At 53.0% G+C, this 55,954-nt stretch carries 60 protein-coding genes and 1 tRNA gene (1 of these 61 cut by a window edge); 40 read left to right on the plus strand and 21 right to left on the minus strand.

The window, feature by feature from the left end:
• The 6 genes from AAC637_RS00005 to ccmA form a co-directional block, all read right to left on the minus strand.
• Positions 1 to 741: alpha-hydroxy acid oxidase (locus tag AAC637_RS00005; protein ID WP_340301757.1), on the minus strand; the 741-nt coding region annotated here is incomplete at its 3' end.
• Between the two features lie 95 nt (positions 742 to 836).
• On the minus strand, positions 837 to 1,412 hold the full coding sequence (locus AAC637_RS00010) for a DsbE family thiol:disulfide interchange protein (protein WP_340255646.1): 576 nt from the start codon (positions 1,410 to 1,412) through the stop codon (positions 837 to 839).
• Complete coding sequence (ccmD, locus tag AAC637_RS00015; protein ID WP_340255649.1) at positions 1,412 to 1,603, minus strand: heme exporter protein CcmD; 192 nt, start codon at positions 1,601 to 1,603, stop codon at positions 1,412 to 1,414. Before ccmD ends, AAC637_RS00010 begins: the two co-directional genes overlap by 1 nt.
• Positions 1,600 to 2,328: a heme ABC transporter permease gene (locus AAC637_RS00020; RefSeq protein ID WP_317655136.1), complete on the minus strand. Its 729-nt coding sequence runs from the start codon at positions 2,326 to 2,328 to the stop codon at positions 1,600 to 1,602. Before AAC637_RS00020 ends, ccmD begins: the two co-directional genes overlap by 4 nt.
• Before the next feature lie 57 nt (positions 2,329 to 2,385).
• Positions 2,386 to 3,042 carry a heme exporter protein CcmB gene (ccmB, locus tag AAC637_RS00025; protein ID WP_340301758.1) on the minus strand — a complete coding sequence of 219 codons (657 nt, stop codon included), beginning with the start codon at positions 3,040 to 3,042 and terminating at the stop codon, positions 2,386 to 2,388.
• Entirely contained in the window at positions 3,039 to 3,662 is a 624-nt protein-coding gene (ccmA, locus tag AAC637_RS00030; RefSeq protein ID WP_340301759.1) for a heme ABC exporter ATP-binding protein CcmA, read from the minus strand. Before ccmA ends, ccmB begins: the two co-directional genes overlap by 4 nt.
• 179 nt (positions 3,663 to 3,841) lie before the next feature.
• Here ccmA and acnA point away from each other — a divergent pair, with 179 nt between their 5' ends.
• Entirely contained in the window at positions 3,842 to 6,529 is a 2,688-nt protein-coding gene (gene acnA, locus AAC637_RS00035) for an aconitate hydratase AcnA (RefSeq protein ID WP_340301760.1), read from the plus strand.
• A gap of 48 nt (positions 6,530 to 6,577) precedes the next feature.
• Here acnA and AAC637_RS00040 read toward each other — a convergent pair whose 3' ends face one another.
• A complete protein-coding gene (locus AAC637_RS00040) occupies positions 6,578 to 7,432 on the minus strand; it encodes a glycosyltransferase family 25 protein (RefSeq protein WP_340301761.1) in 855 nt (284 codons plus the stop codon).
• On the opposite strand from AAC637_RS00040, the gene AAC637_RS00045 reads away from it, so the two are divergent.
• The 6 genes from AAC637_RS00045 to AAC637_RS00070 all read left to right on the plus strand — a co-directional run bounded on the left by AAC637_RS00045 (position 7,431) and on the right by AAC637_RS00070 (position 12,538).
• On the plus strand, positions 7,431 to 8,291 hold the full coding sequence (locus tag AAC637_RS00045) for a glycosyltransferase family 25 protein (RefSeq protein ID WP_340301762.1): 861 nt from the start codon (positions 7,431 to 7,433) through the stop codon (positions 8,289 to 8,291). The genes AAC637_RS00040 and AAC637_RS00045 overlap by 2 nt on opposite strands.
• A gap of 4 nt (positions 8,292 to 8,295) precedes the next feature.
• Positions 8,296 to 9,339 (plus strand): glycosyltransferase, encoded by a 1,044-nt coding sequence (locus AAC637_RS00050; protein WP_340301763.1) that lies wholly within the window; start codon positions 8,296 to 8,298, stop codon positions 9,337 to 9,339.
• Entirely contained in the window at positions 9,336 to 10,388 is a 1,053-nt protein-coding gene (locus AAC637_RS00055; protein ID WP_340301764.1) for a glycosyltransferase, read from the plus strand. Before AAC637_RS00050 ends, AAC637_RS00055 begins: the two co-directional genes overlap by 4 nt.
• On the plus strand, positions 10,385 to 11,167 hold the full coding sequence (locus tag AAC637_RS00060) for a glycosyltransferase family 25 protein (RefSeq protein WP_340301765.1): 783 nt from the start codon (positions 10,385 to 10,387) through the stop codon (positions 11,165 to 11,167). Before AAC637_RS00055 ends, AAC637_RS00060 begins: the two co-directional genes overlap by 4 nt.
• Complete coding sequence (locus tag AAC637_RS00065; protein WP_340301766.1) at positions 11,164 to 11,622, plus strand: methyltransferase family protein; 459 nt, start codon at positions 11,164 to 11,166, stop codon at positions 11,620 to 11,622. The genes AAC637_RS00060 and AAC637_RS00065 overlap by 4 nt, the downstream gene beginning before the upstream one ends.
• An 82-nt stretch (positions 11,623 to 11,704) precedes the next feature.
• Positions 11,705 to 12,538 (plus strand): DUF1223 domain-containing protein, encoded by an 834-nt coding sequence (locus AAC637_RS00070; protein WP_340301767.1) that lies wholly within the window; start codon positions 11,705 to 11,707, stop codon positions 12,536 to 12,538.
• Between the two features lie 8 nt (positions 12,539 to 12,546).
• Here the strand turns inward: AAC637_RS00070 and AAC637_RS00075 are convergent, their stop codons facing one another.
• The 3 genes from AAC637_RS00075 to AAC637_RS00085 all read right to left on the minus strand — a co-directional run bounded on the left by AAC637_RS00075 (position 12,547) and on the right by AAC637_RS00085 (position 14,305).
• Positions 12,547 to 13,488, minus strand: a complete 942-nt coding sequence (locus AAC637_RS00075) for a lysophospholipid acyltransferase family protein (protein WP_340301768.1) — start codon at positions 13,486 to 13,488, stop codon at positions 12,547 to 12,549.
• Positions 13,489 to 13,506: 18 nt separating this feature from the next.
• Positions 13,507 to 13,944, minus strand: a complete 438-nt coding sequence (locus tag AAC637_RS00080) for a TIGR01244 family sulfur transferase (protein WP_340301769.1) — start codon at positions 13,942 to 13,944, stop codon at positions 13,507 to 13,509.
• Between the two features lie 145 nt (positions 13,945 to 14,089).
• On the minus strand, positions 14,090 to 14,305 hold the full coding sequence (locus AAC637_RS00085) for a hypothetical protein (protein WP_340301770.1): 216 nt from the start codon (positions 14,303 to 14,305) through the stop codon (positions 14,090 to 14,092).
• 160 nt (positions 14,306 to 14,465) lie between these two features.
• On the opposite strand from AAC637_RS00085, the gene AAC637_RS00090 reads away from it, so the two are divergent.
• Positions 14,466 to 14,753 (plus strand): DUF2312 domain-containing protein, encoded by a 288-nt coding sequence (locus AAC637_RS00090; RefSeq protein WP_340301771.1) that lies wholly within the window; start codon positions 14,466 to 14,468, stop codon positions 14,751 to 14,753.
• A 137-nt stretch (positions 14,754 to 14,890) separates the two neighbouring features.
• Positions 14,891 to 14,966: transfer RNA gene (locus AAC637_RS00095), tRNA-Thr, on the plus strand.
• A gap of 262 nt (positions 14,967 to 15,228) precedes the next feature.
• Here AAC637_RS00095 and AAC637_RS00100 read toward each other — a convergent pair.
• Entirely contained in the window at positions 15,229 to 16,098 is an 870-nt protein-coding gene (locus tag AAC637_RS00100; RefSeq protein WP_340301772.1) for an SUMF1/EgtB/PvdO family nonheme iron enzyme, read from the minus strand.
• The gene (locus AAC637_RS00105) at positions 16,098 to 17,213 is read right to left on the minus strand and encodes an ABC transporter ATP-binding protein (protein ID WP_445322693.1); all 1,116 of its coding nucleotides are present in this window, start codon (positions 17,211 to 17,213) and stop codon (positions 16,098 to 16,100) included. Before AAC637_RS00105 ends, AAC637_RS00100 begins: the two co-directional genes overlap by 1 nt.
• A 61-nt stretch (positions 17,214 to 17,274) precedes the next feature.
• On the opposite strand from AAC637_RS00105, the gene AAC637_RS00110 reads away from it, so the two are divergent.
• From AAC637_RS00110 to AAC637_RS00135, 6 genes are all read left to right on the plus strand, one after another.
• Positions 17,275 to 18,069: a helix-turn-helix domain-containing protein gene (locus AAC637_RS00110; protein ID WP_340301774.1), complete on the plus strand. Its 795-nt coding sequence runs from the start codon at positions 17,275 to 17,277 to the stop codon at positions 18,067 to 18,069.
• Between the two features lie 21 nt (positions 18,070 to 18,090).
• The gene (locus AAC637_RS00115; RefSeq protein ID WP_340301775.1) at positions 18,091 to 19,374 is read left to right on the plus strand and encodes an extracellular solute-binding protein; all 1,284 of its coding nucleotides are present in this window, start codon (positions 18,091 to 18,093) and stop codon (positions 19,372 to 19,374) included.
• An 83-nt stretch (positions 19,375 to 19,457) separates the two neighbouring features.
• Positions 19,458 to 20,345: a carbohydrate ABC transporter permease gene (locus AAC637_RS00120; protein WP_340301776.1), complete on the plus strand. Its 888-nt coding sequence runs from the start codon at positions 19,458 to 19,460 to the stop codon at positions 20,343 to 20,345.
• Positions 20,338 to 21,162: a carbohydrate ABC transporter permease gene (locus AAC637_RS00125; protein ID WP_340301777.1), complete on the plus strand. Its 825-nt coding sequence runs from the start codon at positions 20,338 to 20,340 to the stop codon at positions 21,160 to 21,162. The genes AAC637_RS00120 and AAC637_RS00125 overlap by 8 nt, the downstream gene beginning before the upstream one ends.
• Before the next feature lie 2 nt (positions 21,163 to 21,164).
• Positions 21,165 to 22,631 (plus strand): sulfatase family protein, encoded by a 1,467-nt coding sequence (locus tag AAC637_RS00130; protein WP_340301778.1) that lies wholly within the window; start codon positions 21,165 to 21,167, stop codon positions 22,629 to 22,631.
• A gap of 687 nt (positions 22,632 to 23,318) precedes the next feature.
• Positions 23,319 to 23,552, plus strand: a complete 234-nt coding sequence (locus AAC637_RS00135) for a hypothetical protein (RefSeq protein WP_340301779.1) — start codon at positions 23,319 to 23,321, stop codon at positions 23,550 to 23,552.
• Between the two features lie 441 nt (positions 23,553 to 23,993).
• Here the strand turns inward: AAC637_RS00135 and AAC637_RS00140 are convergent, their stop codons facing one another.
• The 3 genes from AAC637_RS00140 to AAC637_RS00150 all read right to left on the minus strand — a co-directional run bounded on the left by AAC637_RS00140 (position 23,994) and on the right by AAC637_RS00150 (position 25,351).
• Positions 23,994 to 24,347: a hypothetical protein gene (locus AAC637_RS00140; RefSeq protein WP_340301780.1), complete on the minus strand. Its 354-nt coding sequence runs from the start codon at positions 24,345 to 24,347 to the stop codon at positions 23,994 to 23,996.
• Positions 24,348 to 24,418: 71 nt separating this feature from the next.
• A complete protein-coding gene (locus AAC637_RS00145; protein WP_340301781.1) occupies positions 24,419 to 24,955 on the minus strand; it encodes a hypothetical protein in 537 nt (178 codons plus the stop codon).
• An 84-nt stretch (positions 24,956 to 25,039) separates the two neighbouring features.
• Positions 25,040 to 25,351 (minus strand): hypothetical protein, encoded by a 312-nt coding sequence (locus AAC637_RS00150; RefSeq protein ID WP_340301782.1) that lies wholly within the window; start codon positions 25,349 to 25,351, stop codon positions 25,040 to 25,042.
• Positions 25,352 to 25,527: 176 nt separating this feature from the next.
• Between AAC637_RS00150 and AAC637_RS00155 the strand changes: the two genes are divergently transcribed.
• The gene (locus AAC637_RS00155; protein WP_340301783.1) at positions 25,528 to 25,779 is read left to right on the plus strand and encodes a hypothetical protein; all 252 of its coding nucleotides are present in this window, start codon (positions 25,528 to 25,530) and stop codon (positions 25,777 to 25,779) included.
• Between the two features lie 1,245 nt (positions 25,780 to 27,024).
• Here AAC637_RS00155 and AAC637_RS00160 read toward each other — a convergent pair.
• From AAC637_RS00160 to AAC637_RS00170, 3 genes are read right to left on the minus strand one after another with little or no spacing between them, the layout of a single operon-like run.
• The gene (locus AAC637_RS00160) at positions 27,025 to 28,194 is read right to left on the minus strand and encodes an ROK family transcriptional regulator (protein WP_340301784.1); all 1,170 of its coding nucleotides are present in this window, start codon (positions 28,192 to 28,194) and stop codon (positions 27,025 to 27,027) included.
• Complete coding sequence (locus tag AAC637_RS00165; RefSeq protein WP_340301785.1) at positions 28,194 to 28,673, minus strand: RbsD/FucU family protein; 480 nt, start codon at positions 28,671 to 28,673, stop codon at positions 28,194 to 28,196. Before AAC637_RS00165 ends, AAC637_RS00160 begins: the two co-directional genes overlap by 1 nt.
• On the minus strand, positions 28,673 to 29,455 hold the full coding sequence (locus AAC637_RS00170) for an ATP-binding cassette domain-containing protein (RefSeq protein ID WP_340301786.1): 783 nt from the start codon (positions 29,453 to 29,455) through the stop codon (positions 28,673 to 28,675). Before AAC637_RS00170 ends, AAC637_RS00165 begins: the two co-directional genes overlap by 1 nt.
• Positions 29,456 to 29,626: 171 nt before the next feature.
• Here AAC637_RS00170 and AAC637_RS00175 point away from each other — a divergent pair, with 171 nt between their 5' ends.
• From AAC637_RS00175 to AAC637_RS00200, 6 genes are all read left to right on the plus strand, one after another.
• Positions 29,627 to 30,562: a sugar ABC transporter substrate-binding protein gene (locus AAC637_RS00175; RefSeq protein ID WP_340301787.1), complete on the plus strand. Its 936-nt coding sequence runs from the start codon at positions 29,627 to 29,629 to the stop codon at positions 30,560 to 30,562.
• Between the two features lie 77 nt (positions 30,563 to 30,639).
• Positions 30,640 to 32,199 carry an ABC transporter permease gene (locus AAC637_RS00180; RefSeq protein WP_340301788.1) on the plus strand — a complete coding sequence of 520 codons (1,560 nt, stop codon included), beginning with the start codon at positions 30,640 to 30,642 and terminating at the stop codon, positions 32,197 to 32,199.
• Positions 32,189 to 33,160: a carbohydrate kinase family protein gene (locus AAC637_RS00185; RefSeq protein ID WP_340301789.1), complete on the plus strand. Its 972-nt coding sequence runs from the start codon at positions 32,189 to 32,191 to the stop codon at positions 33,158 to 33,160. Before AAC637_RS00180 ends, AAC637_RS00185 begins: the two co-directional genes overlap by 11 nt.
• Positions 33,157 to 33,825: a transaldolase family protein gene (locus AAC637_RS00190; RefSeq protein WP_340301790.1), complete on the plus strand. Its 669-nt coding sequence runs from the start codon at positions 33,157 to 33,159 to the stop codon at positions 33,823 to 33,825. The genes AAC637_RS00185 and AAC637_RS00190 overlap by 4 nt, the downstream gene beginning before the upstream one ends.
• 116 nt (positions 33,826 to 33,941) lie before the next feature.
• Positions 33,942 to 34,319 (plus strand): HGGxSTG domain-containing protein, encoded by a 378-nt coding sequence (locus AAC637_RS00195; protein ID WP_340301791.1) that lies wholly within the window; start codon positions 33,942 to 33,944, stop codon positions 34,317 to 34,319.
• Positions 34,320 to 34,681: 362 nt separating this feature from the next.
• Positions 34,682 to 35,314: a hypothetical protein gene (locus tag AAC637_RS00200; RefSeq protein ID WP_340301792.1), complete on the plus strand. Its 633-nt coding sequence runs from the start codon at positions 34,682 to 34,684 to the stop codon at positions 35,312 to 35,314.
• A gap of 135 nt (positions 35,315 to 35,449) precedes the next feature.
• On the opposite strand, the gene AAC637_RS00205 is transcribed toward AAC637_RS00200, so the two are convergent.
• Genes AAC637_RS00205 through AAC637_RS00215 form a run of 3 tightly spaced genes read right to left on the minus strand, consistent with a single transcriptional unit; the run spans position 35,450 to position 37,702 of the window.
• The gene (locus tag AAC637_RS00205; protein WP_340301793.1) at positions 35,450 to 35,653 is read right to left on the minus strand and encodes a hypothetical protein; all 204 of its coding nucleotides are present in this window, start codon (positions 35,651 to 35,653) and stop codon (positions 35,450 to 35,452) included.
• A gap of 1 nt (position 35,654) precedes the next feature.
• Positions 35,655 to 36,662 (minus strand): sterol desaturase family protein, encoded by a 1,008-nt coding sequence (locus AAC637_RS00210; protein ID WP_340301794.1) that lies wholly within the window; start codon positions 36,660 to 36,662, stop codon positions 35,655 to 35,657.
• A gap of 11 nt (positions 36,663 to 36,673) precedes the next feature.
• Positions 36,674 to 37,702, minus strand: coding sequence for a LacI family DNA-binding transcriptional regulator (locus tag AAC637_RS00215; RefSeq protein ID WP_340301795.1), 1,029 nt, complete (start codon positions 37,700 to 37,702; stop codon positions 36,674 to 36,676).
• A 171-nt stretch (positions 37,703 to 37,873) separates the two neighbouring features.
• Between AAC637_RS00215 and AAC637_RS00220 the strand changes: the two genes are divergently transcribed.
• The 18 genes from AAC637_RS00220 to AAC637_RS00305 form a co-directional block, all read left to right on the plus strand.
• On the plus strand, positions 37,874 to 38,899 hold the full coding sequence (locus AAC637_RS00220) for a sterol desaturase family protein (RefSeq protein WP_340301796.1): 1,026 nt from the start codon (positions 37,874 to 37,876) through the stop codon (positions 38,897 to 38,899).
• A 96-nt stretch (positions 38,900 to 38,995) separates the two neighbouring features.
• On the plus strand, positions 38,996 to 39,973 hold the full coding sequence (locus AAC637_RS00225; protein WP_340301797.1) for a substrate-binding domain-containing protein: 978 nt from the start codon (positions 38,996 to 38,998) through the stop codon (positions 39,971 to 39,973).
• Positions 39,974 to 40,048: 75 nt separating this feature from the next.
• On the plus strand, positions 40,049 to 41,068 hold the full coding sequence (locus tag AAC637_RS00230) for an ABC transporter permease (RefSeq protein ID WP_340301798.1): 1,020 nt from the start codon (positions 40,049 to 40,051) through the stop codon (positions 41,066 to 41,068).
• A 4-nt stretch (positions 41,069 to 41,072) separates the two neighbouring features.
• The gene (locus AAC637_RS00235) at positions 41,073 to 42,113 is read left to right on the plus strand and encodes an ABC transporter permease (RefSeq protein WP_340301799.1); all 1,041 of its coding nucleotides are present in this window, start codon (positions 41,073 to 41,075) and stop codon (positions 42,111 to 42,113) included.
• A gap of 47 nt (positions 42,114 to 42,160) precedes the next feature.
• Complete coding sequence (locus tag AAC637_RS00240; protein WP_340301800.1) at positions 42,161 to 43,114, plus strand: substrate-binding domain-containing protein; 954 nt, start codon at positions 42,161 to 42,163, stop codon at positions 43,112 to 43,114.
• Positions 43,115 to 43,198: 84 nt separating this feature from the next.
• Positions 43,199 to 44,275 carry an ABC transporter permease gene (locus AAC637_RS00245; protein WP_340301801.1) on the plus strand — a complete coding sequence of 359 codons (1,077 nt, stop codon included), beginning with the start codon at positions 43,199 to 43,201 and terminating at the stop codon, positions 44,273 to 44,275.
• Between the two features lie 11 nt (positions 44,276 to 44,286).
• Positions 44,287 to 45,111, plus strand: coding sequence for an ATP-binding cassette domain-containing protein (locus AAC637_RS00250; protein WP_340301802.1), 825 nt, complete (start codon positions 44,287 to 44,289; stop codon positions 45,109 to 45,111).
• 89 nt (positions 45,112 to 45,200) lie between these two features.
• A complete protein-coding gene (locus tag AAC637_RS00255) occupies positions 45,201 to 46,205 on the plus strand; it encodes a Gfo/Idh/MocA family oxidoreductase (RefSeq protein ID WP_340301803.1) in 1,005 nt (334 codons plus the stop codon).
• A 32-nt stretch (positions 46,206 to 46,237) separates the two neighbouring features.
• The gene (locus tag AAC637_RS00260; protein WP_340301804.1) at positions 46,238 to 47,161 is read left to right on the plus strand and encodes a sugar phosphate isomerase/epimerase family protein; all 924 of its coding nucleotides are present in this window, start codon (positions 46,238 to 46,240) and stop codon (positions 47,159 to 47,161) included.
• Between the two features lie 5 nt (positions 47,162 to 47,166).
• A complete protein-coding gene (locus AAC637_RS00265; RefSeq protein ID WP_340301805.1) occupies positions 47,167 to 48,228 on the plus strand; it encodes a fatty acid desaturase in 1,062 nt (353 codons plus the stop codon).
• Between the two features lie 20 nt (positions 48,229 to 48,248).
• Positions 48,249 to 48,560, plus strand: coding sequence for a MocE family 2Fe-2S type ferredoxin (locus AAC637_RS00270; protein ID WP_340301806.1), 312 nt, complete (start codon positions 48,249 to 48,251; stop codon positions 48,558 to 48,560).
• A 3-nt stretch (positions 48,561 to 48,563) separates the two neighbouring features.
• Positions 48,564 to 49,337, plus strand: coding sequence for a TIM barrel protein (locus tag AAC637_RS00275; protein WP_340301807.1), 774 nt, complete (start codon positions 48,564 to 48,566; stop codon positions 49,335 to 49,337).
• 3 nt (positions 49,338 to 49,340) lie between these two features.
• A complete protein-coding gene (locus AAC637_RS00280) occupies positions 49,341 to 50,528 on the plus strand; it encodes an NAD(P)/FAD-dependent oxidoreductase (RefSeq protein WP_340301808.1) in 1,188 nt (395 codons plus the stop codon).
• A gap of 28 nt (positions 50,529 to 50,556) precedes the next feature.
• A complete protein-coding gene (locus AAC637_RS00285) occupies positions 50,557 to 51,375 on the plus strand; it encodes a 3-methyl-2-oxobutanoate hydroxymethyltransferase (protein ID WP_340301809.1) in 819 nt (272 codons plus the stop codon).
• A complete protein-coding gene (locus tag AAC637_RS00290) occupies positions 51,375 to 52,403 on the plus strand; it encodes a Gfo/Idh/MocA family protein (protein ID WP_340301810.1) in 1,029 nt (342 codons plus the stop codon). Before AAC637_RS00285 ends, AAC637_RS00290 begins: the two co-directional genes overlap by 1 nt.
• A 21-nt stretch (positions 52,404 to 52,424) precedes the next feature.
• Complete coding sequence (gene iolG / locus AAC637_RS00295; protein ID WP_340301811.1) at positions 52,425 to 53,420, plus strand: inositol 2-dehydrogenase; 996 nt, start codon at positions 52,425 to 52,427, stop codon at positions 53,418 to 53,420.
• Between the two features lie 43 nt (positions 53,421 to 53,463).
• Positions 53,464 to 54,351 (plus strand): formyltetrahydrofolate deformylase, encoded by an 888-nt coding sequence (gene purU / locus AAC637_RS00300; protein ID WP_340301812.1) that lies wholly within the window; start codon positions 53,464 to 53,466, stop codon positions 54,349 to 54,351.
• A gap of 9 nt (positions 54,352 to 54,360) precedes the next feature.
• Positions 54,361 to 55,954, plus strand: the 5' portion of a protein-coding gene (locus AAC637_RS00305; RefSeq protein WP_340301813.1) for a bifunctional 5-dehydro-2-deoxygluconokinase/5-dehydro-2-deoxyphosphogluconate aldolase. 320 nt of this gene lie beyond the right edge of the window; only the first 1,594 of its 1,914 coding nucleotides appear in the window; the start codon lies at positions 54,361 to 54,363; its stop codon lies off the right edge, out of view.

Consider the following 55,954-nt stretch of genomic DNA (forward strand, 5'->3'; position numbering starts at 1 on the left):
TTCTTCGATGACTTCACGGATGGTATTCCAATCTGCAGAAGCATCACACAACTCCGCAATATGCTGAGCTATGCTGCGATGGCTGTCTTTTTGGATGTGACCCTCAAAATTTCCAAATGAAATCCCACCCTCCATTAAAAAATTGAAGGTCCAAGTGGGGCGCGACAAAACTTCAACAAGCGTTGAAAAACGAAGCTTTAGCGGGACAGTGAAGCCATTTCGGATGTCTTGGTCACGTTTTCCTTGGATTGGTAGGTCTAATGTAATGCAGAGCACGCGATATCCATTTTCCTTGGCCCGAGTGAGCATGGAAGACATCAGGCCTTTGTCTTTCAGAAAGTACAATTGAAACCATTTTTCCGAAGATGGAACTGCATCAGAAATGGTTTCCATAGACGCAACAGAATTTGTCGATAGACAAAAAGGTATGCCTGTTTGATGTGCCGCTTTAGCCGTAAGTATTTCACCCTTTGGATAGTAAAGGCCTGAGAGACCGGTCGGGGCTAAAATAAGTGGCATACTGCTCGACACGCCCAATATAGACTGGCTTAAGTCTCTTTTGGACACATCAACGCCGACACGAGGAAGTAGCCTATATTTTTGAAAATCTTGTTGATTAGCGCGCCGCGTGTGGCCTGCGCCCGCGCCGCCATCAATAAAGTCAAAAACAGATCTAGGAAGGCGTTTACGTGCTCGCTCTCTCAGGTCAGATATAGATGCAATGCGTTGAAGTTTGGTCATTTAAAAAATAAAAATCCTGACAAAATGTGTGTGTATGCTTCCAATCATACATAGAAGAATACTAATTTACACGCACAGTATGTTGGCCAGATTGCCTATTGAGACAACATTAACGTGTGACCAGCGTCATCAAGAGCTGGAAGAATTTGGTTTCTCAGTACGCGATCAGTGATCGGTCCACGGAAATGCAAAACTACCAAACCTTCGGAATTGATAAAGAAGGTTTCAGGCATCGCAACCACGCCCCAATCGCGCCCATTTCGCGCTTCTTCATCGCGACCGATGCGGTCATAGGGATTGCCCAATTCAGATAAAAAAGCACGCGCTTGACCCAATTGATCGCGATAGTTCACGCCAAATAGCGGGTTTCCTGCTTCGGCCAATGCGGTAAGGGTCGGATGCTCGGCGCGGCAGGGTGGGCACCAACTGGCAAAGAAATTCAGAATGATAAGCCCGTTGCCCTCAAGATCGGCACGGGTCAGAAGCGGCGTGTCGTCAAGCGCCGCTAGATCAAGATGCGGGGCCACGCGGCCTTCACGCGTGGAGGGGAGGGCGGCCGTGTCAACGCCGATGCTGCGCGCGTCCTCCGTGCGGCTTAACTGCACCGCCGCAAGCCCGAAAAACCCAAGCGTTACGGCCAAAGGCACAATCATCATCGGACGAAATTTCATCACAGGTTTTCCGTAGATTTTTGACGCTTGGCCGTGCGGCGCGCTTCGAATTCCTCAAGCCTGATCCGCGTTTTGCGCCCCTGCCAAACAGAGCCTGCCACCAAGATCAGCAAAAGCGCCAATGTCCCTGCATAGGCAGATAGGACCTCAACCGCGTATGATCCCAGATCGGGAAAGATGAAAGGTGTCATGCCATCCGCTCCTGTGCGATCAGGGCGCTGAGGCGGCGGGCGCGAATTTCAGTGCGCGTGCGCAACAGCACAAGGCAGATAAACAAAAGGCCAAAGCCGATAATGCAAATCCAAAGCGGATAGGCAAAGACATCGGCGACATTTTCCTCGGCATCCATCGACAGCGATGCGCCTTGATGCAGGCCTTGGTTCCAGAACAAAATCGCATAGCGCGAAATCACCGCAAAGACCGTGCCAACAAGGCACAGAACGGCGGTCAGGTCTGCGGCCGTATCGGGGTTTTCGACCGCCGCCCACAGCGCCATATAGCCCAGATAGAACAGAAACAGGATCAAAAATGCGGTCAATCTTGGGTCCCATTCCCACCATGTGCCCCACATTGGTTGCCCCCAGACCGCGCCTGTGAACAGGCCGATCAGCGTAAACACCATCCCAACGGGGGCTGCGGCCTTGGCCGCGAGGGCGCTAACATGGTGGCGGCGAATGACCCAAACCAACGAGGCGGCCAACATCATAAACCATGTGCCCGAACCCATAATCGCGGCAGGCACATGGATATAGATGATTTTGACAGTCGCGCCTTGGCGAAAATCATTCGGGGTAAAGAAAAACCCCCAGATCAGCCCACCCACCACCATCGCAACGGCAAGGGCCGTCACCCATGGCAGAACCGCGCCCGACAGCGACATAAATTTTCGCGGATTTGCGTATTCCCAGATGCTCATAAGCGCAGAGATTAGTCGCAGCGCCGCAAGGCCACAAGGGGCTGAAATAGCGGCAGCCTAGCGCAGATTGACGCGGAGGACAGAGGCCGAAGCAAAGGGCAAAATCGCCAAACTGCCCAGACTGATGGCCGCCAATAGGGCCAAAGGGGTGCCAACCGCCTCGCCAGAGGCCCCGTATGAGACAACCATCGACCCAAAAAGCAAACTGGGCACATAGAGTGGCAGCACCAATAGCGACAGCAACAACCCGCCCCGCCGCATCCCCACCGTCAAAGCCGCGCCAAATGTGCCAATGGCCGAAAGGGCGGGCGTTCCCACCAAAAGCGAGATGACAAGCCACAGAAACCCATCCTCGGGCAAATTCAACAACAGCCCCAAAAGCGGCGCCACCAAGGCCAAGGGCAGCCCCGTGGTGATCCAATGCGCGGCAGATTTACTGATTGCGACCATCTCAAGGGGCAGGGGGGAGGTTGCCAGAAGTTCAAGACTGCCATCTTCCCAATCAAGGGCGAAGATCCGATCCAGTGATAAGAGGCAGGCCAAAAGCGCGCCAAGCCACAACACGCCCCCCGACACCTCGCGCAGCAACCCCGTTTCTGGCCCGATCCCAAACGGCACCAGAACGGAAACGATCAAGAAAAAAGCAAGCGCAAGGCCAAACCCGCCCCCCGCTTTTACGGCCAACCGCAAGTCGCGTATCAAAAGACCGATCATGCCGCCCCCCAATCCGAAAATGGGTCAGTCTCGGCTAGCTTTTTGCACATGAAAGGTTTGATGTCGAAAATCCGCGCCTCGGCCAGCCCGAGATCGATATGAGTGGCAATCAATGCGGCCCCGCCACGGGCCAAATGTGCCTGCACGGCGGCAGCAAAGCGCGCGACATTTTCTTGGTCAAGCGACACTGTCGGCTCATCAAGGCACCAAATGGGGCGCCCCGTCACTAAGAGCCGCGCAAGGCTGAGGCGGCGTTTTTGACCCGCACTCATTTCGCCTGCGGGGCGGTCACGCAGATCATGCAGATCAAACGCATCAAGCGCAGTCGTGATGTCACGCTGTCCAAAAACACCTGCCCAAAAATTCAGGTTTTGCGCCACGGTTAGACTGGTTTTGATCCCGTCTGCGTGACCGCTATAGGCGATGCTATCGCTGGCGCAACTGATCTGCCCCGACAGGGCGGGGGCCAGCCCCGCGATGATCCGCAACAGCGTGGTTTTACCTGCCCCATTCGGCCCGCTCAACACCACGGCCTCGCCCGCAGAGAGGGTGAGGTCGACATTTTGCAACACTTGCACAGCGCCGCGCGCGCAGGCCAGAGAGGTGATTTCCAACATCATAGCTTCACAGCTAAACGGAATTTAAGAATTTGGAAAGCGTGCAAACAGGAATGCTTGCGCCTGCCTGTGAAAAAATGTATGCAACGGCATACAAACGCGACCAACCCCCATTGCCACTTCAAAAAGCAAGGGCTAAGGCCGTGACCGTTCAACCCGTTTTTTCGATGAGGGAGGCAAATATGCCCATCACCGTAGGCCACGATAGCGCCGCGACCCGCAAGACCCTGACGGCAGGGGGAAAAACCTATGCCTATTATTCCATCGCCGCCGCTGAGGCCGCGGGGCTTGGCGATTTCTCAAAATTGCCTGCCGCGTTGAAAGTGGTGCTGGAGAATATGCTGCGATTCGAAGATGGTAAGACGGTCAGTGTCGATGACATCAAGGCCTTTGCTGAATGGGCCAAGTTGGGTGGTCAAAACCCGCGCGAGATCGCCTATCGCCCCGCCCGCGTTTTGATGCAGGATTTCACAGGCGTGCCTGCGGTGGTGGATCTGGCCGCGATGCGGGACGGGATCAAGGCGCTTGGCGGCAACCCTGACAAGATCAACCCGCTGAACCCCGTGGATTTGGTCATTGACCACTCCGTGATGATTGACGAATTTGGCAATCCGCGCGCCTTCCAGATGAATGTGGATCGCGAATATGAGCGCAACATGGAGCGTTACACCTTCCTCAAATGGGGCCAGAACGCATTCAACAATTTCCGCGTTGTGCCTCCTGGCACGGGGATTTGTCACCAAGTGAACCTTGAATATCTGGCCAAAACGGTTTGGTCGGATGTGGATCAGAACGGCGATTTGGTCGCCTATCCTGATACGCTTGTTGGCACAGACAGCCACACCACCATGGTCAATGGCGCGGCTGTTTTGGGATGGGGCGTTGGCGGTATCGAGGCAGAGGCCGCAATGCTTGGTCAACCGATCTCGATGCTGATCCCCGAAGTGATTGGCTTTAAATTGACGGGCGCAATGGTGGAAGGCACGACAGGCACTGACCTTGTGCTGAAAGTTGTGGAAATGCTGCGCAAGAAAGGCGTGGTTGGCAAATTCGTTGAATTCTACGGCGAAGGTTTGGATCGCCTGCCTTTGGCGGATCGCGCGACCATCGCCAACATGGCGCCTGAATATGGCGCGACATGTGGCTTCTTCCCAATTGATCATGAAACCCTGCGTTATCTGCGCAACACGGGCCGTGAGGAAGAGGTTATCGCCTTGGTCGAAACCTATGCCAAGGAAAACGGGTTCTGGCGCGATGCGAATTACGCGCCCGTTTATACCGACACGTTGGAATTGGACATGGGCACGATCGTGCCTGCCATTTCTGGCCCAAAACGCCCACAAGATTATGTGGCGCTGTCGAGCGCAAAATCCGCCTTCCGCAAGGAAATGGAAGAGACGTTCAAGCGTCCTTTGGGCAAGCAGGTCGCCGTCAAAGGCGAAGATTACAGCATGGAATCAGGCAAGGTTGTAATTGCCTCGATCACCTCCTGTACCAACACATCGAACCCTTATGTGATGATTGGCGCAGGTCTTGTGGCGCGCAAGGCTGCTGAATTGGGCCTGACCCGTAAACCATGGGTCAAGACATCGCTTGCGCCAGGCAGCCAGGTTGTATCTGCCTATCTTGAGGCCGCAGGCCTGCAAGAAGATCTTGATAAGGTCGGCTTTAACCTTGTGGGGTATGGCTGCACCACCTGTATCGGTAACTCTGGCCCGCTGCAGAAAGAGATTTCTGAGGCAATTGCCGAGGGCGATTTGGTCGCCACCGCGGTGCTGTCAGGGAACCGTAATTTCGAGGGTCGTATCAGCCCCGACGTGCGCGCAAACTATCTCGCCTCGCCGCCGCTGGTCGTGGCTTATGCGATTGCGGGCACGATGGATATTGATCTGGCCAATGACCCGATTGCCCAGACCCCAGATGGTCGTGATGTTTATCTCAAGGATATTTGGCCAACCACGCAAGAAGTGGCAGAAACAGTTGAGCGCACTGTGACGCGGGAAGCGTTCCAAGCCAAATACGCCGATGTGTTCAAAGGCGATGAGAAATGGCAGGGGGTCAAAACCACTGATCAGCAGACCTACGATTGGCCTGCGACCTCGACCTATGTTCAGAACCCGCCTTATTTCCAAGGCATCACGATGGACACCAAAAAGATCGAGAATATCGAAGGGGCCAAGGTTCTGGCGCTTTTGGGCGATATGATCACCACAGACCACATCAGCCCTGCAGGGTCGTTCAAGGACACCACCCCTGCGGGTCAATATCTGATCGAGCGTCAGGTGCCTGTGCGCGAGTTCAACTCTTATGGCGCGCGCCGTGGCAACCACGAGATCATGATGCGCGGCACATTCGCCAATATCCGCATCAAGAATGAGATGTTGGATGGCGTTGAAGGCGGCTATACCAAAGGCCGAGATGGCGCGCAGACCTCGATCTTTGACGCGGCAATGGCCTATCAAGAGCAAGGCACGCCCTTGGTGATCTTTGGGGGCGAGCAATATGGCGCGGGCTCAAGCCGTGACTGGGCTGCAAAAGGCACCGCCCTTTTGGGTGTCAAGGCCGTGATCGCGGAAAGCTTTGAGCGCATCCACCGCTCCAACCTCGTTGGTATGGGGGTGATCCCGTTCGAATTCACAGGCGGCGACACCCGCAAGACCTTGGGTCTGACGGGCGATGAAACCGTGGCAATCAAGGGCTTGGATGCAATCACAGCCTTGGCCGAAGTGCCCTGTGATATCACCTATGCCGATGGCAGCGTGAAAACGATCACGCTGAAATGTCGGATCGATACGGCGGTTGAGATCGAATACATCGAGAATGGCGGCGTCTTGCATTACGTTCTGCGCAACCTCGCCCGCGCAGCGTAAGCCTCGCCACAGTGAAACCAAAAGCCCCGCGCATCGCGCGGGGCTTTTTTATTTGGGTGGGTTTTCGGCGAATTCTACCTCTACAATCCGCGCTTGCCCCGTGGCCCATTGCCAGATTTGGCGGGGAGCTTGGTTGATTTCGGCGCTGCCGCGTTTGAGTTTGCGCCATGTTTTGGCCCATCCTTTGGGGCGCACTGCTTTGCCAAGGCCTGAGATATCAGAATTATAGGCATAGGCGCGCTGTGTCGCCATCGCGGGCACAATGATGCTAGCGGCCAAAGTGCGGCGAATGGGGCTGACCGTGTCATTGAACAGGAAATGGTCAATCGGCACCCGCATCTTGCCGCGCCAAGACAGGGCCAATTCCGCCCCCCGCCGCGACAGGATATAGGCCCCACCCCCCACATGACGCGAACGCATCAGGTGGATTGCGCGGCCTAAGGGGGTTTGACCAATTTGCGCGCCAAGTAAAAGTTTGGATATGCCTTCGTTGAATTTCTCAAGTTTGACCGCCTCGGTGCCGCGCGGGATCCAATCAGAGGTCATCACCGCAGAGGCCAGATCAGCGGCGAGATAGATGTCATCCTCTAAAAAGAGGGCGAATTGCGCGTCTGTTTGCAGAAAGGCGGCCCAAGCCTCGGTATGGCTGACTGTGCAGGCGCGGTCACCCAAACCAAGCCGCCCCAAGGGGCCATATTCCGCAATCACAGCATCTATGCGGGCGGCATCCACGCTTTGTGCATCACAGGCGGAATGACGAATGAAGGTCACGCCGCGCGCGCGCAGGTGATCCCTGATCCGCTCAAGCCGATCGGGGCGGCGGTCGAGATTAATGACATAGATTGGGATATTTTGCGCCATGCGCGCCTCTGGGGTGATTTCTGCTTGCGGCGCATTTGTCATGAAAGCGGCTGTTGAGGCAAGCAATGATGCGCGGCGCTTGTGTTCAAACCCGTGGCTGGGCTATGCCATTCCCAAGGATAAAGGAGCGGCGCGCGTGCAAGACTGGCCTGTTTACGTCATCAATATGGACAGCAATGAAACGCGGCTCGCCCGTGTTGGCGCAGAGTTGGACGGCGCGGGTGTCGCATGGACGCGCCTGCCTGCAGTGAATGGTCGGGCGCTGTCCGAAGGCGCGTTGGCCCGCGTCTATGATGTGCGCGCCAATCGCCGCTACGCGCGGCATGATTTGGTGCCGCCTGAAATTGGCTGTTACCTCAGCCACATCAAGGCCGCTGAATGGCTGTTGGAAAGCGGGGCTGAGGCCGCGGTGGTTCTAGAGGATGACCTGCGCATCACGGGTGACTTTGCCGCGACCCTATCCGCGTTGCAGGATGATTTGCAAAAGCGCCCCGCGGCATGGGATATGGTAAAGCTCTTTTCGTTCAAGCCTGTGCGCCTTGATCAGGCGCAGACGATTGGGCAGGGCTTTACGCTGGGTTGCCCTGATCGCGTTCCCTCTACCACTTTGGGCTATGTTCTGACGCGGGCGGGGGCCGAAAAAATATTGGCCAAAGTGCCGCCGATTTTCCGCCCTGTCGATGAAGATCATAAGCATTTTTGGGAGTTTGATTTGCGCGTGGCGATGATTGCGCCACAAACGATTGCCATCGGCGCGCAAGAGACGAGCGATGGCACAGTCGGCGATAGCCGCAAAAAAATGGCGCAGAAGGACCCGATTTGGGTCAGGCTGTGGCGCTTTGGGCGTTATCGCGTGAATTACCGCCTGCAATTGGCGCGCGCACGGGCCAAGGGGTTATAGGCGCGTGGTCAAACGGATCTTCCATATCATGATGGGGCGCGATGGTGGCACAGAGCGCTTCTTCCTTCGCCTGACCCAAGGGTTTCATGAGGCGGGGATCGAACAAGAATTTGCCGTGCGGCCCGCGCAAATCTGGCTGCCCGAATTGGCCCCGCGCGGGCGCGTGCATCAGGCGACCTATTTGCGCCGTGATCCGATCTCGCTACTGCGTCTTTGGGGCTTGCATCGCCAAATTGCGCGGTTCGCGCCTGATGTGGTGATGGCATGGCGCGCCCCCGTTGCGCGACTGATCCCCGATGGCCCATGGGTCAAGGTACTGCGCCTTGGCGATTTTCCTTTAAATATCAAATATTTCCCGCGTCTTGACGCAGTAATTGCCAACACGCCCGACATTATCACCCATATTCGCGGCCAAGGGTGGCAGGGCGCTGCGCATGTGATTTCAAACTTTCCGCCCGCGCCCAAAACCGCATCGGGGGCGCATGTGCCCCAAGCCCCCCGCGCCACAGGCGGGCGGGTCGTAGCGATTGGCCGTTTTGTCGGGATCAAGGGGTTTGACACGCTGATCCGCGCAATGAGCCACGCACCTGACGCGGAATTGTGGCTGATCGGTGATGGCCCACTGGAGGCGGATTTGCGCGCCTTGGTGGCCGATTTTGGTCTTGTGTCCCGCGTCCATTTCTTGGGGTGGCAAGGGGATATTCTGCCTTTTGTGCAGGCCTGCGATATCTTGGCCATGCCGAGCCGTGATGAGGCTTTGGGCAATGTCATCCTCGAGGCATGGGCGGCAGGGCTGCCCGTGGTCGCCACGCGCAGTCAGGGGCCGCTCTGGTATGGGGTGGACGACGAGAATATGGATTTGGTTGATATTGATGATGCGCCTTCGATGGGGGCTGCGATTGCACGGCTGGGGGCAGATCCTGCGCGGCGCGCGCGATTGGCACAAGCGGGTGCTGCAACACTTGCAGCACGCTTTTCCAAAGAGGCAGTGATCGCGCAATATGTAACCCTTTTTCAAAATCTGGCCGATGAAAAGGCGCAGCGATGACCGGACGCCGCGTGATCCATATGCATTTTGGTACCGATGGCGGGGCGGAGCGGTTCTTTGTCAATCTGTGTCAGGCTTTGACAGAAGCGGGGGTTGAGCAGCGTTTTGTGATCCGTCCCAATCGGGCTTGGGCCAAGGATCTTCGCCCACTTGGCGCGATTTATGAAACCAATTTTCGGTTTCTCAGCCCACAATCTCTTGGGCTGCGGTGGCGCTTGCGTCAGATGCGCGCGGCGTGGCGGCCAGATGCGACATTTGCATGGATGTCGCGCGCCTCGAAACTCTTGCCCCAATCGGGTGGGGGCGTGCGGATCACGCGCTTGGGGGATTATCCGCGCCATTTGAAAAACTTCGCACGCAATGATGTGATCGTTGCCAATACGCCTGGTATTGCGCAGGCTTGCCGCGATTTGGGCTGGCAGCGTCCCCTTGGGGTGATTTCGAATTTCGTGCGCGAGGTGACACCGCGTGCTATTGCGCGGACCACCTATGACACGCCTGACGATGCCTTTTTGATTGTCGGGTCGGGGCGGTTTATCCACCGCAAGGGGTTTGACACGCTGATCCGTGCCTTCGCACAGGTGGAGGGCGCGTATTTATGGCTCGCGGGTGAGGGCGAAAAACGCCCTGCGCTTGAGGCGCTTGCCCGTGATCTTGGGGTGATAGATCGCGTTCGCTTTTTGGGTTGGGTCGAGGAGCCGATGCATCTTGTGGCCAGCGCAGATGCCTATGTCATGCCTTCGCGCCATGAACCGCTTGGGAATGTCATTCTCGAGGCATGGCGCAGTGCCACCCCTGTTGTCGCCACGCGCAGCGAGGGGCCGTCATGGTTTTGTGAGGATGGCAAGGATGCGCTGCTTGTTGATATTGACGATGTTGATGCAATGGCACAGGCGCTCTTGCGATTGCGGGCCAAGCCAGACTTGGCCGCGCAATTAGTGACTGCGGGCCAAGCGCAATTATCCGAGAAATTCACCAAATCCCGCGTTGTGGCGCAATATTTGGCGCTGATTGACGGGGATTTGTCTGCAATGGATTTTGGCCGATGAGGGTGTTGATCATCAATATGGCAACGGCCAAGGATCGTATGGCCTTTATGGCCGCGCAGATGGATCATTTCGGTCTGGACTGGGCGCGGATTGAGGCGATCACCCCCGACACGTTAACCCCGCCTGCCGATGATCCTGTATGGCATCGGTGGCAGCGACCCTTGCGGGTTACAGAAATGGCACTTTGCGCTTCGCATATGGCCGCGTGGCGCGCTGTGATTGCGGCGGATGTCCCGCATTTGATTTTAGAGGATGACGCGACCTTGGCCGCGGATTTGCCCACCTTTCTCGCGGATGTTGCTGGGTTGACCGATGTCGATCACATCTCTCTTGAGACGCGCGGTCGCAAAAAAGTTTTGGGCCGTGTCTTGCATTCTGCGGCCCCGATGCTGCGCCTGTGGCAGGATCGAACGGGTTCTGCGGCCTATATCGCCTATCCTAAGGGGGCGAAGCTGATGCTTGATCACGCGCTGCGTGTGGGTGGGCCATCGGATGCGATTATTTCCTCCACATATGGGATGCGCAGCTATCAGGCTGTGCCTGCTTTGGCGGTGCAATTGGATATTTGCGCGCAATATGGGGTGCCGCAGGCGCTTGAAACCCGATCTTTGATTGATGCCGTTGAAAAGCCGCGCTTGCCGGTGTCGGGCATGGCGGCGCTTGGGTTTCGGGCGCGGCGGATTTGGGGGCAGATCGTCATGGGGTGGCGTCAGTTGCGGCACCAGGGCACAAGGCTGCATGTTGCGCCTGCGCACGATTGGCCAAAGATCACGCTATGAGGGCGTTACGGGCCTATATTGATATTCCACCGATATGGCTGTTCCTTGCCGCATCGGTTGCGTGGATCTTGGCGCGAGAATTGCCCCTGATCATGGCCTTTGGCCCCGTGTTTCGTGTGGGCGGGGGTCTGACCATCGCTGTGGGGGTCGCCGTGATCTTATGGGCGGCTTGGTTTTTCTATCGGGCCAAAACACCGATTGAACCGCGCCATACCCCAAAGGCTTTGATCACATCTGGCCCGTTCAAATATAGCCGCAACCCGATCTATTTAGGCATGGTGTTGATTTTAATCGGGTGGGTATTGGTTTTGGGTGCGCTATCGCCTGTCTTGATCCCCTATCTCTATTTTTGGATGGTGGATCAACGATTTGCTGTCCCTGAGGAAGAGGGGCTACGCCACGCGTTCGGCGTTGAGGGACTTCGCTATATTCAAACCACGCCGCGTTGGATTTAACGCTTCTTTGGTTTTCTTCGATAACAATCGCGGCCATAGTTGTGACATGGGTGGAATATTACCGTGGCTCGCAAAGGCTTGATTGGCGCAGTCGCGAAAAGCGGCCTATGTGAAAGGGGACAGTGCAAGAGGGATGATGATGACAGGCTCGCTGCTGCAAATGGTTCTAGGTCGGATGGTTATTGGCCTGCGCCCCATGGTGCAGGCGCTCTGTTTTGCGGTTTTAGCCATCATGGCCCTTTCCCCCAAAATGGCCGAGGCGCAATCATCCGCAACAGGCCCTGTTGTTGTGGAGTTGTTTACCTCGCAAGGCTGTTCCTCTTGCCCGCCAGCGGATGCGTTGCTCAATGAATTGGCCACGCGGGGCGATGTTTTGCCCTTGGGTCTGCATGTGGATTATTGGGATTATATCGGTTGGCCCGACACATTCGCCCAACCTCAATTCTCGCGCCGCCAAGAGGCCTATGTGCGCGCCGCAGGGGGACGGCGGGTTTATACGCCGCATATGGTCGTGGGGGGGCATGATCATCTGGTGGGGGCCCAGCCGATGGAATTGGCCGATTTGATCCGCGCCCATGCCGCGCAGGGATATCCTGTTGCGGTCGAACTTATTCGCAGTGCAGACGGCTATCGCCTGATGGCGCAAACCACGCAGACTGCGCCAATGGTGGTGCAGGTGATCCGCTATACCCCGCGTGCTGAGGTGGATATCACCCGTGGCGAGAATGCGGGGCGTGATGCTCATTACAGCAATGTGGTGCGGGGTTTGGAAATCTTGGGCGATTGGGATGGCCGCGCCCCGTTTGTGCGCACGATTACGGCAGAGGCAGAGATGGATTTGGCCGTGGTGGTGCAGGCCCGCCTTGGCGCTGGTGCGCTTGGCCCTGTGATGGGGGCTGCACGGGCGCCTCAATAAACGGGGCGCTATAAATCGCGGCGCAGCGCCTCTTCCTCTTCGGCATCTAGATCAAAATAACGCAATTGGCGTTCCGGCTTCCAGCGGCGATGCACCCACAGCCATTGTTCGGGTGTTTCGCGGATGCGCCGCGATATCGCATCTGAAATGGCCTGCGTCATGGCCTCGGCTGTGCCATGCGGGATGGGCGCATCGACCAGAATGTCGAAATCCAAGCCATTTTCACAGCGGCGTGCAAAAATTGGCACAACCAGCGCGTCATGGCGCAGCGCCATTTCCGCCCCCGTCAGGGCCGTTGGTGCAGGTTTGCCTAAGAAATCAACGCGCACCCCGTCTGCAAAATATTGATCCAACAAGATGGCGCATTGCCCACCCCTCTTAATGTGGCGCAGGAATTGCGCCACGCCCCGCCGCCCGCGGGGAAAGGCGGGGCCGCCGAATGCGCGCATCGTATCCTCGTAATGGGCATTCACATAGCCATTGTTCATTGGGCGATAGAGCCCGCCCATGTGATAGCCGCGTTGGTTCATGGCGCTACGAAAGGCTTGGTAATTGCCGAAATGGCCTGAGACAAACAGGATCGGGCGCCCCGCCTGTCGCGCGGCCTCGGCCGCCTGCCATCCCGTGCCATGAGGCTGCCAGTGCTTTGCACGAGCAATCAGGTCGGGTGCGGAATATTGCTCGATCACCGAACGGCCCAGATTATCTAAACTGGCATTGACAATATCCGCGCGCCGTTTCTCGGGCAGATCAGGCCAGATATAGGCCAGATGCCCCATCGCGCGGCGGCGAAACCCCGCAAGCGGCCCCAACACGCGCCGCGTCAGCCATCCGATCAAGGCCACACGCTGCGCATAGGGCAGGGCGCGTGCCGCCGCCAGAACCGCTTGGAACAGGGCGTTTACGACCCAATCAACAGGGGTGCGGCGATCTCGGTCATAGGCGGCCATGGCAGCTGTATCTTTCCCTCAGCCATCTGCGCGGGCGGATGCCACATGGTCAATCTGCGGGGCAAGATGTGGCATCGGATAGCCCGCAGTTGCAATCGCGTCCAAAATTTCATCCCGCGCCATGGTGCCTGCAAGGGCAAAGGCCGACAAAACCGCCGAACGCGTGCCAGAGGCACAATAGGCCAAAATCTTGCCGCTGCTGCCCTCAATCGCATCGGCCTGTTCGTCAATCATGTCCATGCTTAACCCTGCAGCCCCCATTGGGTTATAAACAAATTCCAAGCCCGCCGCTTCGGCTGCGGTCTCAAATGCCGCTGCTTGGAGGGGTTCGGGGTTCTCGGCATCGGGGCGGTTGCAGATCAAGGCTGTGAACCCTTCTGCTTTGAGGGCGGCCAAATCCTCGGGCGCAACTTGCGGCGAGACAAAGATTTTATCGGTGATTTGGCGCGGTTCCATTTCGGGACATCCTCTGTTGTGGTCGGTTTCTGATTGCACAGACCGTTTCACCCAATCTAGGCAGGCTTGGGGCTGAGGGCAATTGTAGAAGTTGACACTCATTGAAGCGGCGGCTGGTCCCTGGTAGCTCAAAAAAGCGAGTGTCTTAGGTGAGAAAAATTCCGATCACCACAGACATCAACCCCAGAGCTGAGAGCAACAGCGCGCCCATGTTGATCACCACGATCCGCTGCAATTTTACGCGCAACTCAGCCTCGGGCCGGCCTGCGCGTTTGGCGAATATGGCCGCGAAAATGCAATAGGCCAAAAGGCTAAGGCCGATCAATGTCAGCCCAGTTCCGATCCAAATAAGCCATTCCATCGCGCATATTCCCTTGGGCTTAAAATTCACTGCCTGCGGGCTAACGCGATTGCGAACTTCACGCAATCCTTTTGCGCCAAACGCGCTTGCGAAAGCCAATGACGGGCGCTAGGTCATGGGCCGTACGATTTTGCTGATCCGCCCGAAGGAGACATGTTTCATGGATGACCAAATTGCCCAAAGCCCCGCTGGCCCCTCTTCCTCGGATGCGACTTATCGGGTCACCGCAGATGAGCTGCGTGCCTTTATCGAGCGGTTTGAGCGTCTCGAGGTTGAGAAAAAGGACATTGCCGATCAACAAAAAGAGGTAATGGCCGAGGCCAAAGGACGCGGTTATGACACCAAAGTCATCCGTAAGCTGATCACATTGCGCAAGCGCGAACCTGACGACATCGCCGAGGAAGAAGCCGTGCTTGAAATGTATAAAGAGGCGCTGGGTATGCGTTGAGGCGCAATGATACGTGTCCCGCTGATTTGCGTAATTCAAGCATCCTAAAGTCGCTAGAGAATGCGCGCGTTTCATCGAAAATTTTTCAATCCAGCCTCTTGCGTCTGCCGCCGTAAAGTCCTATCTGGCCACGCAGTGCCCCTATAGCTCAGCTGGTAGAGCATCTGATTTGTAATCAGAGGGTCCGCGGTTCGAGTCCGTGTGGGGGCACCATTAAATCAATCACTTAAATGATTTATTTAGAAAATCCCTCGTATTGGGGTGCCATATGGGTGCCAAAAGTTTAGGGGTTACTTGGCGTAATTCCGGACATTGATAAGCTAGGGCAGGGGGCGGAGACCCCCTGATATAAGACTGCGCGCCACGGACCCCGCGCCTTGGTCATGGGTTGGTAGATTTCGTTGGGTGGAGTTTTGATGGGGGAATGAAAAATTTGGCATTGAAAGGCACTTGTTTATGGGCCGCCAAGATCCCATTACCATAAGCAAGTAGCAACCAGGGTGGGATCCTGCGCGCAGCGAAAACCAATGTGATTTGTTGTAGTGTGCTCAGGCTGACCTATTCTTGCCTGTGGCCGGTAGCGTCGGCAGTAGGAGTCTGCGCAAAGAAATGAGCCACCTTTCAGTACTCGAAGGTCTTGCGTGCCTGTCTGCTTTAAGTGACCGCAGCACGCGTCTTGTTCTTCGCAATAGAAGCTACTTGTAGTCCACTCCCACACATTCCCAATCATGTTCATGGGAAGGCGAGCGCGTCCTACTCCAGACGCGACTGGAACAGTGAATGGTGGCGACTTTCGGTTGAGATTTTGGTAAGGAAACTCTCCGCGCCAGATATTTGCGGAAGTTAACACTTCACTCATTTCGCAAGCAAGACTTGCAGCAAGCTCCCATTCAACTTCGGTTGGAAGACGTTTTCCAGCCCACGCCGCATAAGCAACCGCATCCGATTGACTGAGTTGCACCACTGGATGGTCCATTCTTTCCGCAATGGTGCTGCCAGGCCCCTCAGGCGCACGCCAGTAGGCACCAGGTACGAACGCCCACCAGTTGCTTGGGTTCAATAGAGAAACCGGGCCAGTCGTCATTCGAAAGACCATCGATCCGGGGGGGCTGCCATCCAGACCTGTGCGCTCTGCCGTAGTGATATAGCTGGTAGCCTTCACGAATGCTTCAAACTGTGCGTTAGTCACGGCATAGCGATCAATAGTAAAAGCCTGCACCTCAACAACTCGCGTCGGTGCTTCTTCAGGGTAGTGGTGGTCCGAACCCATAACAAATTGACCGCCGTCAAAGGCGACCATCGGTGCTAAGTGCTGTGTCGTGACAGTATCCTCTACTGTTTTCATTACGCGTTCCGGTCTGGTAGGCGCTGCTCTGTCACACTATCAAACGGATGTGCCTGAGATGCGTCAAATCCTAAACGTACAGCTTGTCCCGGCGCCAATGCACTATCAGCACTATCAATTAGGCGCAGTTCATCCTCACCAACGAGGCAAGTGATATGGGTTTCATTGCCCATCGGTTCGACCACCTCGACACTAGCACTAATCTCGCCGTCACTAGAAACGTGCAGGTGTTCGGGGCGAATGCCAAGAGTCACATTCTGGTGGGGCGCGAAATCGAACCCCCGCGGCAGTGAAATCTGCCCAGCATCAGTTTCCAGCATCGCCTGGCGATCCTTATCAAGCACTTTGCCCGTAAGGAAATTCATCTGCGGCGCGCCAATAAATCCAGCTACAAAAAGATTTTCGGGTTTGTTGTAAAGTGCCAGTGGCGTGCCGATTTGCTCGATGCGGCCAGCATTCATCACCACGATCTTATCGGCCATCGTCATAGCTTCAATTTGGTCATGAGTAACGTAAATCGAAGTGGTTTTGAGTCGCTGATGCAGAAGTTTTACCTCTTTGCGCATTACGGTGCGCAACTTAGCATCCAAGTTCGAAAGCGGCTCGTCAAAAAGAAAAACTGACGGTTTTCGTACAATGGCACGCCCCATAGCTACGCGCTGTCGTTGCCCTCCCGACAGGGCCTTGGGGCGGCGATCAAGGTAGTCATCTAACCCTAAAATACTGCTTGCTTCGGCCACGGCTTTGCTGATTTCTTCCTTAGGCCGACCCTCGAGTTCCAGCGCAAAAGACATGTTCTGGCGCACACTCATGTGTGGGTAGAGTGCATAGGATTGGAAAACCATAGCAATTTCCCGATCTTTCGGAAGGCGATCGTTTACTACATTGCCGCTGATCCTGATCTCACCAGAGGTGGGGTCCTCCAATCCAGCAATCATTCTCAACAAAGTTGATTTTCCACAACCTGAAGGCCCGACAAGAGCGACGAACTCTCCATCGTCGATGTCTATTGTAACGCCGTGGATCACGTCCACGCTGCCAAAGGATTTTTTTATTTGTGCAAGGTTCACATGGGCCATCGTGTCTCCTCTTGCGTTGGTTAAAGCAGGAATCATCTTGACTAAAATTTCATTATTGGATTTTATAATTTTAAATATGGAATTCCGAAAGTAAAAAATGAACCCGAACGTAAGAATTCTTGAAGTAATGGAGTACTTGATGGCCGCCGGTTCAGAACCTGTGAAACAGGTCGATATCGCACGCGATCTTGGGATAGCGCCGGCCACGGTAAACCGCATCATAAAGACACTTTCAGATCGGGGTTATCTGTTTCGGACCACTCAAAAATACTGCATTTGTAACTTTCGTCTGACGCGAAACGTACCGATGTCAGAAGAGTATTTGGCGATCCTCAACTCGTTGATGAACGGCATCACAGAGGAGTATCAAGTCTCGATGGAGGCAGTCGTCGCCGCTGGCTTCGATTTTATCTGGCATGCTCGTACGGAGCTTCCCAATGCCACTGTGGCAATCCGAGCCAAGGCCGGCTTTCGCCGCAGCATTTTCGAACTTGATGCAATGTCACGGCTCTATCTAAGTCGCTTTGACTGGGAAGAAGTGAGTTACAAATTTTTCACAGGCGGCTTTTTCACGGCAAGTGTCGAAAGGCGCACGCTGAAGCCTGAGGAGGCGCGCAGCCTAATTGAAGGGGCGGCCCAGGACCATTTCCAGTGTGATTTTGATGGCAACCATGTAGGCGTCCGTCGCTTCGCTACCATTATCGAAGACGCAGAGGGCAAGCCGCTCCATTTGTTGAGCATGGCAGAGGCCGCCACACCTGTGCTTGACCGCGATGAGCATATTTCCGAAGCGAGGCGCATCCTCAGTAACGCTCGGATCGTCCTGCAAAAGCAGATCCTGAAAGAAGCCGGCAGGGAGGCCGGTTCTATGCATCCGGCACAGACCGGTTAACCAAATATGGAGGAGAAAAACATGAAACTTGCAAGTAGTCTACGCAACGGATTAAGCGGCCTCGCCGTGCTAGCAATGGCGCCAGTTTCGGCGCTAGCGGACGATTTGAATGTCGTTCTGTTCTCGATGCCCTACACGCGTGGGTTGGCTGAACTAGAGGCGGATTTTGAGGCAAAGACTGGCCACACTGTAAATATTGAGGTCGTCGGTCAAGATGTCTTTGAAAATCGCATCACGTTGACCTTCACCGGTAAGACCGGCGACATTGACGTAGTCCATACGCCAGTTATTCAGGTTCAGCGTTGGATTGAAGCAGGATGGATTCAATCCATTACTGACGGCGTGAATAATATGGAAGCCCGCGAAGATATACTCGCTGGTCCACTCGATGCCTATCTTGTCAACGGTGACTACTATGCTCTGCCTTTCTTTGCCGAAACAGGTATGATGGCCTACCGAACGGACGTACTCGCCGCCGCAGGTTATGATAGCCCGCCCGAAACCTGGGAAGAGGTTCTAGAAGTTGCTGCGGCGGTGCACTCTGAAGATATCGCTGGCGCGGCCATGCGAGTAGCGCCTGGTCAAGGCTTCAACATGTTTGTTTTTCCCATGATTATGCGCGCTTACGGGGGCACCTTCTTTAAGGACTATACCGGTGGTGACCTGACACCCAATATGAACACGCCGGAAGCGTTGGCTGGTTTGGAAGTATATAGCACACTGATGAACGATTATGGTCCTGAAGGCATCGGCAATTTCAACTTCGGCGAGGTTGCTGCGGCGATGCAGTCAGGCCAAGTCGCTATGATCTTCGACGGCACAAGTATTGCGGCCCAAGCGATGGACCCAGAGGCCAGCCAGTTTGTCGACCAAATCTCGATTGCGCCGATCCCAACGGGACCTGCGGGTCGGTTCCCAACCATCGCTGTGCACGGACTGGGTATTCCAGCGGATGCTCCTAATGCTGAAGCGTCTTTTGAGTTTATTGAATGGGCCACTAGCGAAGAGACTTTGACCCAGATTGCGCTAGCACAGCCCTATGGGGACTTTACCCGTGCATCTGTCGCGCAGAACCCTGATGTTTTGGCAAAATATGCCTCAATTCACCCCGATTTTCTTGATTTGCGTGTGCAAATGTTGAACGATGCTATCGGACACTACCGTCCGCTTCTGCCGTATTGGCCACAAATGGGCGCTGCTGTGGGTGAGATGATCAACTCGGCTGTGAACGGCATTATGAGCAACGCAGAGGCGTTGGCTGCTGCCGATGAAGAAATCGAAGCTATTCAGGCTGAAAATCAATAAAGTCTGAACCCTTCGTCAGGCTTCTCCGGTAACTCCTACCCATTTCCCATGCCGGGGAAGCCCCCTTTTAACGCGATGAAGAGATGACACAGATATCTGGCGTTCAACCCGTTTTTCAAAAAACTTTTGCACGAATGCTTTATCCAGCGGTGATTGCCGTGGGAGTTTTTGCAATCTTACCACTTTGCGGCATGTTGGCGTTGTCGTTCACTGATTTTCACCTAGTGAAATCCTGGGACCGCGAAATTGGCTTTCAGAACTTTGAGCGACTGGTTAACGACCGACGCTTCATTAACTCAATCTACGTCATGATGGCGCTTAGCATGTTCGGTGTGTTCTTCCAGGTTACCATTGGCGCTCTTGTCGCGGTAGGGTTGGAAAAAATTGTGCCTAAATGGCGGCTCATAAGGGGCGTATTTGTGGTGCCCTTCGTCGTGCCTGCCGTGGCTGTGGCACTGATCTGGCTTAGTCTCTTCACGCCAACTCTCAGCCCAATAAACGCATTCTTCGATCTTTTTGGAGTCACTGTACCCGCTATGCTGACCTCAGCGAACGGGGCAATTGCCGCGATCGTGATTGCTGACACATGGGCCAGCTACCCCTTTGTGATGTTGTTGATCCTGGCTGCCCTGCAGGGTATCCCAAGCGAACTAGATGAAGCCGCAGCGATCGATGGGGCGACTAAGATCCAAGTCTTTTTTCGCATCACGCTGCCGTTGCTTCTACCGGCACTGCTTATGGTGTCGCTTTTCCGTTTTATAGAGACATTAAAACATTTTCCTTTGATATTTGTAATGACTAACGGCGGGCCAGGCCGCTCCACGCAGGCTACAAATTACTACGCTTTTATTCAGACGTTCCAGTCCTCGAACGTTTCTTATGGCGCTGCTATTGCCGTATTTCTGTTTCTATTCGCCGCCGTCGTTAGCTTTTATGTGGCGCGCTCCAATGCTAGGATTTCCGATGCCTAAACATGCGACAGGTCCGAAGCAGTTCGCGGGCATTACGATGATGCTCGCCTTCTTGTTCTTTGCGCTGCTGCCAATCATCTGGGCACTCATCTTAGCTTTTCGCCCCAGAGATCGGCTATTTGAGCCAATCTGGGAGTCGCCTTTTGCACTCACGCTCGACAATTTTAATGCACTCTTGCGATCTGAGTTTCCATTTGCCCTGTTCAACAGTTTTGTGACGGCCGGAACCGCTACTATCCTAGCACTTATTATTGGCATCCCGGCAGGTTTTGCGTTGGCAAAGGGCCGCTCGCAACGCAAGTTCATCGCATCATGGGCACTTCTGCTCTTGCGCATGGCGCCGCCGGTTGGCTTTGTAATTCCACTGTTTCTGATTTACCTAAACATCGGATTTCTAGACACGTGGGCGGGCCTGATCGCTGCCTACATGGTGTTGACCCTGCCATTAGTGGTATGGTCAACTTGGACTTCTTTTTCACAAATCCCTGATGAACTAATCGAGGCGGCATTGCTGGATGGAGCGTCTCTTTTTCAGGCGTTGGTCAAGGTGGTAATTCCGGCCGCTCGGCCTGGGATCGTCGCTGCTGCAGTGCTAGCATTCCTGCTCGCTTGGAACGACTTCTTTTTTGCGCTGATCATCACTCGAGGGGACACTATTACCGCCCCGGTCGCCGTAATGAATTTTGTCTCCTATGCCAGCGTGGAATGGGGAGGTATTGCCCTCGCGAGCATCGTTTTGACACTGCCGACTGTTCCTGTGATCATTGTGGCAAACAAATATATCGTCCAATCCATGGGGGGGGCCGTTAAAGGATGAGCATGGACCAGCGCCCAAATATAGTTTTTATTCTGACTGACCAGCAGCGCCTCGATACCATCGCGGCACTGGGGTACGATCATATGATCACACCTAATTTAGACAGGTTGGTCAGTGAAGGCGCAGTGTTTCGAAACATGTATGTGACGGCGCCTTCCTGCGCTCCCTCGCGAGCGTCGTTATTCAGCGGCACCTATCCGCATACTAACGGCGTTTTTCGTAATGACGAACCCTGGTCCTATTGCTGGGTCAGTGAGTTGAATAAGGCCGGCTATCGCTGTGTAAATGTTGGCAAGATGCATACTATGCCCATTGAAGGCGCCTTCGGGTTCCATGAACGGCATGTGGTAGAGAATAAAGACCGAGACCATCCGAACCTCCCATTTTATCTCGACAATTGGGACAAAGCCATCCATGCGCGAGGTGCTTACAAACCATCCCGTGTGACCTATGCCGAGCGGCCCGATTACGATGATGCCTTGGGGGCTTTCGTCTGGGATCAGGATAAGGACTTGCACCCCGATGTCTTTGTTGGGGAGATGGCCTGCTGGTGGTTGGAACGCTACACTGGAACTGAACCGTTCTTTTTACAGGTTGGCCTACCTGGGCCGCACCCGCCGTATGATCCGACCCAGGATGCGCTGGACCTCTACGCTGGTAGAGACCTGCCCAAACCCATCCAATATGATTATAGTATCCAGCCTGCTCCGCTGCGTGCATTGCGCAAAAATCATCTTGAACAGGGGCACGATGCAGTAATGCATCTTAATACTCCGTCCGATGAACAGCTACGTCGCCAACGCGCACACTACTACGCAAACGTAACTATGATCGACGAACAAGTCGGTGAGATCGTATCCAAGTTAAAAGCGCGGGGGGTTCTCGACAATACGGTGATCATCTTTACCTCTGACCACGGTGATTGCCTCAACGATCATGGCCATTCTCAGAAATGGAACATGTTCGAACAATCAGTACATGTTCCAGCCCTCATCTGGTGGCCAGGGCATGTGCCTGCAGGAAAAGAGGTTTGGGATCTCGTGGCGCTTTTCGATTTCGGCCCAACTATTCTTGAATACGCAGGCGTGGAAGTGCCCGAGTGGATGGAGGCGCGATCGCTCTCGGATGTTTTGACCGACAACCGGCAAGAGCCCCGTGAACGTGTTTTTGCCGAACATTCCAACGATCCCATACTAACTGGTACTGACTTTATGACAATGATCCGTGAAGGTGATTGGAAATTGGTGCATTTCGTTGATTGCGATGAGGGGCAGTTGTTCAATTTGGCTTGCGACCCGGACGAACGCGATAACTTGTGGAACCATCCAGATCATAGGGTCAAAAAACAGGCGCTGATTGATCAGATATTACATTGGCGTATCATGAGCGCGCACAAGACACAGGGATTTACGCGTATGCTAGCGGATAGCCGTCAGGGAGCATCCGTGGCGGCGCTTAAAGACAGCTAGCAGCTCCAGAGTGGTCCCGTTGGTCGGCGCGTCTCTATGGGGCGTTCAGCGCCGTGTTGAGAGTGCGGCAAGCGAGGTTCATGCATTTCCTCGCTATAACGCTACCAATTTCACAAACTCCAATTCAGCAAGTGCGGCGTTGAATAAGTGGTTAAAAGCAGAGGTGGGAAATATGGCGACCGTACATTCGTTTCGGCACTCAATGCGGGACCGTTTGCGAGCCGTTGAGTGCCCGGCTGATATAGTGGATCAGATTGGTGGATGGACAACGCGCGGAGTAGGTCAAAGTTACGGAACGGGATATCCATTAGAAGTTGTATCGAAATGGGTCAAACTGATACAGTTACAGTGACGGGATATACGGAGTTTTTCTTGGATTATAGTGAGTTCATAGACAAGCTGTTCTGGGCTTGTGTTAAGATTTTAGAAATTTGGTCAGAACGTCTCGGGATTTCTTACGAAGAGCTTAACATTTGGCTTTTTGTTGTTTTGCATCCGTTGTTGACCTTAACGCTGATTATTCTGCTATTTTTGTCGCTTAGGCGTAGCAAAGGTAAACAACGTTAAATAATGGGTGGAGTTTGCACCAAGCGTGGAATTTTTATTTTGCTCAGATCAGCGTCAGTTTTTTTGAAATATTCATCGCTGTCTTTGGCATTTCTTTTGTCAACATGCAGCACGCTGACCATGATTAATGATACTAACGTGACCAACCAGTCTATGCTCCGAAGCTGCCAGGAAATGCTTACTACTGACCGAATTACCACTGGTGTTCAGAGGTGTATGGAAGACCATCGTTGGTATCTGGCAAACTTAAGTGATGTACTGATTTTAATTGGTTTTATGGGAGCCGCTGTGGGGCTCTTTTTATTTTTATTTTTCGGCCGCATCGAGCGGGTAGCGCGGAGCCGGTCTAAATAAAATGTAATTTTTGTTCTACATTAGCTCTCTGGCCTTTGAACTTTAGGGCGACAGACATTTCTACGAGGCAGTTTAGTCCACGGTTCGTAGATCTGCGAGGATGCGATCAATCATGTCATAATCTTCCTGCGTTGCCCCCCAGCCTGAGAGGCTAATCTGTCTTAGCCTCCAGAATAGGATGAGTTTCAGAGTTATCTCAGAAACCGCAGTGGAAAAACCATTCGATGAATATGTGTGCTCCAATGCCACTAGGATATCCACATTGTCACTTTCTGGTAAGAGCGAGTAACCATCAAAATCCGCCATGTATTCAACGAGATCTTTCCAATTGTTTCGGCAATCACGTGGAATAGAATTCATGTCTAACCATCTTTTTTCTAGACTATTTTTTAGCGAGAACGGAGCGAGTATGTTAGCCAAATCAGAAGATACTGGGCAGTGCTAGTACTCTCCAAATTTTGGATGATCCCACTTGGGGGCGTGCCCGTGCTTAGATTTTAAGATTTCGAATAGCGTATCGTGTGGAACTAAATACCAATCTCTTTCAAACCGTTGCCCTTGCCCAGGGAACACCATTACTATTCCCTTGGATCCATATTTATCTTTTTGGACGAATGCACGGCTCTTCAGCTGACACCGGAGAAATTGCCCGGACGGTTCCATTAAAATGAAATCTACACCACCAATATCAGCCTCGGGTCGATAAACCATAAACCCTAACTCAATTAATTTTGATGAGACTTCGTTTAGGTTTGCGGCTTCGGTTTGCTTTGTGTTCAGCTCAAACTTCGACATTTCCTACACTCGCTAGCTATTATTACCCGTGAAGATAATTGTACCAAGGCCGGGCCATAGATATTTAAGGGCTACCTCCCGAATGATCGAGGATCAAAGGTTTGCGCGAAATGCAGCGCAATTTCATTAGGATCCTGATTGTCAAGATGTGCTCGCTTTAACGGGGTTTGATCCATGAATTCAATCATGTCACCTAACCCTGGTTTCAGCCTTTCGCACTCAGCGGAAAACTGGTCGAACCACTGTTCAAACGATCTTGCTGTGGCTTGCGTGTTAGCAGCGCCGCGCAGGGCCACAAAATCTTTGCCACTAACCTCGGAGATCATGAGGTCAATCTCTGCGTTCGACATGTTAGCTTTGTGGCGGATCCGATTTACATGGTTAATCTTATTTTTGATGAAAGGCTGGGCGCGTGGATCCGAGGGGTCAAGAGAATTGCACTGCACTAGCACAAAGGTAATTGCTACATCAAACTCGTTCCCGCCAAGCTGCTTGTATTCTTTTACGATTGCGTCGAACAAAGGTTTCTGTATCGGGCCAACATCATAAGCAAAGCTTTTCTTTATTACGTTCAAAGCGTCTTTTTTAAGTCTGTTGCCAAAAAACATACAGTACGCCTCCTAGTGCAAAATCTATCATGGCTAATGCTTTTATAATTTATTTTGCAGCTCTCCAATAGATTTTCCAAGCATTTAGTCAGCAAATAGCCCGGCTTTTGCAGCCTCAAACAGGCGAGGGTACATCGCATGTGTGGTGCAAATGTTTTGCCTTGCTCTTGCTAATTGTAACAAGTTGGAATGCTTATTTTTATCCTTTTTGTCACAGAGTGGCTCAACAATAGTGATGCCCCTTTCCTTAGCTTTCTGAATGATACGTGATACTTCCGAAAGATAGGGAGCTATGATCAGATATTGCTTTCTAGGTGACAGTGATTGAATAAGCTCTGTTGTTTTACCGGAACCACAGAACCGATCAACCACCCTAACAGGGTGTCGAAGATACATATTACATCCTTTACGGTTTTACATTTGTTAGGCAGCGCATCTAGCGCTGCACGCTCCCGTCTGGCATGTGCGTTTCGGGCAATAGGATGCTCTAAATCACAGGATCTTATTGCTTGATCTAAAGTTTTTTGATTTTATTGTTATCAACAACGTTTATTTATGAAGAACTCACTTCAATGAGCTACTTTTTTGGCGCATTAGTGGCATATCTCTTGGATCCATTTATTTGGGTGGCATCTTATTTGTGCCTTAAATTTTTACCATTTAAGAACAGGGCTATTGCTTTTATAGGTGCTTATTTTGCAGGTATGTTGATGAGCATCCTTGTCATCGTGACACTCGGTATTGACTTCAACATCATCCGATTGTTGGCAATTGCAATTATTGCCGGTGTCCTGACAAAGTTTGTAAAACCTAAACAGAAATAAACGCGTGGCTAGCGTCGTCTGACAAGCTACGTGCAGCATAACAGTTGGAAAGCTGGGGGTGACTGTCGGACCGTTAGTCACCCTTCGATTCGGCTGAAATATCCCCTTATTTATAAGGCTTTATTTGTCTTTCCTTCAGATTTCCGTAAAGAAAGACAAAAAATGACATAGCTGATGATCAGGTGCAGTTTTACTATCAGCCGTGAGCAGTAGGCTGATCTGTACGTTGAACGCACAGCTTGCTTTGGATCGTACTGAAAGATCTAAGCCATCTGTGTAGAGTGATTTTAGACCACCCACATAAATACATTAATGATAAATATACCCACCAATCCAAATCTTATCATTGGTCTCAATGAAGCAACTCTAAGCTGTCCTACCGTGAGGCCAAAGACTGATTGGAGATCACATTAATGATTGGCGGTAGGTTATACTTAGAAACCGCTTTATGTTGGAGGGTGAGAGATTGTGTCATAAATACGTTCAAGACAAACCAAGGATCTAAAGTTCAATCTTTTCGTGTCTTTTAAAGTAAGAACAGTGGTGGAGGTTTACCTCCGCCACGTCAAAGTAGGACTCAAAATCTTTCAAAGATTGCTACGCGGATATTGCTGTCGACTTACAATTGAAATCCCCCCGGCTCCCCCATGCTTCGAACTATAGCATGGTCCAGTATCAGCATAGGGGGATGTATGTCTTATCTAAGGGTGTCTGTAGGACTTTGCGTAGGACAAATGGTGCCTGTTGACCTTCGTGCGAACTCTTCGATACGCTTTATTTTACTTAAGGATACAACTTGTTTGGCTCTTGGATCAGGAACCAATACCCGTGTGGGGGCACCATTAAATCAAGCACTTACATGATTTACTTAGCAAATCCCTCGTGTTGGGGTGCCATATGGGTGCCAAAAGTTTAAGGGTTACTTGGCTCAATTCGGGGCATTGATAAGCTAGGGCAGGGGGCGGGGACCCCCTATGCAGACCGTGCGCCTCGGACCGCGTGCCTCGGTCATGGGTTGGTGGATTTATTGGAGGACGGTTTTAATGGGGGACTTGGAGGTAGCTTTGTCGCGCAGTCATCAAACATATTGGAAATCAAGAGGTCTATATTTTACCCTAAGCTATCAGTTTATTTGATTTCAATCGTGTAAAACATTGCAGCTTCAGAGCAGAGGGCCAGAATGCATTAAGAACTGAACAAGACCATCCAATCGCGGGCATAAAATTGTTTTGATCTTTGCGATGGTTAGGTTTTGTCTAAAGCATATTCAGCCAAGATAGGTGCAATGCCAGAGCCAATAGCACGGGCGGAAATACCTATCTCACCAGAAATAATGGTGGTGCCTTTTAATCCGCGATGATCATAATGAGCGAAAGCGGCGTCATTAACGGCCTTTACAAGTTCAGCGTTGAGATGGCGTGTGAGTGAGCTGTCAACGATTATTGCATCAGCATCAAACAGGGCTTGTGCAATTACTGCGGCAAAGGCGATTTGTGGTGCGGCTACATCAAGCCAACTTCTAAAAACCGCTCTGGCAGTATCATCACGCAGATTTTTTGCATAGAAAACGTCCGAGGCCAGACCGCCAGCTTCTGCACTTTCTTCTAAATAGTGCAGCGAGGCGCCTTCCAATAATTGTTGGGCCTTTCCTTCTGCCACTACAGATATCGGCATTGAGGCTATGGCACCGGCAAGATTATTTTGACCAGTGTATAGTTTGCCGTTTACGGCGATGCCTCCACCAATAAATGTGCCAACATAAATATAAACAAAGCAATCGTAGCCTAGGCTGTTACCAGTTGCTATTTCAGCCAAGCAGGCTGCAGAAGCATCATTGAGAGCCGTGACTGGAAGCGCAAATGCATTTTCCAAGTCAGTGGCAAGATCGGCTGTAGCCCAATGTGACATTGCACCTTCTGGCGCGCCGACCGTGGCTTCCCATGCTTCAAGTTCATCGGGTAGTGCGATGCCGATACCAACAACACGTGAACGTTGGCCATCGGTCAAAGCTGCAAGCAAATTAGCAACCTCCCTTAACACACTTTCACGGATCGTCGGAAAATGTGGAAAATCGTAGTGCTCGAGCCGCTGTTCGATAATCTGATAGTCAAATCCCATAACTATGACTTCAAGCGAACGACGGCCAACTTTGATACCAATTGACAAAACTCCATCCGGATCGAGTGAGTAAGGCGTCGAGGGCTGTCCAATTTTTCCTTTAATAGAAGCCTCGGCACGTAATAGCCCCTCGCTAACGAGGCGGTTCACAATAACTGTTGCCGATTGCGCACTGAGACCAGACGCGCGTGTAAGGTCCGCTTTGCTCATCGAGCCATTTGCTCTTATCAGCTCCAACAAAAGCAATTCATTGTGTGGGCGCTTGATTTGCAATTGGATATGCTTGTCTTTCGGCATCAACCCTTTGCCCATTCGCGTTGAACATGAGTAGAGTCTATTTCGCTGCGTGGGCCGATTACGCCCTTTCGCAAGATCACATTCGCAAAAAGGTTGATCTCACTGGTGGCAACCACTGCGTAACAACGTTGGATCCGATCGTATAGAGCCGCCCCATGAGAAACTTCAATTCTTTTCGTGTGCCCTAGTGCATCGGTCAGGTGCCCGTCTATTTTCTCATGAACTTCGGATCGGCGATCAGGATGAGCGGGATTACAACTCCGTATCGCTGGGCAATTCACATCAGGATCCAGAGGTAGCACCGACAAAATTGCCGCAAGCACTCGATCGACTGATAGCCCATCTGCCCTTATGAGGCGTTTCGCGTGCGCCTCTGCAGGGTAATTTCCGTCTACAATAGCAATTTCATCTCCATGCCCCATAGCTCGCAAGTTCGCTAACAAATCTGGGCCGAGTACAGGATCAATGCCCAGTAACATTAGATATAACTCGCGTCTTCGTGCACGCCTTGATCGACGCCAGTGATCATTGCAACGACGTCGTTTCCACTTGCAGTCTTCGCATCTAAAACTCCGGCAATCCGTCCTTGGCGGAACACGACAATACGGTCCACCAAGTTAAACACTTGCCTCAAATTGTGGGAAACGATGATCACAGGAACACCGCGTTTTTTGAGCCCACGAATTATATTTTCTACCTTTGTAGTTTCCTGGATACCCAGCGCCGCAGTCGGTTCGTCCATAATGATGAGCTTACTTCCCCAGCCAGCTGCTCGACTGATGGCGACACACTGCCTCTGACCCCCCGACATTCCTGAAACTGCCTGCTTGGTATCCGGGATCTTAATACCCGTCTGCTCTAACAATTCCTCTGCCTTGTGCTCCATGTCTTTTTTCTTAAGCCAAGACAGCGGCCCAAACTCAAAATAAACCTCTTCGCGGCCCAGAAAAATATTTTCGGGCACGTTGAGGTGATCGGCTAGTGCAAGATTTTGATAGACGGTCTCAATCCCGTAAGTGCGCGCATCTTCAGGCGCCTTAAACCGCACAGATTCGCCTTCGATTAGGACTTCGCCTGCAGTGGGTTGTTCGACCCCTGTGATATTTCGCACAAAGGTTGATTTGCCTGCGCCGTTATCTCCAACAATGGCTATATGCTCATCTGCATACATTTTAAAATCAGCGTCGTTGAGGGCCTGAACACCGCCGTAGTGCTTTGTTAATCCACGTGTTTCTAAAACAATTTTACGGTCAGCCACCATCTCCACCCTCCCAAAATAAACGCTTTTACAGACGGAATGAGCATCATTGCATCGACTAAGTCAATAATTAAATCAAATTGAATTAGTTATTGACACATCCCCAGTTTGGCGCTTTCACTGTCGCCAATGCCTGCTGAATGTGGCTCGGCGTTTTTTTGGGAGGACACCAAATTGAAACTTAATCTTAAACTCGCAAGCGTGGCCGTAGCAGCCGCTTTGATTGGCTCTGCAGCAAACGCTCAGGATGTGATTGGCTACATCACCAAATCCGCTACCAATGCTGGATGGATGATGATCAACCAAGGCGCAGAAGACGCTGCCGCAGAGGAAGGCGTGACGCTGGTTGCAGTTGGCCCCTCATTCCAAGGCGATCTATCGAGCCAGTTGGAAGTATTTGAGAACCTAGTCGCGCAAGGCGCTGCGGCCATTGCGGTGGCACCAGTCGACAGCGCGGGCATCGCCCCAGCAGTCAATGACGCAATGGCGGCGGGCATCCCTGTTGTTGCGGTAGACACCGGCGTCTCAGGTGCCGAAGTCACATCTTTCGTGGCCACCGACAACTATGCCGTGGCGAAGGTCCAAGGAGCGGTTGCCGCAACTCTGGTCGATGATGGCCAGCCCATTATCTACGTGACAGGCAACCAGGCACAGTCAACCGGTCAAGAACGTCGTAATGGCTTTATCGAAGCCTTTTCTGCGGCTCGCCCAAACTCCGAAATTCTCGAAGTTCCAACTGAGTGGAACAGCCAAGAAGCTCAAGAGGGCGTCGAGGCAATCCTGAACAGTCGTCAGGATATTGCAATGGTCGCAAATGCTTGGGATGGCGGCACAATGGGTGCCATTGCAGCTCTGCGTAACCTTGGTTACGGCGCGGGCGATGTTCAACTCGTAGGTTTCGACGGCGCAAGCGACGCGATCGTTGCGATGCGCGAAGGTTGGGTACATGCTGACACGGCCCAAATGCTTTACCAAATGGGCTATCAGGGCATCCGTGCTGCAGCAGCGGCCGCTCGTGGTGAAACCGTATCGCCCCGTATCGACACCGGCTTTTTCCTTGTGACACCTTCGACCTCAGCTGTTTACAGCGAAATGGTTGGGATCGAGTGATCTAGTAAAATAGGTTGAGGGGCGCGTCATACGGCGCGCCCTTTTTTTATCCCTTAAGTTTGGATGAGACAAAAACTATGGAGCGCGGCGTGGAAAATCAAAAAAAACGTTCACTGCGAGACAGTGCCGTCATTGCAATGGTAAAATTTTTCCGTGCCGATTGGTCGGGCGCATTTTTGGCAATTCTAATACTTGGTATTGCCATCGAACTAGCCACCACTGGACGACCATTTTTTCATCCTTCTAACTTAATGACCATATTGAATAACTCAGCGGCAATAGGAGTTATCGCAGCGGGAATGACTTTGGTCATTATTACAGCTGGGATCGACTTGTCGGTCGGCTCAGTGATGGGAATGGCTGCAGCCCTGACTGGGTACGTGGTCAGTTTCTGGGGCTTTCCGCCATCTGTGGCAATCTTCACGGGATTGGCCCTGGGTCTGGCAGTAGGTTTCTTTAACGGCTCACTTGTAGCTTATTTCGGAATGCCTGCCTTTATCGTAACACTTGCAGGCCTTTCTATTTGGCGGGGTACTGGCCATTTGGCAACCGGTGCTCAGGCAACTCCTGAGCTATCAGCGACCTTTGATTATTTTGGGCGCTATAATCCTTTCGCAAGTCTGCGTGAGGCTTATACAAACGATGAGCTCACTGGCGTTTGGAATAGCATTGGCAGTTTTGTTGATGCCAACTGGATCAACTTCTTCCGAACCTTTCAGATGTCGATGCTAATCTTCGTCGGTTTTTTTATCCTGCTTACTATCATTATCGCGAACACTCGTTACGGGCGCTGGGTATACGCGATTGGCTCGAATGAACCGGGAGCACGCCAAGCCGGGATAAACACCGCTCGCTACATGTTAATCACATATATGTTCTGTTCGTTTACTGCTGCATTGGGTGCGTTGCTGTTCCTAGGTCGCGCACCATACGCCAAGTCGGACTATGGCCAAATGTGGGAACTTGATGCGATTGCCGCAGTGGTAATCGGGGGAACTTCACTTTTTGGGGGGCGGGGGTCGCTTTGGGGCACCTTCATGGGCGTGATCTTGCTAAAATTGATTAATAACGGTCTGACGCTGGCCCAGCTAGACACATTCTGGCAGATGGTGGTGACGGGCCTAATTATTCTGATCGCTGTGGGGATCGATATCGTTAGGCAGTCAAAAAATCCCGAAAGTGTGCGCAAACTGCTAGCTGCAATTTCTACGGTGATGGCATTTTTGGCAGCGATGACACCTGGCGCAATTTACTTACGTGCCAAGATAGCGATCCTAGAACATAATGCTGCCGAGGCACTGAGAGCAACGGGCGTACAATTGGCGCCTGGACAAAATGCCCGCCTATTATCCCCCTCTGACTTGGAGGCGTTTGAGGCGGCTCTGAACGCTAATATTGGCGCGGCTGCGCTTCTGTCCTCGTTGGTACTTGCGTCTGGATACGTGGTATTCAAAGGGAATACGATGCTTACTTGGGTTCTGTCTGCCTGCTTTGTATTAATGATGCTGCCCCTTGTAACGATGGGCTACCAAATCACGGTCCCATTCTTAGTATTGGGAGCAGCCGTGGCTCTAGGTAGTAATTTTGTTTCCGTACTCTTCGATAGAGCGCGTGCACTCGATGCTAATGCCACCTAAATCCCTGATTGCCGTCGGTGGGGAAAATCTCATCGACTCCATCCAAGATCAGAGCGGTAGTGCGCCTGATGGCTACTTTCACAATTTAGGCGGCTCACCCTACAACGTAGCCGTCGCCCTTGCGCGTCAGGGAATAACTACTCATTACATCACGCCGATTTCGTCCGATGCATTCGGCGACCGCTTGGCGGCACATCTACAAGATCAGGGAGTCGTCACCTCTGGGCCACGTCTTGCGGCACCGACCACGCAAGCAATCGTCACGCTCGAAAAAGGAGTGCCAAAATACCAGTTTTTGAGAGATGGCACTGCTGAACGCATGGTGACCACTGAAATCTTGCAGTCAGCCTTTCCTGCCGCCGCAACGCATTTCCACATCGGGTCATTAGCTCTGGCAGACGGTTCAGATGCAGCTGTTTGGGAACAGGCTTTCATTGATGCCGCGAAACTTGGCATCTGCACCTCTCTCGACCCAAATGTGCGTGCTTCGTTGATCACTGATCCTGTTAGCTACAGGAAACGAATTACGCGACTATTAACCAACTCAAGCATCGTCAAACTTAGCGATGAAGATTTAGACTGGCTGTACCCTGGCCTGGACTATTTAAATGCCATTACAAAACTGCGCGAGCAAACTACAGCTAAACTAGTTGTTTTGACCAAGGGCCCGGAGGGCGCTGAAGCTTGGACACCGCAACATTACCTGAGCCTTGCCAATCCCCAATTCAGTGGACTGGTCGATACCATAGGCGCTGGCGATACATTCATGGGCACCTTGCTTGCTGGTTTGGCCAATAATGATCAATTGACATCTGACGCCCTTGATCAGATTACGTCCGATAACCTTGCTTCATTAATAAAACGTGCGCTATACGCCGCTTGTCTTAATTGCACTAAAGAGGGCTGTGATCCGCCTTTTGCAGAGCAGTTAGAGCACGCCTTGTCAGAAGAGAGACTATGAAGCTTTATCTCGACACCGCTGATTGCCAAGAATGGCGTGACCTAATGCCAACGCAGTTATTTCGAGGCATTACGACGAACCCGATATTAGCGGCACGCGCAGGCCTAGATTATCCGAATGTCGATTGGACTAGTATGGCGGCTGAGGCCGTGGATCTAGGCGCAGTGGAGCTTCATGCGCAGGTATTTGGTCCGATAGAAGGATATGTTGACTGGGCCGGCCAGCTGTATGAGGCAGGCCGGAAGTCAGGCATCGAAACAATTGTAAAAATTCCATTAGTAGAGGCAGCAATTCGTGCCACGCCAGGCATAAAAGAACTGGGAGGACGGATTTTGATGACTGCCTGTTATGATGCCAAACAAATGTTTGTGGCTCAGGCTCTGGAAGCGGATTTTATTGCTCCATACTTTGGCCGTATGATGGAGGCTGGTGTAGACGCAATGGGGCATCTCGCAACGATGGCACAAATGAATAACGGAAGCGAAAAACCCTGCTCTGTCCTTGTAGCGTCATTGCGTTCACCTGACCAGATGGTGTCGCTTGCCGATATTGGGCATGACTGCTTCACAATTGCGCCTAGTGTTGCTCGTTCACTCTTGGAGTGCGGTCTAAGCGTCGCGGCATTTGAAGATTTCGAATCCATAGCAAAATCGGGCCTGACCTGATTGCTCTTGCCATAATATTTTCAGCCTAAGAGCCTGAGCAGGAACTAACTTGGAAAGTACATCTTAGCCAACCCCTCTATTTATGTTATACTGTAACAGTCATATAGGGGGCTATGATGCGGTTCATAAAAGGTAATGAGATCGGCTTGGCGACTAGGTTTGGCCCAGAATGGGAAGGCCAACGCTGTGGTGCTCGAACCAGGGCTGGAACGCCTTGCCAGCGCCCCGCGGTAAAAGAAACAGGGCGCTGTACGCGCCACGGCGGTAAGTCGACTGGACCGCGGACCGAGGAAGGACGTGCGCGGATCGCAGCAGCACAAACCACGCATGGGCGGTTAACGAAAGAGAAGCGGGCCGCAGCGAAGCGCAATGCCGAGGTTGGACGACAAATCCGTGCAGAGTTAATGGAAATCGAAGCTTGGGCCTTGGGCCGCGGACACTTGGAGCAGGATTGGCGTGAAAAGCTGCGCAAGGCCTTGGTGCTTGAAAGCTGATCTTCGGTCCTCGGACCTGGGTCTTTTGCCTATGTATACTTTTTAGGGGGGGTACCTTGAAAAAAATTCAGTGAAAAATTTGGAAAATAGCGTAAGCCGCGTTAACCGAGGTAATTTAATCGTTTATATACAGTGACTTACGGTGGTTTGCGGTGCTGTTTTCTTACCGTAAACCGTTTGTAAACCGTAAACCATATGGTCAGTTGCCCTGAGCTCACTTTTTGATTTTGAGGATTAAGCTTTCAATTGATTGAATTTTTGATTTGGCCCTAAATAAAACTATAGTCTTAGTAGAAATCACATGCTCTCTGAGAAGTTACCATCAGATTAAACTGGTTTGGCGCCAATGGATTGTAGAAAAAATGGATAAAATTAAAATAATACTAACCCTTTTTCTTGCAGTAACTGCATTGTCTGCATGTAAGGCTGAGCGTGTAGTGGTAGAGGTTGAAGAAGGCGCGATCCAAGACGCCATTTCGGGCGGCGTGGGTGAAGCCGAGTTTTCCGCCACTTTTGAGACTAGTAGAAGTTTAGATGAAAGAGTTCAGTCAAAGATCGACGCTGTTGAGCGGGCGGTTAGGGCGCACTTGGACATAACTGATTTTTTGGTAACCGGCGATCGAGGTGGCACCCAGATCGAAATAGAAGGCTATTTGCCAATAACAACAAATGCAGATGAAAATGCGCCTTGGCATCTGTTAGTTGAACCCTTTGGTCAAGACGGCCACGTCGTTAGATTGGCAATCGGCTCTGACTTCAATTCATTTGCTCGAGAAATCGAAGTTGTGGATATGGGTTTTAGGCCGGACAGATTTCATCCTACCACAATTAGACTGCGAGCGTCGGACGCGCACGTAACCGTTCCTGCGGGATATGTTAATGGTGAGGCACGCATAATGTGGTCCACCGTGCTTGATGGTCGCACGAATATTCGGTTCGGTGGTGGTATTTTTAACGATGTTGGCGGCGCGTTTATCATTCGCGTCTCGAATTAAATCGTTAAACTACAGAAAGTGTTCTAAGTTTGTGTGTCAAATGTAGAGTATGTAGCTTTTTTCAAGCTAAGAGATATTTCCGTAAAATATCCTATGGTTAGAATAACCCTACACACCCTACATTTCCTACATCAGTTAAAACCCGCGTTCCTGCGCAGCGGCTTTTTTGATGTCCATGAACACCATCCCTTGGGCCATCCTGCGCTTTTCGATGCCATGTCGCTCTACCCGTTGGCTAAATGTCTTGAGCGTTGGCGTCTGAGACAGCCCCACAGAGGCTGACCAGCTGCAGAACGCGTCGTAGCAAGGCTTCACGCCGAGATATGCGCCTTCGGCCATCTCACGGGGACACGCCATTTCTTGTCGAATTTCTCTTTCTTAACCGCTCTTTCATAAGCCTATCTGCATCCAGCGTGCCATCGTGCCAGGTGCCCATCCACTTGTCCAATGGCAAGGCGCCGTCGGCGTAGTTCACCTCGAAATATTTGTGGTGCAGATAATGCGCATAAGCATGCGTATCCACTGCCGAGTTGTCGCTAATCTGGATCTTGTCGAACCCTATATGACCTATCACCGCCCCCGTTCCACTGATGTGGAGGTGATATAGAACTAACAGGGGGTGAGATGGCACTATCAAGTGGATGAGCGTCCCAGACCAGTAGAGAAGATGCTCAAACGGGTGCATTGACAGTGAAGACCAAGGCGATGGGTTGATGGAGTTGTGATGGACCGAGTGCACTGATTTGTATAAAAATGGTAGGTGGATGAGCCGATGGACGCAGTAGAAATGTGCCTCATGTAGAAGCGGCAGGAGGAGTGCGAAGGCGGCAAGCCAGATCGGATTATTGCTCCATGCCGACCAAAGTCCGATGTTATTGGCCCAGCTCCAGAGCAGAATTACTTCATAGGCCGTCCAAATAGGAACGCCACTCAGGAACGTTCGGAGCGCATTATCGATGCTTTGGCTGCGAAACCAGAAAACATCAGATGGGTGGTCCGCTGGGAATCTCGCGTTGTATTTGTAGTGATTGCCCTGTCTGCGTTTGACGTAGAGACCGAGCTCGAGAATACCAAAAAGTACTAGGATCATCGCTGCGTTCCGAAGCAAGAGAAAACTAATCCAACCCAGTTCAAAGGATTGCAGAGCTTCGCGGCTCGGTGTGAGCCAGACCCATAAAATAGTAGCCAAAGCAAAAAAGAGAGAATTCCAGGGCAGGAGGTAGCTAGGTATCCACTTCAGGACGCGCACAAGGCTCCACGGCGTATCGAGCAGCGGCCCTACAATTAGTGGCGCATTTGGTCTCCAGCTTCCGCGCTTGTCCCGGGTTCCGTATTTCAAATCATCCATAAATCCTGCCCTTACACGTTCTCAGAGGTATGGATTTCAAAGCCAAGCGCGACGCGCTGAGCACCAGCGTCTGCTCCGGCTTTCTTGGCCTTGATCAGTGTAGTGATGGTTTCGCGTGCAAATGTTTCCATCGGGTGCGAAATAACCATAGTTAATGTGCCATCAATGAGTGCAGATCGGGTTTCGTCAAAAAGCTCGTAGCCGACCGCGACGAAGTCATCCCGCTTTTGCGAGCTGCGAAGGGCCGACAAGGCACCTGTGATGCCGCCGCCCGATACGAATAGCCCACACAAGTCGGGGTGTTCCTTGAGAAGATTTTCAGTGAGTTCGCGAGCGGCGGCCGCGGACTCGTAGGTCGCAAGTGGTTCCAAAAGTGTGAATTCCGAATTATGTTCGCGAAAATAGGAACGAAACCCACTCTCATTCATTTCCTGGTTTCGGTAGCGGAAATTGCCAAGAAGAATGCCGATCTTACCAGGTTTGCGCACAATCCTGTTGAAGGCCCAAGCGGCTGTGCGACCAACTTTCCAGTTGTCGAGGCCGATGAAGCTGACATTGCCCTGAGCAGAAAGTGGAGCAATGAGGCTGGCGACCGGAACTCCTTTTGCCATAACTTCATCGATAGCGTTGGCGACGACCGGATGTTGCGCAGCAACGAGAGCAACAGCCTCACATTTATTTCCCATGGCAATTAGGCGTTCTGCAACCCGTTCAGGCGACAAATCCTCGAGATATTCTAGGTTAAGGTCCACATTCTCGTTCGACCTGGCCGCCACCTCGGCCTGCATCGTTTCTCCTAGATTTCTATAAAACCTACGTCCTTTCTGTAGTAGCAGTATACCAATTTTATGAGTTTGACGGTGTGCGCTGACCCCGTGTTGAATAGTTCCGACGCCATAGAACCCGATCTCCTTCGCTACGCCCAAAACGCGTTCGCGAGTCGGTGCGCGGACCGACTCAGGCTGATTTAAGACCCTGTTTACGGTTGAAACAGAAACACCTGCAGCATTTGCTAGATCGGGAATGGTAGGGCGTTTCATGACAAAATCCGTCTCATTTCGTTTCAATTGCGCCGCCTCATGAAATGAAATGAGACGAAATTTGTAGTATGATTTAGTTATTCTTGATTTGATACATGTCAAACTGTCAACCCAAAACGGCGCATTTTTTCGACGTGCGAAGCGTCTGCAGTAAATCTTTGAAGGAATGACATGGACGATCTGAAATTTGGCTCCCGGGATAAGCGTGGCAATTGGACACCGAGCGCAACCCTTCAAATTGCCCCGTTTTGGCGGGGTAAGTGGAGCCAGATGGGCCACTTCCTGAAGGACTACTTATGGCCCTGGAATGCATTCCATATGGCCACAGCATTGCTCTACTGGGTTTTTGTCATTCCCGACGTCGAGGTAATGAAGACGATTTCTTGGGGCTGGGCGCTATATCTCTTCGCTGTTAATGCTGGCGGGATCTTTGTGCTCTATGGCGCGATCGAGCTGTTCTTTTACGTCAAGCGTCGTCAAGAAACCCGCTTTAAGTACAACGCCAAGTTTCCCTCGGAGCATCCGTCTGACGTTTTTTGGTTTAAGAGCCAGAACCTCGACAATTTTCTAAGAAGCTTCTTCGTAGGCATCCCAATCTGGACCGCAGTCGAAGTTATGATGCTTTGGTGTTTCGCCAACGGATACCACGTATTTGGCTGGCTTGAATGGCAGGACAGTTGGGCCTGGTTGATTGCACTTACATTCCTTGTGCCAGCAATCCACGAGATCCATTTTTTTTGCATCCACCGTCTGATCCATACGCCAACCCTCTATAAGTGGATCCATTCAGTGCATCACAATTCTATCAACCCAAGCCCGTGGTCTTCACTATCCATGCACCCGGTTGAACACCTGCTCTACTTTGGGGAAATTGTTTGGCACCTAATCATCCCGTCCAACCCGATTGTGATGATGTTTAATAGTCATGCCGTGGGTTATGGTGCACTCAATGGCCATATCGGTTTTGATAAGCTTGAGATCACGGAAAACACGCCTATCGATAGCCACGCTTACGCTCATTACCTGCATCATAAGTATTTCGAAGTGAATTACGGCGCCGATGGTCTCGTGCCACTCGATAAGTGGTTTGGCTATTGGCACGACGGCTCGAAAGAGGCTGATGAGCAAATGAAGGCGCGCTTCCGTCAAAAGAAGGATCGGATGAAGGCCCGGCAGGCGGTAACGCCAGCCGAATAATGCTGAGGTGACGATGCCTGCGGAGGACAAAGGGCACCGACACCCAGAAACAAAAATTATGCCGCTAATGCGGTTTAACCAGGGGAGGAGACCCATATGAAACTAACCAAAGTCCTTGCAGTTGCGGCTGCAATTACCATGAGCGCGGGTTTTGCATCGGCTGACGGCCACGGCGGCCCAAACATTTTCGTGATTGGCGGCAAGCCTGATGATCCGTTCTGGTCACGCGTTAAGCTTGGTGCGGAGCATGCAGGCTTGGTTGCGGAAATGCACGGTGGCTCGGTTACATGGCTTGGACCACAGAACTATGACAACCTTGGTCCGGATGCCGCAGAACTGATCCGTCAAGCGATTGATCAAGGCGCTGACGCTGTTGTTGGTCCTGATTGGGTGCCTGAAGCTATGGATCCAGCTTTCCAGGCCGTAGTTGATGCAGGCATCCCGTTGGTTATTTACAACGCTGGTGGCATCGAAGCTGCTGACCGTCTTGGCGCCATGAACTATGTTGGTGCTGTCGACTATAAGTCTGGTGAGGCTGCTGGTATCTATCTTGCCGAAGCGGGCCAGACTAATGGTGCTTGCGTTAACACGCTGCCCGGCGCCGCCAATATCGAAGCCTTCTGCAATGGCTTCAACGATGGAATGGCTGCTGCTGGCGGAAACGGTTCCGTCCTACAACTGCCTGCGACCGCATTTGGTGACAGCACCGCAGTGGCGCAGGCCGTACGTGCCCACCTCCTGCAGAACCCTGACATCGACGCGCTATTTGCGATTGGTGATCAGGATACAAATGCAGCAATCAGCGGCATTCAGCAGGCTGGCAAAACAGGCGAAGTTCAAATCTGCGGCATGAACTTCAACGACTCAATCCTCGCTAATATCCAGCAGGGAACGCAAGCCTGTGCGATTGATCAGCAGGGATACCAGCAAGGTTTCTTCGCGACCTCGATCCTGATCAATCATGTGCAGTACGGCACAACGATTCCCACCCGTGAGATCCTCACTGGTCCTGGCATAGTTGATGCAAGCAATGTTGATCTGGTTATCGCAGGCGTTGAAGCTGGCGCGCGCTAATCTTCCCAAGATGGCCGCCCGGTTTAGGCCGGGCGGCCGCTTTGAATCTCAAAAAGTTTTAGTGAAATTAAACAGATGAACTTCCCAACGCAAACCATAACATCGCGCCTCTCACTGGGTACTCTTGTCCGGCGTCCGGAGGCAGGATCTCTGATTGGTTTTGTAGTTGTTTTTATCTTTTTTGCATTCCTTGGCGGTTCTGTTTTCCTCGGTGCGCCGGGTTGGTCTAGCTGGCTGAATATTGCTGCAGAGGTTGGAATTATTGCGTTGCCCGTTGGTCTACTGATGATCGCAGGTGAATTTGATATCTCGGTGGGGTCTATTGTTCCAGCGTCATCTATGATGACAGCCATGCTGGCAGGCCACTATGACCAACCGGCGCTAGTCGCCATCTTTGGAGGGCTCGGCGTTGGTCTCCTGATTGGCTTCATAAACGGGCTCTTAGTTACGCGCACGACCATCCCATCGCTGATAGTGACCATTGGTGTCATGTTCGCGGTGATGGGTTTGACGTTGGGGTTTGCAGTGTTGATCAAGGGGTCGACCAGCGTCTCCTACGTTCCGGCCCCACTGGCCAAAGCTATGCTTGGACAGTTCATTAACTTCATGTTCAGCGTCACAATCTTCTGGTGGCTTGGATTTGCGGCGGTTTTCTTCTTCGTGCTGCATATCTCGCCCCTCGGGAATTGGATCTACGCTGTTGGTGGAGATCGGGAGAGTGCGCGCAATGCAGGTATCCCAACGGCCCGCGTTACCATTGCCTTGTTCATGGCGTCTGGCTTTTGCGCGGCTTTTGTCGGCGTGGCACAGGTTATGACCTACCAACAGGCACAGGTTGCAGGTGGTCAGGCGTTTATTTTCAACTCCATCATGTGCGTAGTCATTGGTGGGGTTCTTTTGACAGGTGGGGCAGGGACCATCATTGGCATACTTTTGGGAACTGCGACCTTTGCGGTGGTCAACCAAGGCGTTTTCTTTGCCTCGCTTGATCCCAACGTTGGCTCAATTATTGTTGGCGGATTGCTCCTGGCGGCAGTTCTTAGCAATGACACGTTTCGGGCAATAGCCCTAAACGCTGCAACAAAAAGAAGGTAGAGCAATGGTTTCTAGTCTTCTTCGCCGCCCTGCCGCTGCATCCGTACTTAGCCTGATCGGCGTTCTAGCCTTTTATGTACTGATTGGTGGGGTCGACCTTGGAACACTTTTCGGTGCGGCAAGCTGGGTCAACTATGCTGCTCGTATTGGTATTGTCGCCTTGCCTGTAGGGCTGTTGATGATCTCGGGTGAGATCGACATTTCGATAGGTGCGATGATTCCAGCAGGTGCAATGACGACTGCAATCATTTCGGGTCACTACGAACTACCGATTATATTCGGAATGATTGGTGCGCTTTGCGTGGGCGTTATTGTTGGAACCATCAATGGCGTTTTGGCTGTGCGCACAAATGTGCCAACTTTGATCATTACTCTGGCAACACTGGTTGGCATGCAAGGCGTGGTGCTTGCTGGTTCAAAATTGCTTACCGGGAGCGCATCGGTGCCTTTGACAGCGCCCGAATGGGCCAAAACGATATTTGGGCAGCTTATGTTTGATGGTGCGCATCAGGTTGTAATTATTTGGTGGTTGATCTTCGCAATTATTTTTTGGTTCATCCTGCACCAAAGCCGTTTTGGAAACTGGATCTATGCGATCGGCGGCGATCGCGAGAGTGCACGCAACGCGGGTATTCCTGTAGATCGAATAACCATTTTTTTATTCATCGGAACTGCATCGGCAGCATCCTTTGTGGGAATGTGCCACGCTATGTTGTTTAATTCAGCGCAGGTGTCGGGCGGTATGAACGACATTTTCAACATCATCGTTAGTGTCGTGGTCGGTGGTGTGCTGCTCCTTGGTGGCTTTGGATCTGTGCCTGGGATTTTCATCGGCTCGCTTACGTTTGCTATCGTTAACAAGGGTATCGATTTTACTGCCATCGACCGGAATTGGTCCAACCTGATCATTGGGGTGATGCTGCTAGTGGCCGTTGGGATGAACGAAAGCTTCCGAAAACTCGCGCTCAATGCCGTGACTAGCAAAGGGTTGAAATTCAAACAGAATGCGCCCCAAGGGGCAGCTAACGGGCAAAGTGCCCAATAACTTGTCGAACCGTCAGTAGGGCGGGCCACAATAGGGAGGAAATCGACATGAAATTCACTAAGACTATTGCTACAGCCATGACCGCGTCTGTGATGGCGACTGGTGCATTCGCTCAGGACATCGCAGTAATCGCGGGTTCGATCGAAGATGGTTTCTTTAACTTGATTAAGAAGGGCGTCGACGATGCTACGCTTATGGTCGAAGCCAATGGCGGCACTGTGAACTATATGCGTATTCCTAACTACGACAACTTCGGTCCCGATCTGGTGACGCTAATCAATCAGGCGGTTGCCCAAGGCGTCGACGGAATTGCGATCCCTGTCTGGGTGCCTGATGCTCAGGTGCCTGCGCTTCAGGCGGCCCGTGAGCAGGGCATCGTGATCATGCAGTACAATGCTGGTCAGGGCGTGAAGGACGACCTGGAAGCAGTGAACTATTTTGGATCTGACGAATACGCCGCCGGTTTTGGCGGGGGCCTGTACTTGGCTGAAAATGGCGCAACGCATATTCTCTGCCATATCCAGGTTCCGGGTGCCGTCAACCTCGAGACCCGCTGCGAAGGCGTGACTGACGGTGCGGCTCAAGCCGGTGCGACGGTCACAACGCTGCGTGTTCCAGCAAACCTAGATGGTGACGTTACCGGCACCGCTGAGGCGATCAAGGCTGAATTGATCGGTGATCCATCCATCGATGCCGTTATGAACCTAGCTGCCTGGGCATCAGATGCCTCGGCGAACGCTGTTGCGCAGATCGGCGGCAGCCAAATGATTGGTACGTTCGACATGAACCCTGCCGTTCTCGAGCGCATTCAGGCTGGCACCCAAACTATGGCAATCGACCAGCAGCCATATTTGCAGGGTTTCTTGGCAACTTCGATGCTCTTTGCACACTTGAAGTTTGGTACCGAAATTGCAACTGACCCAGTGCTTACGGGTCCAGCTATCGTGGATGCGTCAAATGTCGAAACTGCTCTAGCTGGTGTCGCACTCGGCGCACGCTGATTTGACCCCATGTCTCGGCCGATCGTAGATCGGCCGAGATTTTTTGAAAAACCTTTGGACCGAAGAAATGCAGGGGCAAACGACATGACAGATGCAACGCAAAACCAGACTGAGACTTCAGAGCGACACCTGACCGAGGTTCTCGGTATTTTCCGCCGCCCTGAGGTTGGGGCTTTTGCTGGACTGCTCATTATCTTTGTGTTCTTTAGCTATTTCGGTTGGGATCGGAACTTTCTCAGCCCGCTCGGTTCTGCCAGTTGGCTCAATTTTGCTTCGACGGTTGGGATCATCGCAATCCCGGTGGGTTTCTTGATGATTTCAGGTGAATTGGACATTTCGGTGGGGGCCATGGTGCCTGCCTCGAAGATTGTCCTTGCGATTGCAGTTGGCTTTTATGGACTGAATATCTGGTTGGGTATCCTAATCACGCTTGGCGCTGCCGGAGCAATCGGCGCGATCAACGGTATATTAGTTACGCGAACTAATGTGCCGTCCCTCATCGTAACTCTTGCGACGCTTTTCGCTGTATCTGGTTTGACTTTATTCGGATCTATCCTGCTGACCGATACCACGCAGCTCGGACTTCCGGATACCACAACTGATGCATTAGCTGAGTTTGTGTTTGGCACTTATCACACATTTCGGATCGGCGAGACAGCGATCTGGCAGGGCTTGCAGAGCTCAGTTTTCATATGGTTCGCTATAATAGCGGCCTGCTATTATTTCCTGCACGTTAGCCCTTGGGGAAACTGGGTTTTTGCCTTGGGAGGCGATCAAGAAAGTGCGCGTAACGCCGGCATTCCGATCGATCGGCTCAAGATCATCCTTTTCGTGTTGACGAGCATCGCAGCCGCCATTGTAGGGATGTCTGAAACGATTTTGTCAAATTCGGCAAGTACGACTACACAATTCACCATGATCTTCAACACGATTATTGCAGTAGTTGTTGGGGGTGTTTTGCTAACTGGCGGATTTGGGAACGTGCTGGGTATAGCGTTCGGAACCGCCACTCTGGCAATTGTCCAGCAAGGTATCAATTTCACGACCTTCGACCGGAATTTGTCGAGCTTGATCATTGGGGTCATGCTTCTGATTGCGGTCTTACTGAATGACACCTTCCGCAACATGGCGACCAGCTGGTCGTCTTCTAAGAAAAAGTGAGGGACCACAAGATGTCTGACAAAACACCCGTTCTGGAAATGAGAGGCGTCGATAAGAGCTTTGGCCCCATAGATGTGTTGCACGAAATCAGTTTGAAGGTGAACGAGGGTGAAGTACTTTGCCTTTTGGGCGACAACGGTGCGGGCAAGTCTACGCTGATTAAGACACTATCAGGTGTTTACCAGCCAACGCGCGGCGAAATGCGCATGGACGGTAATCCGGTGAGTTTTGCCAACCCGCGCGAGGCGCAGGCGATGGGCATCGCTACAGTGCACCAGTTCGGTGGCACCTATCCGCTAATGTCCATTGGCCGAAACTTCTTTGCAGGTGTCGAGCCGACGAAGGGTTTTGGTCCCTTCAAGGTGTTCGACCGCGCCAAAGCGAACCGGATCGCGGTTGAAGAAGTGCAGAAAATGGGCATCACCCGGATCACTGACGGTGACCGTCTTGTCGGCGGCCTTTCGGGCGGCGAACGCCAGTCTCTCGCGATCGCGCGCGCGGTGTACTTTGGCGCACGCGTTCTGATCCTTGACGAGCCGACGGCGGCTCTTGGCGTGAAGCAAGCCGCTCATGTGTTGCGGATCGTGAACGAGGCCAAGCGGCGTGGGCTTGCGGTGATTTTCATCACGCATCAAGTCATGCACGCAATGGCCGTTGGAGATCACTTTGCGGTTTTGATCCGTGGTGCTATCGCAGCCGATTTCCGAAAGGGTGACAAAACACGCGAGGAAATTGCCGACCTGATGGCCGGAGGTGAGTCGATCGCCGATCTTGAGGCGAATATCGAGGGCTACATGGAGGCCAATGGTGGTCACGTGCCGGATCCCGCGCACTAACTCTCTGGCGGGTGCAGAAGCGTCCGGTCAACTAACAATCAACCTGACGGGCGGTCTTGTGACCGGCTCGTGATTTCTTGGAGGCTTACGTGACAACGAGAATTGCCGTAATAGGCGCGGGGCTAATGGGAGCCGATCATGCCGGGATCGTGGCCCTGGACATGCCCGGCGCGAAGCTTCAGCTGGTATGTGACATGGATGTGGCTCGAGCACGCGCCGTTGCGGATGACTATGGCGCAGTGGATATTGCGACTGATCCTGAAGGCGTCATACGCCGTGATGATGTCGACGCCGTGATTGTCGCCTCTCCCGACTTTACACACGCGCCCTTGTCCAAAGCCTGCATCGCCGTGGGCAAACGCGTGCTGTGCGAAAAGCCTCTTTCACAGAATTCTAACGAGTGTATTGAGGTCATGCAGGCAGAAGAAGTCTCTGGTGCTCGCCACGTGATGCTGGGCTTCATGCGTCGCTATGATCAGTCTTATGTCGAAATGCGCGACGCTTTGGCTGACGGAACGGTTGGACGTGCGCTGATGATGCACAATTTCCACCGTAACGTAGAAACACCCGCTGTTGATTTCACGGGCGCCATGGCGATTACCAACTCGGCTCCCCATGAATTCGACGTGGTGCGCCATGTGCTTGGTACGGAATACGCCACTATCAACGCTTACCAGCCTACTAGGTCCGACGCGCTTGTAGCCCCAGTGGTGATGGTGTTGGAAACTATTGATGGGCAGCTGGTCACTATCGAAATCAATAACAACGCTGCCTACGGCTATGATGTGCGGGCCGAGCTTGTCGGCGAAGCGGGAAGTGTAGCGATGAACAGTATTGCCTACACGCGCACAGACATGAAGCTGAACAACTCCACCCGGTACGACGCCGATTGGCGCACGCGTTACCGTGAGGCTTATGTGCGCCAGAACCGCGATTTTCTGCGCTTTGTGGAAACAGGCTTTTTCCCTAAAATCGCATCCGATTGCTGGGACGGATATTGTGCGGCCAAGGTTGCCGAGACGGGCGTGAAGGCGCTGCAGACAGGGACCAAACAAGCGGTCGAGATGATCGCGAAACCGGAGTTCTACAAGTGAAACTAGGATTTGTATCAGATAGTCTAGGGGCGATGTCGTTTACTGAGATGCTGGATCAAGCTGAGCGCATGGGGGTTTCTGGCGTCGAAGTGAACACCTGCGGTTGGTCTACTGCACCGCATTGCAAAATGGATGATTTGCTCGGCAATACATCCGCTCAGAAAGCGTTTAAGAGTGAATTCTCCCGTCGCGGACTGGAGATTATTTCATTAAACGCCAACGGGAACCCGTTGCATCCAACGGACCTCAAGCAAGGCGAGGATTTGAAAAAGACCATTCGTCTTGCTGGCGAAATGGGCATCAAGAAGGTCTGCACCATGTCGGGCCTGCCGGCTGGCAGTGCGAATGACGTGATGCCGAACTGGGTCGTCAGCAGCTGGCCGCCGGAAACGCAAGACATCCTGCGCTACCAGTGGGAAGAAAAGCTGATACCTTTTTGGGCCGACATCGTCGCTCTTTGCAAACAGCAAGGCGTCGAGCAGATCGCCCTTGAGATGCACGGCAACCAGTGTGTTTACAACGTGCCTTCGCTGTTCAAACTCCGCGAGGTGTTGGGCCCTGTCATCGGTGCAAACCTAGACCCCAGCCACCTGTTTTGGATGGGCGCCGACCCGCTAATCGCAGCTGAAGCTTTAGGCGAGGCAGTTTATCATGTCCACGCCAAAGACACCTTCCTGAACACACCCAAGCAGGCAACGACGTCCCTGCTGGAAAACGGCTCTCTGATGGACATTCCGGCACGAAGTTGGTCCTATATAACGCTAGGCTTCGGACATGGTGAGGAGTGGTGGCGGCAATTCTGTTACCGTCTCAAGATGGGCGGCTATGACGGCTGGCTGTCAATTGAGCATGAAGACGTTCTTCTTAACTCTCTCGAAGGCCTAGAAAAGTCCGTCGATCTTCTGAAGAGCGTGATGCCCTCCGCCCCGGCTGATTTCAAACCGCAGGAGATCTAAGGCTGATGCCGCGTGACTACAGTCTTTTGGGAGACGACGCCAAGCGCGCCGTGACTGATGGCCTGGTCACTGACGATTGGTATCGTACGCCTATTGACCGCAAGACCATGAAGCAGTTGATGAAGCGCTCGGACCAACCAGCGTTGCACGATACGGCGATCCTCTTTGGCTGCATGGTGCTGTTTGCTGGAACAGCAATCGCGCTGATGCCATCGTGGTGGTCGGCGCTGTTTTGGCTGGCTTATGGCGTGCTATACGGCTCAGCAATGGACAGCCGCTGGCATGAATGCGGCCACGGTACAGCGTTTAAGACAAGATGGATGAACAATGTTGTATATCATATTGCCAGTTTTTGCATGATCCGTGACCCTTATTGTTGGAAGTTTAGCCATGCTCGGCACCATTCTGATACTGTGATCGTGGGCCGCGATCCGGAGGTCGCGATAATGCGCCCGGTCGTTGCTTTCAAGATGATTGCGAACCTTTTCGGGGTTATGGACATAATCGATGGGGTTAAACGTATGTTGGCCCATGCGGCAGGCCGGATCCTGCCGGATGAGGCTGATTACATGGACCCTGTCTTTTTTGATAAGACGATCCACACTTCACGCATCTGGGTTGGGATTTACGCTTTAGCAATCACGGCCGCCTTGCTTTCCCAGAGCTGGGTACCAGTTCTTTTGATTGGTCTTCCGCGGTTCTTTGGTTCCTGGCATATGGTAATCTGCGGTTGGCTTCAGCATGGCGGGCTTGCGGACAACGTGCTCGACCACCGGCTGAACTGCCGGACGGTCTACATGAACCGGGTCAGCCGGTTCATATACTGGAACATGAACTACCACGTGGAACACCATATGTTCCCGCTCGTCCCCTATTTCCGCCTGCCAGATCTGCATGAGGCGTGCCGCTTCGATTTCCCCGCGCCCAACAGGTCCTTTTTGAATGGATATGCCGAAATGCTACCGGCGCTGTGGCGGCAACAGACTGACCCCGATTTCTACATCCGGCGCCCATTGCCGGAGACCGCAAACCCTTACCACCAAGGGCCGCGCGCCCTAGGCGCATGAGCTAAAAAGGAGATTTAGATATGGCTGAATGGGTTGATGCCTGTGCTGCTGGAGATATCGACGAGGAAGATGTGATCCGTTTTGACCATGGATCGCGGACCTTCATTATCGTCAGGGATCATGAGGATAATTATTACTGCACAGATGGGCTATGTACTCACGAGGACGTGCATCTTTCTGATGGCCTTGTCGTTGAGGCGACCATCGAATGCCCGAAGCATTCGTCGATATTCGATTGCACTACCGGGGAAGTAGAAACACCGCCGGCCTGCGAAAACCTGCATACTTATCCAACCAAGGTCGAGGGCGGCCGGGTTTTCGTGGAGATCTGATAAATGCCGTTCCAACTTGCCGCCTGTGCGGAAATGCTCTGGCAAGACAAACCAATTCACTGGCGTGCAGCCCGGCTCCACGAGATGGGTTTTGGGGTAGGCCTTTGGAACTGGCCGGAGTGGGATCTCGATGCGCTCAAGGCAACAGGCGCAACCTTCACGATCATGAATGGTTACCTGCAGGGGCGATTGACGGATCCTGAAGGGGCAGAAATCTTGCTCGCCTCAGCGCGTGAGACGGCGCAGGTGGGAAAGCGGCTGGGTGTGCATCGGCTGAACCTGCATGGCACCGGACTGGGCGATGGCGGACTGCCTATCCCGCAGCACAGTACATTTGCGCCCGGCAGCGAACAGAGGGCGCGCGACACGCTTCATCGGATCTGTGATCTGGCAGAGGCGGAAGGCGTGACTTTTACCCTGGAGAACCTCAATCCGCTCGATCATCCGGGCTGTCCGTTTGGTTCAACAGCGGATGTCCTCTCGCTGGTTAGTGCGGTGAACCGCCCACAGCTTCGCATCAACTTGGACCTGTATCACACTCAGGTCGGTGAGGGTGACGTCATTCGCTGGGCCGAGGCCTGCCTGCCATGGATAGGAGAGATACAGGTCGCTGACAATCCGGGCCGGTGCGAGCCAGGGACAGGTGAGATGCATTGGCCGAACATCGCAAAGGCGCTGGATGCTATGGGTTACGACGGCCCGGTCGGCATGGAAGCCTTCGCTAAGGACGACCCGGAAGAGGCGTTGACCGCTTTCCGAGCCGCATTCAGGGTGTAGAGGATGGAGCGGATTGTCATCATCGGAGCAGGGGAATGTGGCGTCCGTGCCGCCTTTGCGCTGCGCGAACAAGGCTTTTCGGGCTCGGTGACGCTTATAGGCGATGAGCGCTCACTGCCTTACGAACGCCCACCCCTTTCCAAGGGCACGGACAGCGCATTGAAGCTGATCCGATCCGAAGCAGCCTATGCCGAGGCGGGCATCAACCTGCGCCGCGCGACCCGTGTGACGCGGATCGATCGCGCGGCTCGTACCGTTCTGTTGCACTCCGCCGAGGGCGTGCCCTATGACGCGCTTCTACTCGCAACCGGGTCGCGCGCGCGGCTTTTTCCGACGTTGAACGGATGCCTGACGCTGCGAACTGAATCGGACGCCAATGCAATTTTTAGGAGCGTGAAGCCCGGATCGGCGATTGGGATTATCGGTGGTGGGTTTATTGGGCTAGAATTGGCTGCAGTCGCTCGCGTAATGGGCGCGGAAGTTACCGTCTTCGAGGCTGGCGAGCGTCTGCTGGCTCGAGCCGTGCCTGCAGAGTTAGCTAGTATGGTTGCTGATCGGCATCGTGCCGAAGGTGTGACGATCCGCACGGATGTCAAGGTTGCATCAGCTACTGCCACAACGGTTGTGCTCTCAGATGGAGAGACCCTGTCTTTCGATCAGGTTGTAGCAGGCGTCGGGTCAGTGCCTAATACCGAACTGGCCGAAGCCGCCGGGCTCGAGGTCGAAAACGGTATCCAGGTTGATTGCAATTTCAGAACATCAGACCCGCAGATCTCCGCAGCGGGCGATTGCTGCAACTTCGTCTGGCAGGGGGCGCGGGTCCGGCTTGAAAGCTGGAAAGCCGCACAAGACCAGGGCGCGTTTGCCGCCGCGGCGATGTTGAGCGATATGGGCAGCTATGGAAACGTGCCATGGTTCTGGTCAGACCAATACGATCTAACCCTTCAAGTGGCTGGGCTGTTCGATCCTGCACTTGCAGTGACAGAGAGGCCGGCCGACGATGGTCAGCGCATTGTCTTCCAATGTGACGCGGAGGATCGGCTGCTTGCTGCAGCAGGCATTGGACCGGGCAACAGCATCGCTAAAGATATTCGGATTTTCGAGAAACTCATCGAGCGGGCCGTGCCCCTCGATCCTGGCCTGTTGGCCGATCCCTCGCAGAACATAAAACGGCTGCTTCGTGCGGCTTGAACGACAAGAAACACAAGGAAAAAAGCACATGTATCACAACCGTCCCCACGTGTCCGATATCCGCGCTATGAAGAAGCGTGGCGAGAAGATCTCGATGCTTTTCGTTACGACCCCTGATGAAGCTGCAGCTGCAAATGCGGCCGGCATCCATATGCTGTCTATTGAAGGTAAGTTCTTTGATGCCGAAATGCGCGAAGCGGCCGGCGATTGCTTTGTTCAGGTCGGTCTCCCCTATGGTGGCTGGGGACGGTTCGAAGGTCGTCCTATTGCCACAGGCGAAGATTACCTGCGTGCGGCATTTCATTATGCTGGGATCGGGGGTGATGCTTATTATTGTTCGGCAAGCTACGACATTCAAAAGTTGCTCTGTGACAACCATTTGCCCGTAGTTGGCCATATTGGTCTGATACCTTCCTACATTACCTGGACCGGCTGGCGCGCGGTCGGTAAGACGGCGGACGAAGCAGAGGCGCTATGGCGGCACACTCAGATGCTCGAAAAGATAGGTGTTTTCGGCGCTGAGCTGGAGGTCGTACCAGATCGTGTTGCCAAATTCCTGACTGAAAACTCGTCGCTAATCATGCTTGGTATGGGCGCAGGAGAATATGCCGATGCGCAGTATCTCTTCACCGAAGATGTTTGCGGCTATGGTGTCAACCACAAGCCGCGTCACGGGAAAATGTACCGCAACTTTGCGCCCAAGCTGAAAGCGCTTCAGGATGAACGCATTGCGGCCTTCAAGGAGTACAAAGCTGATGTTGACAGTGGAAGTTATCCCGCTGCTGAACACACCGTGCCAATTAAGGATGAAGAATTCGACGCCTTCATTAAGAAGGTGAAGAAGTGATGCTGAGGATCGGTTGCGTAGGTTACGGCACGGGCGGGCAGCATTTTCATACGCCGTTTATCTCGGCGGCTGATGGATGTGAGCTGGCAGGGATCGTCGCGCGGGCAGAGGGTACGATTGCAAAGGCACGTACCGACTGGCCAGACACGCCAATCTTTCCAAGTCTGACAGCAATGATCGAGGCGCGGGTTTGCGATGCGGTGACGATCACGACCCCACCTCAGACCAGGCGTGAACTGGTTCTTGAAGCTATAGCTGCGGGTCTTCATGTAATCGCCGACAAACCTTTCGCACCCAATTATGCGGGGGCAATGGAGCTGGACGCAGCGGCCAAAGCCAAGCGCGTAACGCTGGGGGTTTATCAGAACCGAAGGTTCGATGCCGATCTGCAGACGCTCAAGAAGGTCATCGACGATGGCAAGGTCGGCAAGGTCTGGCGAATTGAAAGTCGCATGGATCAGGATAGCCCTCACACTGTCGAAAGGGGACCAGCGGGCGGCCTTTTGCGAGATCTCGGCAGTCACGTCGTTGACCAGATGGTCTACCTTCTTGGTCCGGTCGCTACCGTCGATGCGCAACTAGATATCGCAGAGTTTCCTGAGGGCCCGACCGATGTGAGCTTCAACTTGACCCTCCGACACCAGAACGGCGCGCACAGCCATTTGTCAGCTTCCAAGCTCAACTTTATCGACGACCGCGAATTACGTGTCATTGGTGAAAAGGGCAGCTATGTCTCCAAAACGATAGACATACAAGCGCAAGACATTTTTGCGGGCAAGCGGCCGACTGATGATCTGGTGTCCTGGGGCTATGAACCGGAGGCTAACTGGGGAACGCTACGCAACGCAGAAGGTAAGGTGCGTATCCCATCCGAACAGGGCCGCTATCACGACTACTATTCGGCTTTCGCCGCCTGCGTGCGCGACGGCACTCCGCCGCCCGTGACTGCTGAAACTGGCGCACGTACCTTGGCGATACTTGATGCAGCGCGCCAGAGCGCGGCCGAGGGCCGTTCCATATTACTCTAACAAGTCGGAAAGAGGACAAACATGCTTAAAGTCGGACTACTCGGCGCAGGACGCATTGCGGGCGTTCATGCAACTGCAATTTCAAGCCATCCAAGAAGCACACTTGTTGCAGTTTCGGATTATATCGCGGAAAATGCAGAGAAGCTTTCCGCGCAATATGGGTGCTCCGCGCGCACGACCGAAGAGATCATTGGCGATCCTAATATTGACGCCGTCCTCATCGCGACGTCAACGGATACCCATTCCGACTTAATTGAAGCCGCGACGGCTGCGGGTAAGGCGGTTCTCTGCGAAAAGCCAGTGGACCTCAGCCTTGAACGCGCGCGCGCCTGCCAGTCCAATATCGAAGGTCACGGGCAGCCGGTGATGATCGGCTTCAACCGCCGCTTCGATCCGAACTTTGGGGCGCTTAAAGCGGCACTAAATTCAGGCGAGATCGGCAAAGCTGAGCTTTTGTCTGTCACCTCGTTCGATCCTGCGCCGCCGCCATTAGCCTATATCAAGGTTTCAGGAGGCCTCTTCCGAGACATGATGATCCATGATTTTGACATGGCGAACTTCATCATGGGAGAGACGCCGGTTTCCGTCATGGCCACCGCATCGTCAATCGTCGATCCCGCCATCGGCGAGGCTGGTGACGTTGACACTGCGGTAGTGACGCTGACCTATGCCGACGGACGCATTGCTGTCATCAAGAACTCCCGCCGCGCGGTCTATGGCTATGACCAGCGGGTAGAACTCTTAGGCTCTGGGGGTCTCTTGCAAGCGCAAAACATGCTAGAAAACACTGTGGTCAAATCAACTGGTCAAGGGGTTACTCACGCTAAGCCGACCTACTTCTTCCTGGAACGCTACATGCCCGCCTATGCAGCGGAGTGGGCTGCTTTTGTGGCGGCCGTCACCGACAGCACCCCTATACCTGTGACCCTTGATGATGGCGTGGCAGCGCTCGCCATGGCCGAGGCGGCGACACGCTCGGCCAAGACCGGCGCACCGGTTAGCCTTGCCGATCTCTGACGGGCCGGACACAATACTAAAAATGAAGAAAGAATGATACGACATGAAAACTAGCCTCGCTCTTCGCGTTCACTGTAAATCTCGCCGCGGGATTGTCTCGGCAATCTCTACCTTCTTGGCGGAACAGGGATGCAACATCACGGACAGCGCGCAATTCGACGACGCCGAAACGGGATCCTTCTTTATGCGTGTCAGTTTTCAATCAGAAGAGGGCAAAGCGCTCGATTACCTGACCGAGGCGTTCACTTCCGTCCGCAAGAGCTTTGACATGGATGCTGAGTTCTTTGACGAAGCTACAAAGCGCAAGGTGGTCATCATGGTGTCGCGCTTCGGCCATTGTCTAAATGATTTGCTGTATCGCTTTCGGATCGGGGCGCTACCGATTGACATCGTGGGCGTGATCTCCAACCACATGGACTACCAGAAAGTCGTTGTGAACCACGATATTCCGTTCCACTGCATCAAGGTTACGAAGGACAACAAGCCGGAAGCAGAAGCGCGGATCATGCGGGTCGTAGAAGATACCGGCGCAGAGCTGATTGTGTTGGCTCGCTATATGCAGATCCTTTCTGACGACATGTGCCGCAAGATGTCTGGACGGATCATTAATATCCACCATTCGTTCCTGCCTTCATTCAAGGGGGCCAATCCCTACAAACAGGCCTTTGAGAAGGGGGTAAAGCTTATTGGGGCGACGTCGCATTATGTCACCGCCGATCTTGACGAAGGCCCGATCATCGAACAGGACACAATCCGTGTCACCCACGCGCAATCGCCAGAGGATTACGTGTCGCTTGGGCGTGATGTCGAAGCGCAAGTCCTTGCGCGGGCCATACATGCTCACGTGAATGGCCGGGTCTTCCTAAATGAAAACAAAACTGTGGTCTTTCCGCCGTCGCCAGGCTCCTACGCCTCGGAACGTATGGGATAGGAGGTAGACATGTCTAAGACACTTGATCTCATTACAATCGGCCGATCTTCGGTTGACCTTTACGGCGCGCAGATCGGTGGGCGTTTAGAGGATATGGGGTCGTTCGATAAGTATATCGGCGGCTCGCCCACCAACATCGCCTGCGGGACGGCGCGACTTGGGCTAAAGTCAGCAGTAATCACGGGCGTTGGTGACGAGCATATGGGACGGTTCATCCGTGAGCAGTTGCAGCGCGAGGGTGTGAACACCGACGGTGTGAAAACTGACCCTGAGAGGCTGACGGCCCTCGTTCTGTTGGGCATCCGGGATCAAGAACAGTTTCCACTCATTTTCTACCGCGAGAATTGTGCGGATATGGGTTTGACGGTGGACGATATCGATCCAAAGTTCATTCAAAGCGCCCGCGCGGTAGTGGCAACCGGCACTCATCTGAGCAACCCACAGGTGGAGGCGGCGACGCTGAAGGCCCTCGAGATTGCGCGCGCTAGCAGCATGCATACCGCGCTTGACATCGACTATCGCCCGAACCTTTGGGGCGTAGCCGGTCATGGCGATGGCGAAAGCCGCTTTGTAGAAAGCATGGCTGTTACAGAAAAACTAAAATCGACGCTACATCTCTTCGATTTGATTGTCGGCACTGAAGAAGAGTTCCACATCGCAGGCGGCTCGACAGACACAATCGAAGCATTGCGCGCGGTACGTGCGGTTTCAGGCGCTACATTGGTTTGCAAGCGCGGCGCAGCGGGGGCGGTAGCATTTGAAGGTGATATCCCAGGCACCCTAGATGACGGCCAGACAGGACCGGGCTTTCCGATTGAGATCTTTAACGTACTGGGGGCAGGGGACGGCTTCATGTCCGGCCTGCTGAAAGGCTGGCTCGATGGTGAGGATTGGCCAACGGCCCTAAAATACGCAAATGCCTGCGGTGCATTCGCTGTCAGCCGTCATGGCTGCACGCCCGCCTATCCAAGTTGGGAAGAACTTCAGTTCTTTTTTCAGAGAGGGATAAAACAGTCGGACTTGCGAAATGACGAGGAGCTCGAACAGGTGCACTGGGCGACTAATCGTCTGGACGATTGGCCGTCAGTAAAGATCTTTGCCTTCGACCACCGTCTTCAACTAGAAGAGATGGAGGGCTACACCAAGGCCAAGGGTGCGGCGTTTAAGGAACTATGCCTTGATGCTGCATTGAAGGTACAAAATGGTCAGGCGGGCTACGGTATCCTATGTGACAATCGTATCGGACGCTCCGCGCTACATCGTGCCTCTGGCTCAGGCCTCTGGATTGGACGACCAACTGAATTACCAGGATCGCGGCCAATACAATTTGAGTCCGAATTGGGAGAGGACGTTGGCAGCCTTCGGGAATGGGCGCGGGAGAATGTGGTCAAGCTACTGGTATTCTGCCATCCCGATGACGATGACAAGACAACAAAGATGCAGATCGCAAGAGTAAAACGTCTGTTTACGGCGGCGAGGCGTAACGGGCTAGAGTTCCTGCTTGAGATCATTCCGTCGAAGGTTGGCCCAGTCAATGATACGACCTCGGCGGCATTAATTCAGGCATTCTATGATGCTGGCATCTACCCTGACTGGTGGAAGT

The organism is Roseobacter sp. HKCCD7870 (genome assembly GCF_037830315.1).
In the GTDB taxonomy this organism is placed as follows: domain Bacteria; phylum Pseudomonadota; class Alphaproteobacteria; order Rhodobacterales; family Rhodobacteraceae; genus M30B80.

Bases quoted from the DNA above. Each gene is read 5' to 3' on its own strand.
- AAC637_RS00195 (WP_340301791.1), top strand. From the start codon at position 33,942: ATGCGGTTCATAAAAGGTAATGAGATCGGCTTGGCGACTAGGTTTGGC.
- AAC637_RS00075 (WP_340301768.1), bottom strand. From the start codon at position 13,488: ATGGCCGCCTATGACCGAGATCGCCGCACCCCTGTTGATTGGGTCGTA.
- AAC637_RS00250 (WP_340301802.1), top strand. From the start codon at position 44,287: ATGTCTGACAAAACACCCGTTCTGGAAATGAGAGGCGTCGATAAGAGC.
- AAC637_RS00130 (WP_340301778.1), top strand. From the start codon at position 21,165: ATGGACCAGCGCCCAAATATAGTTTTTATTCTGACTGACCAGCAGCGC.
- AAC637_RS00220 (WP_340301796.1), top strand. From the start codon at position 37,874: ATGGACGATCTGAAATTTGGCTCCCGGGATAAGCGTGGCAATTGGACA.
- AAC637_RS00280 (WP_340301808.1), top strand. From the start codon at position 49,341: ATGGAGCGGATTGTCATCATCGGAGCAGGGGAATGTGGCGTCCGTGCC.
- AAC637_RS00065 (WP_340301766.1), top strand. From the start codon at position 11,164: ATGAGGGCGTTACGGGCCTATATTGATATTCCACCGATATGGCTGTTC.
- AAC637_RS00080 (WP_340301769.1), bottom strand. From the start codon at position 13,944: ATGGAACCGCGCCAAATCACCGATAAAATCTTTGTCTCGCCGCAAGTT.
- AAC637_RS00045 (WP_340301762.1), top strand. From the start codon at position 7,431: ATGAAAGCGGCTGTTGAGGCAAGCAATGATGCGCGGCGCTTGTGTTCA.
- AAC637_RS00165 (WP_340301785.1), bottom strand. From the start codon at position 28,673: ATGTTACTGGGCATTGATCCTGTACTCGGCCCAGATTTGTTAGCGAAC.
- ccmB (WP_340301758.1), bottom strand. From the start codon at position 3,042: ATGATCGGTCTTTTGATACGCGACTTGCGGTTGGCCGTAAAAGCGGGG.
- AAC637_RS00150 (WP_340301782.1), bottom strand. From the start codon at position 25,351: ATGTATCTTCGACACCCTGTTAGGGTGGTTGATCGGTTCTGTGGTTCC.
- AAC637_RS00205 (WP_340301793.1), bottom strand. From the start codon at position 35,653: ATGGCCGAAGGCGCATATCTCGGCGTGAAGCCTTGCTACGACGCGTTC.
- AAC637_RS00260 (WP_340301804.1), top strand. From the start codon at position 46,238: ATGTCGTTTACTGAGATGCTGGATCAAGCTGAGCGCATGGGGGTTTCT.
- AAC637_RS00265 (WP_340301805.1), top strand. From the start codon at position 47,167: ATGCCGCGTGACTACAGTCTTTTGGGAGACGACGCCAAGCGCGCCGTG.
- AAC637_RS00040 (WP_340301761.1), bottom strand. From the start codon at position 7,432: ATGACAAATGCGCCGCAAGCAGAAATCACCCCAGAGGCGCGCATGGCG.
- AAC637_RS00235 (WP_340301799.1), top strand. From the start codon at position 41,073: ATGGTTTCTAGTCTTCTTCGCCGCCCTGCCGCTGCATCCGTACTTAGC.
- ccmD (WP_340255649.1), bottom strand. From the start codon at position 1,603: ATGACACCTTTCATCTTTCCCGATCTGGGATCATACGCGGTTGAGGTC.
- AAC637_RS00120 (WP_340301776.1), top strand. From the start codon at position 19,458: ATGACACAGATATCTGGCGTTCAACCCGTTTTTCAAAAAACTTTTGCA.
- AAC637_RS00110 (WP_340301774.1), top strand. From the start codon at position 17,275: ATGAACCCGAACGTAAGAATTCTTGAAGTAATGGAGTACTTGATGGCC.
- AAC637_RS00100 (WP_340301772.1), bottom strand. From the start codon at position 16,098: ATGAAAACAGTAGAGGATACTGTCACGACACAGCACTTAGCACCGATG.
- AAC637_RS00140 (WP_340301780.1), bottom strand. From the start codon at position 24,347: ATGTCGAAGTTTGAGCTGAACACAAAGCAAACCGAAGCCGCAAACCTA.
- AAC637_RS00135 (WP_340301779.1), top strand. From the start codon at position 23,319: ATGATTAATGATACTAACGTGACCAACCAGTCTATGCTCCGAAGCTGC.
- AAC637_RS00210 (WP_340301794.1), bottom strand. From the start codon at position 36,662: ATGGATGATTTGAAATACGGAACCCGGGACAAGCGCGGAAGCTGGAGA.
- ccmA (WP_340301759.1), bottom strand. From the start codon at position 3,662: ATGATGTTGGAAATCACCTCTCTGGCCTGCGCGCGCGGCGCTGTGCAA.
- AAC637_RS00020 (WP_317655136.1), bottom strand. From the start codon at position 2,328: ATGAGCATCTGGGAATACGCAAATCCGCGAAAATTTATGTCGCTGTCG.
- AAC637_RS00200 (WP_340301792.1), top strand. From the start codon at position 34,682: ATGGATAAAATTAAAATAATACTAACCCTTTTTCTTGCAGTAACTGCA.
- AAC637_RS00010 (WP_340255646.1), bottom strand. From the start codon at position 1,412: ATGAAATTTCGTCCGATGATGATTGTGCCTTTGGCCGTAACGCTTGGG.
- AAC637_RS00230 (WP_340301798.1), top strand. From the start codon at position 40,049: ATGAACTTCCCAACGCAAACCATAACATCGCGCCTCTCACTGGGTACT.
- AAC637_RS00215 (WP_340301795.1), bottom strand. From the start codon at position 37,702: ATGAAACGCCCTACCATTCCCGATCTAGCAAATGCTGCAGGTGTTTCT.
- AAC637_RS00170 (WP_340301786.1), bottom strand. From the start codon at position 29,455: ATGGTGGCTGACCGTAAAATTGTTTTAGAAACACGTGGATTAACAAAG.
- AAC637_RS00245 (WP_340301801.1), top strand. From the start codon at position 43,199: ATGACAGATGCAACGCAAAACCAGACTGAGACTTCAGAGCGACACCTG.
- AAC637_RS00190 (WP_340301790.1), top strand. From the start codon at position 33,157: ATGAAGCTTTATCTCGACACCGCTGATTGCCAAGAATGGCGTGACCTA.
- AAC637_RS00055 (WP_340301764.1), top strand. From the start codon at position 9,336: ATGACCGGACGCCGCGTGATCCATATGCATTTTGGTACCGATGGCGGG.
- purU (WP_340301812.1), top strand. From the start codon at position 53,464: ATGAAAACTAGCCTCGCTCTTCGCGTTCACTGTAAATCTCGCCGCGGG.
- AAC637_RS00115 (WP_340301775.1), top strand. From the start codon at position 18,091: ATGAAACTTGCAAGTAGTCTACGCAACGGATTAAGCGGCCTCGCCGTG.
- AAC637_RS00270 (WP_340301806.1), top strand. From the start codon at position 48,249: ATGGCTGAATGGGTTGATGCCTGTGCTGCTGGAGATATCGACGAGGAA.
- AAC637_RS00225 (WP_340301797.1), top strand. From the start codon at position 38,996: ATGAAACTAACCAAAGTCCTTGCAGTTGCGGCTGCAATTACCATGAGC.
- AAC637_RS00145 (WP_340301781.1), bottom strand. From the start codon at position 24,955: ATGTTTTTTGGCAACAGACTTAAAAAAGACGCTTTGAACGTAATAAAG.
- AAC637_RS00290 (WP_340301810.1), top strand. From the start codon at position 51,375: ATGCTGAGGATCGGTTGCGTAGGTTACGGCACGGGCGGGCAGCATTTT.
- AAC637_RS00085 (WP_340301770.1), bottom strand. From the start codon at position 14,305: ATGGAATGGCTTATTTGGATCGGAACTGGGCTGACATTGATCGGCCTT.
- AAC637_RS00185 (WP_340301789.1), top strand. From the start codon at position 32,189: ATGCCACCTAAATCCCTGATTGCCGTCGGTGGGGAAAATCTCATCGAC.
- AAC637_RS00240 (WP_340301800.1), top strand. From the start codon at position 42,161: ATGAAATTCACTAAGACTATTGCTACAGCCATGACCGCGTCTGTGATG.
- AAC637_RS00275 (WP_340301807.1), top strand. From the start codon at position 48,564: ATGCCGTTCCAACTTGCCGCCTGTGCGGAAATGCTCTGGCAAGACAAA.
- AAC637_RS00090 (WP_340301771.1), top strand. From the start codon at position 14,466: ATGGATGACCAAATTGCCCAAAGCCCCGCTGGCCCCTCTTCCTCGGAT.
- AAC637_RS00285 (WP_340301809.1), top strand. From the start codon at position 50,557: ATGTATCACAACCGTCCCCACGTGTCCGATATCCGCGCTATGAAGAAG.
- AAC637_RS00105 (WP_445322693.1), bottom strand. From the start codon at position 17,213: ATGATTCCTGCTTTAACCAACGCAAGAGGAGACACGATGGCCCATGTG.
- AAC637_RS00180 (WP_340301788.1), top strand. From the start codon at position 30,640: ATGGAGCGCGGCGTGGAAAATCAAAAAAAACGTTCACTGCGAGACAGT.
- AAC637_RS00155 (WP_340301783.1), top strand. From the start codon at position 25,528: ATGAGCTACTTTTTTGGCGCATTAGTGGCATATCTCTTGGATCCATTT.
- AAC637_RS00060 (WP_340301765.1), top strand. From the start codon at position 10,385: ATGAGGGTGTTGATCATCAATATGGCAACGGCCAAGGATCGTATGGCC.
- iolG (WP_340301811.1), top strand. From the start codon at position 52,425: ATGCTTAAAGTCGGACTACTCGGCGCAGGACGCATTGCGGGCGTTCAT.
- acnA (WP_340301760.1), top strand. From the start codon at position 3,842: ATGCCCATCACCGTAGGCCACGATAGCGCCGCGACCCGCAAGACCCTG.
- AAC637_RS00125 (WP_340301777.1), top strand. From the start codon at position 20,338: ATGCCTAAACATGCGACAGGTCCGAAGCAGTTCGCGGGCATTACGATG.
- AAC637_RS00160 (WP_340301784.1), bottom strand. From the start codon at position 28,194: ATGCCGAAAGACAAGCATATCCAATTGCAAATCAAGCGCCCACACAAT.